This window comes from Actinomyces sp., from assembly GCF_030524025.1.
Lineage (GTDB): Bacteria > Actinomycetota > Actinomycetes > Actinomycetales > Actinomycetaceae > Actinomyces.
On record NZ_JAUNHI010000010.1, the window covers coordinates 1 to 56,017 of the forward strand.

54 protein-coding genes (1 of these 54 cut by a window edge) are annotated in these 56,017 nt (G+C 72.7%); 35 read left to right on the plus strand and 19 right to left on the minus strand.

Annotated features, from left to right (window positions below; all coding sequences use genetic code 11):
* Together Q4C85_RS05490 and Q4C85_RS05495 are read right to left on the minus strand one after the other, a co-directional pair.
* On the minus strand, window positions 1-274 hold a 274-nt coding region (locus Q4C85_RS05490; protein ID WP_303140446.1), incomplete at its 3' end, for a hypothetical protein.
* Between the two features lie 40 nt (window positions 275-314).
* The gene (locus Q4C85_RS05495; RefSeq protein WP_303140448.1) at window positions 315-1,025 is read right to left on the minus strand and encodes a hypothetical protein; all 711 of its coding nucleotides are present in this window, start codon (window positions 1,023-1,025) and stop codon (window positions 315-317) included.
* 363 nt (window positions 1,026-1,388) lie between these two features.
* Between Q4C85_RS05495 and Q4C85_RS05500 the strand changes: the two genes are divergently transcribed.
* From Q4C85_RS05500 to pth, 9 genes are all read left to right on the plus strand, one after another.
* Complete coding sequence (locus Q4C85_RS05500) at window positions 1,389-1,922, plus strand: hypothetical protein (protein WP_303140450.1); 534 nt, start codon at window positions 1,389-1,391, stop codon at window positions 1,920-1,922.
* A gap of 133 nt (window positions 1,923-2,055) precedes the next feature.
* Window positions 2,056-3,342: a phosphopyruvate hydratase gene (gene eno, locus Q4C85_RS05505; protein WP_303140451.1), complete on the plus strand. Its 1,287-nt coding sequence runs from the start codon at window positions 2,056-2,058 to the stop codon at window positions 3,340-3,342.
* 165 nt (window positions 3,343-3,507) lie between these two features.
* Entirely contained in the window at window positions 3,508-4,197 is a 690-nt protein-coding gene (locus tag Q4C85_RS05510; protein ID WP_303140452.1) for a septum formation initiator family protein, read from the plus strand.
* Between the two features lie 96 nt (window positions 4,198-4,293).
* Window positions 4,294-4,908 carry a DUF501 domain-containing protein gene (locus Q4C85_RS05515; protein WP_303140453.1) on the plus strand — a complete coding sequence of 205 codons (615 nt, stop codon included), beginning with the start codon at window positions 4,294-4,296 and terminating at the stop codon, window positions 4,906-4,908.
* Between the two features lie 43 nt (window positions 4,909-4,951).
* On the plus strand, window positions 4,952-5,932 hold the full coding sequence (locus tag Q4C85_RS05520; RefSeq protein WP_303140454.1) for an exopolyphosphatase: 981 nt from the start codon (window positions 4,952-4,954) through the stop codon (window positions 5,930-5,932).
* 1 nt (window position 5,933) lies between these two features.
* Complete coding sequence (gene aroD, locus Q4C85_RS05525) at window positions 5,934-6,719, plus strand: type I 3-dehydroquinate dehydratase (RefSeq protein ID WP_303140456.1); 786 nt, start codon at window positions 5,934-5,936, stop codon at window positions 6,717-6,719.
* Window positions 6,720-6,896: 177 nt separating this feature from the next.
* A complete protein-coding gene (locus Q4C85_RS05530) occupies window positions 6,897-8,615 on the plus strand; it encodes a DUF5979 domain-containing protein (RefSeq protein ID WP_303140457.1) in 1,719 nt (572 codons plus the stop codon).
* Between the two features lie 238 nt (window positions 8,616-8,853).
* A complete protein-coding gene (locus Q4C85_RS05535) occupies window positions 8,854-9,450 on the plus strand; it encodes a 50S ribosomal protein L25/general stress protein Ctc (RefSeq protein WP_303140459.1) in 597 nt (198 codons plus the stop codon).
* Window positions 9,451-9,478: 28 nt separating this feature from the next.
* The gene (gene pth / locus Q4C85_RS05540; protein ID WP_303140460.1) at window positions 9,479-10,078 is read left to right on the plus strand and encodes an aminoacyl-tRNA hydrolase; all 600 of its coding nucleotides are present in this window, start codon (window positions 9,479-9,481) and stop codon (window positions 10,076-10,078) included.
* 88 nt (window positions 10,079-10,166) lie between these two features.
* Here pth and Q4C85_RS05545 read toward each other — a convergent pair whose 3' ends face one another.
* From Q4C85_RS05545 to Q4C85_RS05560, 4 genes are all read right to left on the minus strand, one after another.
* A complete protein-coding gene (locus Q4C85_RS05545) occupies window positions 10,167-10,871 on the minus strand; it encodes a response regulator transcription factor (protein WP_303140542.1) in 705 nt (234 codons plus the stop codon).
* Window positions 10,868-12,391, minus strand: coding sequence for a sensor histidine kinase (locus Q4C85_RS05550; RefSeq protein WP_303140461.1), 1,524 nt, complete (start codon window positions 12,389-12,391; stop codon window positions 10,868-10,870). The genes Q4C85_RS05545 and Q4C85_RS05550 overlap by 4 nt, the downstream gene beginning before the upstream one ends.
* 135 nt (window positions 12,392-12,526) lie before the next feature.
* The gene (locus Q4C85_RS05555) at window positions 12,527-13,441 is read right to left on the minus strand and encodes an ABC transporter permease subunit (RefSeq protein WP_303140462.1); all 915 of its coding nucleotides are present in this window, start codon (window positions 13,439-13,441) and stop codon (window positions 12,527-12,529) included.
* Between the two features lie 47 nt (window positions 13,442-13,488).
* A complete protein-coding gene (locus Q4C85_RS05560; RefSeq protein WP_303140463.1) occupies window positions 13,489-14,418 on the minus strand; it encodes an ABC transporter ATP-binding protein in 930 nt (309 codons plus the stop codon).
* A gap of 377 nt (window positions 14,419-14,795) precedes the next feature.
* Here Q4C85_RS05560 and Q4C85_RS05565 point away from each other — a divergent pair, with 377 nt between their 5' ends.
* The 11 genes from Q4C85_RS05565 (at window position 14,796) to Q4C85_RS05615 (ending at window position 28,026) form a co-directional block, all read left to right on the plus strand.
* On the plus strand, window positions 14,796-15,821 hold the full coding sequence (locus Q4C85_RS05565) for a Bax inhibitor-1/YccA family protein (protein ID WP_303140464.1): 1,026 nt from the start codon (window positions 14,796-14,798) through the stop codon (window positions 15,819-15,821).
* A 229-nt stretch (window positions 15,822-16,050) separates the two neighbouring features.
* Complete coding sequence (locus Q4C85_RS05570; protein WP_303140466.1) at window positions 16,051-16,458, plus strand: FKBP-type peptidyl-prolyl cis-trans isomerase; 408 nt, start codon at window positions 16,051-16,053, stop codon at window positions 16,456-16,458.
* A gap of 216 nt (window positions 16,459-16,674) precedes the next feature.
* Window positions 16,675-16,950: a DUF2992 family protein gene (locus tag Q4C85_RS05575; RefSeq protein ID WP_303140467.1), complete on the plus strand. Its 276-nt coding sequence runs from the start codon at window positions 16,675-16,677 to the stop codon at window positions 16,948-16,950.
* 191 nt (window positions 16,951-17,141) lie between these two features.
* Window positions 17,142-18,185, plus strand: a complete 1,044-nt coding sequence (locus Q4C85_RS05580) for an LD-carboxypeptidase (protein WP_303140469.1) — start codon at window positions 17,142-17,144, stop codon at window positions 18,183-18,185.
* Window positions 18,186-18,293: 108 nt separating this feature from the next.
* Entirely contained in the window at window positions 18,294-20,180 is a 1,887-nt protein-coding gene (gene ilvD / locus Q4C85_RS05585; RefSeq protein WP_303140471.1) for a dihydroxy-acid dehydratase, read from the plus strand.
* A gap of 169 nt (window positions 20,181-20,349) precedes the next feature.
* Window positions 20,350-21,333: an ATP-binding cassette domain-containing protein gene (locus Q4C85_RS05590; RefSeq protein ID WP_303140473.1), complete on the plus strand. Its 984-nt coding sequence runs from the start codon at window positions 20,350-20,352 to the stop codon at window positions 21,331-21,333.
* The gene (locus tag Q4C85_RS05595) at window positions 21,326-22,147 is read left to right on the plus strand and encodes an ATP-binding cassette domain-containing protein (RefSeq protein ID WP_303140475.1); all 822 of its coding nucleotides are present in this window, start codon (window positions 21,326-21,328) and stop codon (window positions 22,145-22,147) included. The genes Q4C85_RS05590 and Q4C85_RS05595 overlap by 8 nt, the downstream gene beginning before the upstream one ends.
* A 151-nt stretch (window positions 22,148-22,298) precedes the next feature.
* Entirely contained in the window at window positions 22,299-23,885 is a 1,587-nt protein-coding gene (locus Q4C85_RS05600) for an ABC transporter substrate-binding protein (RefSeq protein ID WP_303140477.1), read from the plus strand.
* 16 nt (window positions 23,886-23,901) lie between these two features.
* Window positions 23,902-25,725 carry an ABC transporter permease subunit gene (locus Q4C85_RS05605; RefSeq protein WP_303140480.1) on the plus strand — a complete coding sequence of 608 codons (1,824 nt, stop codon included), beginning with the start codon at window positions 23,902-23,904 and terminating at the stop codon, window positions 25,723-25,725.
* 54 nt (window positions 25,726-25,779) lie between these two features.
* Window positions 25,780-27,330, plus strand: a complete 1,551-nt coding sequence (gene ilvA / locus Q4C85_RS05610; RefSeq protein ID WP_368501416.1) for a threonine ammonia-lyase, biosynthetic — start codon at window positions 25,780-25,782, stop codon at window positions 27,328-27,330.
* A 141-nt stretch (window positions 27,331-27,471) separates the two neighbouring features.
* On the plus strand, window positions 27,472-28,026 hold the full coding sequence (locus Q4C85_RS05615; RefSeq protein WP_303140483.1) for an NAD(P)H-dependent oxidoreductase: 555 nt from the start codon (window positions 27,472-27,474) through the stop codon (window positions 28,024-28,026).
* 246 nt (window positions 28,027-28,272) lie between these two features.
* Here Q4C85_RS05615 and Q4C85_RS05620 read toward each other — a convergent pair whose 3' ends face one another.
* Window positions 28,273-30,198 carry an ABC-ATPase domain-containing protein gene (locus Q4C85_RS05620; protein WP_303140485.1) on the minus strand — a complete coding sequence of 642 codons (1,926 nt, stop codon included), beginning with the start codon at window positions 30,196-30,198 and terminating at the stop codon, window positions 28,273-28,275.
* Between the two features lie 25 nt (window positions 30,199-30,223).
* Here Q4C85_RS05620 and Q4C85_RS05625 point away from each other — a divergent pair, with 25 nt between their 5' ends.
* Window positions 30,224-30,823 (plus strand): DUF5655 domain-containing protein, encoded by a 600-nt coding sequence (locus Q4C85_RS05625; protein ID WP_303140487.1) that lies wholly within the window; start codon window positions 30,224-30,226, stop codon window positions 30,821-30,823.
* Window positions 30,824-31,123: 300 nt separating this feature from the next.
* The gene (locus tag Q4C85_RS05630; RefSeq protein ID WP_303140543.1) at window positions 31,124-31,792 is read left to right on the plus strand and encodes a LysE/ArgO family amino acid transporter; all 669 of its coding nucleotides are present in this window, start codon (window positions 31,124-31,126) and stop codon (window positions 31,790-31,792) included.
* A gap of 21 nt (window positions 31,793-31,813) precedes the next feature.
* On the opposite strand, the gene msrA is transcribed toward Q4C85_RS05630, so the two are convergent.
* The 4 genes from msrA to Q4C85_RS05650 form a co-directional block, all read right to left on the minus strand.
* Window positions 31,814-32,521, minus strand: coding sequence for a peptide-methionine (S)-S-oxide reductase MsrA (gene msrA, locus Q4C85_RS05635; protein ID WP_303140489.1), 708 nt, complete (start codon window positions 32,519-32,521; stop codon window positions 31,814-31,816).
* A gap of 126 nt (window positions 32,522-32,647) precedes the next feature.
* A complete protein-coding gene (locus tag Q4C85_RS05640) occupies window positions 32,648-33,142 on the minus strand; it encodes a transcription elongation factor GreA (RefSeq protein WP_303140491.1) in 495 nt (164 codons plus the stop codon).
* A gap of 249 nt (window positions 33,143-33,391) precedes the next feature.
* Window positions 33,392-34,456 carry a PPK2 family polyphosphate kinase gene (locus Q4C85_RS05645; RefSeq protein WP_303140493.1) on the minus strand — a complete coding sequence of 355 codons (1,065 nt, stop codon included), beginning with the start codon at window positions 34,454-34,456 and terminating at the stop codon, window positions 33,392-33,394.
* 198 nt (window positions 34,457-34,654) lie between these two features.
* On the minus strand, window positions 34,655-35,362 hold the full coding sequence (locus tag Q4C85_RS05650; protein ID WP_303140495.1) for a hemolysin III family protein: 708 nt from the start codon (window positions 35,360-35,362) through the stop codon (window positions 34,655-34,657).
* 226 nt (window positions 35,363-35,588) lie between these two features.
* Here Q4C85_RS05650 and Q4C85_RS05655 point away from each other — a divergent pair, with 226 nt between their 5' ends.
* Complete coding sequence (locus Q4C85_RS05655; protein ID WP_303140497.1) at window positions 35,589-36,410, plus strand: isoprenyl transferase; 822 nt, start codon at window positions 35,589-35,591, stop codon at window positions 36,408-36,410.
* 388 nt (window positions 36,411-36,798) lie between these two features.
* On the opposite strand, the gene Q4C85_RS05660 is transcribed toward Q4C85_RS05655, so the two are convergent.
* The 3 genes from Q4C85_RS05660 to xseA all read right to left on the minus strand — a co-directional run bounded on the left by Q4C85_RS05660 (window position 36,799) and on the right by xseA (window position 39,485).
* Complete coding sequence (locus tag Q4C85_RS05660; RefSeq protein ID WP_303140499.1) at window positions 36,799-37,746, minus strand: carbohydrate kinase; 948 nt, start codon at window positions 37,744-37,746, stop codon at window positions 36,799-36,801.
* A 60-nt stretch (window positions 37,747-37,806) separates the two neighbouring features.
* Window positions 37,807-38,061, minus strand: coding sequence for an exodeoxyribonuclease VII small subunit (locus tag Q4C85_RS05665; RefSeq protein ID WP_303140501.1), 255 nt, complete (start codon window positions 38,059-38,061; stop codon window positions 37,807-37,809).
* A 98-nt stretch (window positions 38,062-38,159) separates the two neighbouring features.
* Window positions 38,160-39,485, minus strand: a complete 1,326-nt coding sequence (xseA, locus tag Q4C85_RS05670; protein WP_303140502.1) for an exodeoxyribonuclease VII large subunit — start codon at window positions 39,483-39,485, stop codon at window positions 38,160-38,162.
* A 176-nt stretch (window positions 39,486-39,661) separates the two neighbouring features.
* Between xseA and Q4C85_RS05675 the strand changes: the two genes are divergently transcribed.
* Window positions 39,662-40,684: a 4-hydroxy-3-methylbut-2-enyl diphosphate reductase gene (locus tag Q4C85_RS05675; RefSeq protein ID WP_303140545.1), complete on the plus strand. Its 1,023-nt coding sequence runs from the start codon at window positions 39,662-39,664 to the stop codon at window positions 40,682-40,684.
* 115 nt (window positions 40,685-40,799) lie between these two features.
* Here Q4C85_RS05675 and Q4C85_RS05680 read toward each other — a convergent pair whose 3' ends face one another.
* Window positions 40,800-41,510, minus strand: a complete 711-nt coding sequence (locus Q4C85_RS05680; protein ID WP_303140504.1) for a hypothetical protein — start codon at window positions 41,508-41,510, stop codon at window positions 40,800-40,802.
* A gap of 291 nt (window positions 41,511-41,801) precedes the next feature.
* Complete coding sequence (locus Q4C85_RS05685; protein ID WP_303140505.1) at window positions 41,802-43,037, minus strand: DNA recombination protein RmuC; 1,236 nt, start codon at window positions 43,035-43,037, stop codon at window positions 41,802-41,804.
* A 54-nt stretch (window positions 43,038-43,091) separates the two neighbouring features.
* Here Q4C85_RS05685 and ychF point away from each other — a divergent pair, with 54 nt between their 5' ends.
* The 3 genes from ychF (at window position 43,092) to Q4C85_RS05700 (ending at window position 46,676) form a co-directional block, all read left to right on the plus strand.
* Window positions 43,092-44,177, plus strand: a complete 1,086-nt coding sequence (gene ychF / locus Q4C85_RS05690) for a redox-regulated ATPase YchF (RefSeq protein ID WP_303140506.1) — start codon at window positions 43,092-43,094, stop codon at window positions 44,175-44,177.
* Window positions 44,178-44,293: 116 nt separating this feature from the next.
* Window positions 44,294-45,952 (plus strand): N-6 DNA methylase, encoded by a 1,659-nt coding sequence (locus tag Q4C85_RS05695; RefSeq protein WP_303140507.1) that lies wholly within the window; start codon window positions 44,294-44,296, stop codon window positions 45,950-45,952.
* Window positions 45,942-46,676 carry a hypothetical protein gene (locus Q4C85_RS05700; RefSeq protein WP_303140509.1) on the plus strand — a complete coding sequence of 245 codons (735 nt, stop codon included), beginning with the start codon at window positions 45,942-45,944 and terminating at the stop codon, window positions 46,674-46,676. The genes Q4C85_RS05695 and Q4C85_RS05700 overlap by 11 nt, the downstream gene beginning before the upstream one ends.
* Before the next feature lie 74 nt (window positions 46,677-46,750).
* On the opposite strand, the gene Q4C85_RS05705 is transcribed toward Q4C85_RS05700, so the two are convergent.
* A complete protein-coding gene (locus Q4C85_RS05705) occupies window positions 46,751-47,245 on the minus strand; it encodes a GNAT family N-acetyltransferase (RefSeq protein ID WP_303140510.1) in 495 nt (164 codons plus the stop codon).
* Between the two features lie 166 nt (window positions 47,246-47,411).
* Between Q4C85_RS05705 and Q4C85_RS05710 the strand changes: the two genes are divergently transcribed.
* The 3 genes from Q4C85_RS05710 (at window position 47,412) to Q4C85_RS05720 (ending at window position 50,847) form a co-directional block, all read left to right on the plus strand.
* Window positions 47,412-48,383, plus strand: a complete 972-nt coding sequence (locus tag Q4C85_RS05710) for a diaminopimelate dehydrogenase (RefSeq protein ID WP_303140511.1) — start codon at window positions 47,412-47,414, stop codon at window positions 48,381-48,383.
* 954 nt (window positions 48,384-49,337) lie between these two features.
* Window positions 49,338-49,709: a VWA-like domain-containing protein gene (locus Q4C85_RS05715; RefSeq protein ID WP_368501417.1), complete on the plus strand. Its 372-nt coding sequence runs from the start codon at window positions 49,338-49,340 to the stop codon at window positions 49,707-49,709.
* Window positions 49,710-49,902: 193 nt separating this feature from the next.
* A complete protein-coding gene (locus Q4C85_RS05720; RefSeq protein ID WP_303140514.1) occupies window positions 49,903-50,847 on the plus strand; it encodes a CAP domain-containing protein in 945 nt (314 codons plus the stop codon).
* 275 nt (window positions 50,848-51,122) lie between these two features.
* Here Q4C85_RS05720 and Q4C85_RS05725 read toward each other — a convergent pair whose 3' ends face one another.
* A complete protein-coding gene (locus Q4C85_RS05725) occupies window positions 51,123-51,299 on the minus strand; it encodes a hypothetical protein (RefSeq protein WP_303140515.1) in 177 nt (58 codons plus the stop codon).
* On the opposite strand from Q4C85_RS05725, the gene Q4C85_RS05730 reads away from it, so the two are divergent.
* Window positions 51,298-51,648 (plus strand): hypothetical protein, encoded by a 351-nt coding sequence (locus Q4C85_RS05730; RefSeq protein WP_303140517.1) that lies wholly within the window; start codon window positions 51,298-51,300, stop codon window positions 51,646-51,648. The genes Q4C85_RS05725 and Q4C85_RS05730 overlap by 2 nt on opposite strands.
* A 100-nt stretch (window positions 51,649-51,748) precedes the next feature.
* On the plus strand, window positions 51,749-52,435 hold the full coding sequence (locus Q4C85_RS05735; RefSeq protein WP_303140518.1) for a hypothetical protein: 687 nt from the start codon (window positions 51,749-51,751) through the stop codon (window positions 52,433-52,435).
* 91 nt (window positions 52,436-52,526) lie between these two features.
* Here the strand turns inward: Q4C85_RS05735 and Q4C85_RS05740 are convergent, their stop codons facing one another.
* Complete coding sequence (locus Q4C85_RS05740; protein ID WP_303140519.1) at window positions 52,527-53,252, minus strand: hypothetical protein; 726 nt, start codon at window positions 53,250-53,252, stop codon at window positions 52,527-52,529.
* Between the two features lie 76 nt (window positions 53,253-53,328).
* Between Q4C85_RS05740 and Q4C85_RS05745 the strand changes: the two genes are divergently transcribed.
* The 3 genes from Q4C85_RS05745 to Q4C85_RS05755 all read left to right on the plus strand — a co-directional run.
* The gene (locus Q4C85_RS05745) at window positions 53,329-54,939 is read left to right on the plus strand and encodes an amidohydrolase (protein WP_303140520.1); all 1,611 of its coding nucleotides are present in this window, start codon (window positions 53,329-53,331) and stop codon (window positions 54,937-54,939) included.
* 273 nt (window positions 54,940-55,212) lie between these two features.
* Window positions 55,213-55,596: a putative quinol monooxygenase gene (locus Q4C85_RS05750; protein ID WP_303140521.1), complete on the plus strand. Its 384-nt coding sequence runs from the start codon at window positions 55,213-55,215 to the stop codon at window positions 55,594-55,596.
* 163 nt (window positions 55,597-55,759) lie between these two features.
* Window positions 55,760-56,017 carry the 5' end (the start) of a hypothetical protein gene (locus tag Q4C85_RS05755; RefSeq protein WP_303140522.1) on the plus strand. It continues 1,248 nt past the right edge of the window, so the window shows 258 of its 1,506 coding nt (coding positions 1-258); its start codon is at window positions 55,760-55,762; the stop codon falls past the right edge of the window.

The window sequence follows — 56,017 nt, forward strand, 5'->3', positions numbered from 1 at the left end:
CCACGGCCGAGCCCAGCGCTACGGCCGAGCCCAGTACCACCTCCGCCGTCGATCCTGCTGTCGACCCGACTGCCCAGCGGAGCGCCACCTCCGCCTCCTCGGCAGGGGGTTCCGGCGGGTCTGTCGGCACGTCGTCGTCCTCCGGATCGCGCACGACACGCACCGGAGGGCTGGCGAGGACCGGTGTCTCGGTCCTGCTGCCCGCCGTGGTGGCCTTGGCAACCGCCGTTGCAGGAGCCGTGCTCGTCTCGCGCCGCAGGCGCAGCTGAGGCACCGGCATAGGATCCGAACCGGTAAGCGACCGGACGACCTCATCAGCTACCGGTCGAGGTGTAGGTGCCGATCGAGTCGTCGGCGAAGGTGATCGTCGCGCTGCCCACGCTCGGCAGTGTTCCCTCATGGGTGCGCAGACCCTCGGAGTACTCCTGGCCGAGGATCGTGTTGCCCCGCAGGGTCACGTCGGTGACGCCCGACAGGCTCACGCCGTAGTAGCCGCCGGTGATCGTGTTGCCGACGACCGAGATGTTGCGGTGCTCGTACGTGGTCGGGCTGAGCGTCCCGTCAGTCGTGTACCGGTCCCAGGTCGGGCGCGTCGAGGAGCTGAACTGGTCGTCCGGGTGCTCGAAGACGGTCGCCAGCATGACCGAGACGACCTCGCCCTTGGTCTCGGCCGTGCCCGCGGGGCTGCTCGCCGTGTTGCCGGTGATGAGCACGTCCGTGACTGGACCGGTCGTGGCCGCCACCTCGATGGCGCGGAAGGTCGAGCCCGTCATGGTCACCCCGGAGATGGTCACCTGGGACGCCGAGATGATCGCGACGCCGCGGGTGTACGGGGAGTCGCTCAGGTCGAGGGTGAGGTTGGCGATCGCGGTGTCCGTCGACCCCGTCGCCACGGACAGGGCGCTGGCCGGGGCCGAGCGCGTCGTGCCGGGGATCGCCACATCGACCGTGGCGCCGTTGCCGTCGAGGAAGGGGACGGTGTCGGGCAGGACCAGGGGCAGGCACGCGGACAGGGCCAGGGACAAGGGGACGGCGGAGCTCGGCGCCCTCGGGCACATCGCTGGCAACCGGGTTCTTTGCCAGCGCTCGCACCGCATCGACGACCCGGTCGATGTGAGCCAACCGTGATCTTGCGGCGCGAGGATGTGGTGCATCTCATGTCTTAAGGTCGGGGTGGTGACGACGACCGACCTGCCCGTGTCCTGGCTCGCGGGTCGAGGAATGGCGCTCCGTGCCCGTCGTCCCGCCACTCCTGGCCCAGGATGCGGCTGGCGGCGCGGAGCGGGTGTCCGGGGGCCAAGTAGCTCGGGCCGAGTGGTCGCCCACGCCCGCGGCGGCTCATCATCTAGCATGGGTGGGCAATGAGGAGTCCCATTGAGGAGGCCACCGTGACCCCACTCCCGCCCCGTCGAGCCCTCGCCGTTGCCGCCGCCGTCGCCCTGGCCGCGGGCGCGCTCGTGGGCTGCTCGGCGCACCCGGGACAGGCCGCCGTCCTCAGCTACACCGACGCGGCCGGCGCTCGCCAAGACGTCTCCATCTCCGTCGAGACGGTCGAGGAGGCCACCTCCGAGCTCGCCCCCGCCATCGGGGTCAGTGGCACGGAAGTCCTGCAGGGGCTCATCGACCTCCCGCTCCTGGAATCGTTCGCGGCCGAGTATGGCGTCGTCGTCACCGACGCCACCGTCCTCGAGGCGCTCGAGGGGCAGCTCGGCCCCGGGGAGTACTCCCAGGCGAGCATCGACTACGTCCGGTCGGCCCTCATCACGCAGAACGCCAGCAGCCTCGACCAGGAGACCCTCGCCGAGCTCCAGGCGCGCTACGACGAGGCGATCTCCACCGTGGAGCTCGAGGTCGCCCCGAGATACCAGGGTGTCCAGCCATGGGTCCTGCAGACCGAGGCTCCTGTCGTCCAGGCCGGATGAGGCCGCGCGTCACGCCGGGCGTGAACACGGGAATCTGGAGGGACCAACGCCCTCGCTGCGACCTGGCCGTGACCGGTAGGCTGGCTCCTGCGTCCTGATCACATCGATCGATCACAGAAACAAGGAGCACGAAGTGGCCCTCATCGAGAACGTTCACGCCCGCGAGATCCTGGACTCTCGAGGAAACCCGACCCTTGAGGTCGAGATCCTCCTGGAGGACGGCGCTTCGGCCCGCGCCGCTGTTCCCTCCGGCGCCTCGACCGGCGCCTTCGAGGCCGTGGAGCTGCGCGATGGTGACGCCTCCCGCTACCTCGGCAAGGGTGTCGAGAAGGCCGTTGCCAACGTCAACGACATCATCGCCCCCGAGATCATCGGCTTCGAGGCCTCCGACCAGCGCGGCCTGGACAACCTCATGATCGAGCTCGACGGCACCCCGAACAAGGGCAAGCTGGGCGCCAACGCGATCCTCGGGGTCTCGCTGGCCGCCGCCGCCGCCTCCGCCGAGTCCGCCGGCCTGGACCTGTTCCAGTACGTCGGCGGCCCCAACGCCCACGTGCTGCCCGTTCCCATGATGAACATCATGAACGGCGGCTCCCACGCCGACTCCAACGTCGACATCCAGGAGTTCATGATCGCCCCGATCGGCGCCGCGACCTTCCGCGAGGCTCTGCGGATGGGCGCCGAGGTCTACCACGCGCTCAAGTCCGTGGTCAAGGCTCGCGGCCTGTCCACCGGCCTGGGCGACGAGGGCGGCTTCGCCCCCAACCTCGACTCCAACCGCGAGGCGCTCGAGCTCATCGTCGAGGCCATCGAGAAGGCCGGCTACACCCCCGGCAAGGACGTCGCCCTGGCGATGGACGTCGCCTCCTCGGAGTTCTTCGACGAGGCCACCAAGTCCTACCAGTTCGAGGGCGAGGCCCGCGACAACGCCTTCATGGTCGACTACTACGAGAAGCTCATCACCGACTTCCCGATCGTGTCCATCGAGGACCCGCTGTCGGAGGACGAGTGGGACGACTGGAAGGCCCTGACCGACCGCATCGGTGACCGGGTCCAGATCGTCGGCGACGACTTCTTCGTGACCAACCCCGAGCGCCTGGCCAAGGGCATCGAGCTCGGTGCGGCCAACGCCCTCCTGGTCAAGGTCAACCAGATCGGCTCGCTGACCGAGACCCTCGAGGCCGTCGAGCTCGCCCACCGCGCGGGCTACAAGTCGATGACCTCCCACCGCTCCGGTGAGACCGAGGACGTCACCATCGCCGACCTCGCCGTGGCCACCAACTCCGGCCAGATCAAGACCGGCGCCCCCGCCCGCGGCGAGCGCGTCAACAAGTACAACCAGCTCCTGCGCATCGAGGAGACGCTGGGCGACGCCGCCGTCTACGCCGGCGCCGGCGCCTTCCCGCGTTTCCGGGCCTGACCCCGACAAGCGCACCGGTGGGGTGCGGCGAGCCTCGGCTTGCCGCACCCCACCGGTGCGTCCGGCCCCCGCCCACGCGGCGCTGTCCGTCGCACCCGGGCGTGACGCAGGACGCGCGGGGATCCTCCTTCGTCCTCCACCCCCTCGTGAGGCAGGATCGACCCCATGACGCCGCGCCGCCCGCCACCCGCCCGCCCCGGGGCCCGACCCGGCGCCCGCCGTCCCTCGCGCCAGGCCGAGCGGGGCGAGCAGGCGGGGCGGGGGGAGCAGGCGCCGGAGGCCGCCGCCCCGGACCGGAGGCGGGAGGAGGTCCCCGCGCCCAACCACGCGGTCCTGCGCCTGGGGGGCGCGGACGGCATGGCGGTGCCCGGTCGCGCCCTGGCCCTGGCCATCGTCGTACTGCTCGCCTTCGTCGTCGTCTTCCCGTCCCTGCGCGGATACCTGTCCCAGCGCGCCCAGTACGACGCCGTCCTGGAGGAGATCGCGCAGGCCGAGGCGACCTCCACCGCCCTGGAGGCCGAGCTCGCCCGCTGGCAGGACGACGACTATGTCCGGACCCAGGCCCGTGATCGCCTGTCCTACGTTATGCCCGGGGAGACGACCTATGTCGTCGTCGGCGCCGACGAGGTCGAGCGTGCCGAGCAGGCCGCACAGGATGCGCAGGCCACCGAGGAGCGGCCCTGGTACGAGGTGCTGCGCGAGTCGGCCCGAGTCGCCGGCGGGGAGGAGGCCGAGCAGGTCGTCGTCGACCCCGCGCAGCAGGGGTGGACGACGACGACGCCGACCCCCACCCCGGGAGCCACCTCGGTCCCGACGGCCGGTAGCTCGACCGCGGCCACCGAGGCGACCCCCTGAGGCCGACCCATCAGGCCTGCCTCACGGGCCGCCGCCGGACCTCCCCGCCCGGTCGACCCTCCGACCGCCCCTCACGACTCCCCGAAGGAGAGCCCGATGACCGCCACCGACCCCACTGGCCAGGGCCCGGCCCAAGATCCGGTCCACGGCGCCGCCCACGACCCGGCCCCGGTCACCGCCCGGGTCCCTGACCAGAACCCCGGCCATGACCCGGCCCCGGCCCCGGTCGCGCAGGCCGACCTGGACGTCCTGCGCGACCAGCTCGGCCGCCTGCCCCGGGGTGTCGTGGGCATCGCGGCCCGCTGCGTGTGCGGACGCCCGACGGTGGTGCGCACGGCGCCCCGCCTGCCCGACGGCTCGCCCTTCCCGACCACCTACTACCTCACCCACCCCGCCGCGGTGAAGGGCTGCTCGACCCTCGAGGCCGAGCACCTCATGGACGAGCTCACTGCCCGCCTCGCCGCCGACCACGACCTGGCCGCGGCCTACCGCGCCGCCCATGAGGACTACCTCGCCCGACGCTCCGAGCTGGGTAGCCCCCCGGAGATCGAGGGGGTGTCCGCCGGCGGCATGCCGACGCGGGTCAAGTGCCTCCACGCCCTGGTCGGGCACGCCCTGGCCGCCGGCCCCGGCACCAACCCGGTCGGGGACCTGACCATCGGGATCCTCACCGAGCGCGGCCTGTGGGACCCTGAGCGGTGCAGCTGCTGAGCGCGGGCCCCGCGCACCCCCGAACACACTGGAGGACCCGACCATGACCCGCGTGGCCGCCATCGACTGCGGCACCAACACGATCCGACTGATCGTGGCCGACCTGGAAAGCGGCCCCGACGGCCGGACGCGCCTGGCGCAGGTCCACCGCGACAGCCGCATCGTCCGCCTGGGGCTGGGCGTGGACCGCACCGGCCTGCTCGACCCGCAGGCGCTGGCCCGCACCCTGGAGACCGTCCGGGAGTACGCCGCAGCGTGCGCGCGCCTCGGCGTCGACCTGGCCGCGGGACACGGCCGCTTCGTGGCCACCTCGGCGACCCGTGACGCCGGCAACCGTGGGGAGTTCGTCGACGGCGTGCGCGCCCTCCTGGGGCTGGAGCCCGAGGTCGTCAGCGGGCAGGAGGAGGCCCGGCTGTCCTTCGCCGGATCGCTGCTCGGCGCGCAGGACCGCGCGCCGGCCCCGGGGCCCGGCCTCGTCGTCGACCTCGGGGGAGGGTCCACCGAGCTGATCCTGGGAGACACGGCCCCGCTGTCGGCCGTCTCCCTGGACACCGGCAGCGTCCGGGTCAGCGAACGCCACCTGGTCGACGGCGTCACCCCCCAGGCCGAGGCCGCCGCCCGCGCCGAGGTGCGGGCACTGCTCGCCCAGGGGGCCGCCACGGTCGACCTGGGCCGGGCGAGCGCCCTCGTCGGGCTGGCGGGCACGATCACGACCGTGACCGCCCACGCCCTGGGGCTGGAGGACTTCGACCCCGAGGCGCTCGACGGCGCCGAGATCAGCACCGATCGGGCGCTGGCCTCCTGCGAGGCGATCGTCCACTCCACCCCCGCCCAGCGCGAGTCCTGGGGCTACCTGCTGCCCGGCCGGCGCGACGTCATCGCCGCCGGCGCCCTGGTGTGGAGCGAGGTCATCACGCAGGTCGTCCAGGCCACCGCGGCCGGGGAGCACCCGGTCACCACGACCGTGACCAGCCTGCACGACATCCTCGACGGCATCGCCCTGTCAGTGGGGGAGAGGATCTGAGATGAGCCGCATCCTGCGCGGCGACGGACCGGTGACGGTCGCCGTGGCCACCACCGGCACCACCGCCGCCGAGTGCCTCGAGCAGGGCCGTGTGGCCCGCGGGGCCGGGGCCGACCTCGTCGAGCTGCGTGCCGACCTGCTTGACGGCGCGCCGGATGCCGCCCGGACCGCCGAGCTCGCCGAGCACCTGAGCGCCGACTGTGCCCCGGTGCCCGTCCTGATCACGGTGCGCTCGGTCGCGGAGGGCGGCGGGGCCCGCCTCGAGGGCGAGGCCTGGGCCGAGCACCTGACCCGCGTCATCGATCATCTCGCCGACCGCGGCGCCGCGGCCTCCCAAGGCGCGGCGGACCTGAGAGGCGTCCCGGCCGCCGTCGACGTCGAGATCCAGCGCCCGGGGGCGGCCGGGCTCATCGACCGGGCCCACCGGGCCGGGCTCGAGGCCGTCGTCTCCTTCCACGACATGACCGCCACGCCGGCCGATGCGCAGCTGCACGAGGTCCTGGCCCGGATGGCGCGCCTCGGCGCCGACCTGGCCAAGATCGCCGTCATGCCCGCCGGACCCGCCGACGTCGCCCGCCTCCTGGCGGTGACCGCCTCCGCCCACGAGACCCTCGAGGTCCCGCTGGCCACGATGGCCATGGGGGAGGTGGGCATGGTCAGCCGGTTCGCCGCCGGCGTCTTCGGCTCCCGGCTCGTCTTCGCCACCGCGGGTGGGAGGCCCTCGGCTCCGGGCCAGCTCCCGATCGAGGACCTGCGTCGGGCCATGGCGCTGCTCGCCGTCCCGTAACCACCCCGGACGCGCACGGCGCGCCCCACCCGCCACGGGCGCCGGCTCATCGTTGAGCCGGCGCCCGTCGTCCTCCTGCGGCCGGTGACTCCGTGATGGCCTCGTGATAACGTGGAGAGCCCTGGCAACCCGCATGCGTCGAGCCTTGTCGATGCCCCGATATCAGAGAGTGCTCCCGTGTCAGTCACATCGCCCCGCGCCGGTCGCACCGGCACCCTTGCCGTGGCGCTCCTCGCGCTGCTCGCCCTGGTCGCAGGCCTTCTGCCCGTGGCCTCCACCGCCCGTGCGGACGTCAACACGGGGATCCGAGTCACCGAGGCCACGCTGGTCAAGTCGAGCCGCACCGGCGTCGACACCCCCGGCGCCACCCTGTCCACCCGCGACGTCGCCAAACTGACCTTCACCTGGGACGCCACCGGCGCGCAGCTCGCCGCCGGGGACTCCTTCGAGATCGACCTGGGCACCTACTTCAAGAACCTCGAGACCTCGATCACCACGCCGATGACCGTGGTCTATGACGGCCAGGACGTCGAGGTCGGCTCCTGCGCCCTGACCGACAAGACGGTCACCTGCACCTTCTCGGACAAGGTCGCCGAGCTTCAGGCGGCGGGGTTCACCTCCTTCAACGGCACCGGCCAGGCCCTCCTGCTCATCACGCAGGCCACGACCAGCGCGACGGCCGACATCACGGCCACCGGCGGGCTCACCGAGGTCCCGCTGCCCGGCGACGGCGGCGGCATCATCGAGCCGGTCGGCAGCTACACCCCGTGGACCTTCTGGAAGTACTCCTCGGTCATCAACTCCTCGTCGACCGGGATGACCTGGTACGTCGAGTTCGGCAGCGAGCACCTCAAGAGCCTTTTGGAGGGCGCCGGCCCCCAGCTGACCACCGATGGCCAGACCCGCCAGACCATCACCTTCACCGACACCCTGGGTGAGGGCATGGACTTCTCCACCGACATGAGCGAGTGGCACCTCATGATGCGCAATTCGGCGGCCGAGCCCGACGCCAAGGGGGCGATCGTCACCAACGCGGCGGGGGAGGACCCGGTCACCTCCTACGGCGACTTCGACATGTCCGTGTCCATCGACGGCAAGGTCGCCACGATCACCGTGACCGGCCCCTTCGCCGAGGCGACCAATTACCGGCTCTACTACCCGGTGACGATCAGCTCGGGCACCGCCGTGGCGGGCACGGAGTACACGAACAAGGCCACCCTCCAGGGCGCCGGCAAGAGCGCGTGGGGCACCCGCTCCTACGCGCAGTCCTTCCAGATCACCGTCGAGATGAAGCCCGGCTTCGGGGGCCTGGCGATCACCAAGGCGCTCGACGGCGACGGCGCGGCCACGGTCCCCGCGGACACCTCCTTCCCCGTCACCGTCGACTACGTCCTGCCCGCACCCGCCGGCGTCTACAGCGGCTGGACGGCGCCCGGGACCCTGGCGGCCGACGGCAAGAGCGGCACGGCCACGATGACGGTGACGCCGGGAGGCGCCACCACCTTCCAGGGGACCTTCCCCGCCGGCACCGTGGTCACCCTGAACGAGGACCTGTCCGGTGCGCCCGCGGGCTACACCTGGGCCTCCTCGATGACGATCAACGGGGAGGAGACCTCCACCTTCACCGTCGCCGACCAGGTCCGCACCCAGGTGTCGCTGACCAACACGGCGACGACGGTCACCACGGCCTCGCCCTCGGCCCCCGCCACGACCGCCCCGGCACCGACCGCCAGCGGATCGGCTCCGGCGGTCACTGCCCCGGCACCGACCACCACCGCGCAGACGCCGTCCATGCCCTCCCTGGCGCGCACCGGTATGACCGTGGGGCTTCCCCTGGTCATCGCGGTCGCCGCAGTGGCCGGAGGCGCGCTCCTGCTGCGCCGTCGCCGCTCCTGAGCCGGCGCCCCGCGCCCGGCGCACCCCCGTGACGCGGTCTGCGGGGGTGCGCAGGCTCACCGGCGGTCTCCTGGTCGGTCGGCGTGGGCGTTCTGTACAGTGGCGGCATTGCCCCGGCGAGGGATGCGCGATCCGCGCATCCGTCATCGACGTGGCGGTGCCCTCGGGCGCTGCGTCGTCGTCCCCGCCGGACCATCACACCAGCGGGGTCCTCCCCGCCCGAGACGAGGAGATCCTCATGGCGAACAACGCAGTCACCCTCAAGGCCGTCGAGCGCACCGTCTTCGGCAAGGGCTCTGCCCGCCGCGCCCGCCGTGCGGGCCAGGTCCCCGTGGTCGTCTACGGCCACGGCTCCGACCCCCGCCACCTCCTGCTGGACGAGCACAGCACCCGCCTGACGCTGCGCGGCAACGACAACGCGCTCGTCGAGCTCGACGTCGACGGCGAGCGCCTACTGGCCATCGCCAAGGACGTCCAGCGCCACCCGATCCGCACCGGTATCCAGCACGTCGACTTCCTCCTGGTCAACCGCAACGAGCGGGTCGAGGTCGAGGTGCCCGTCGTGGTCGTCGGCGACGCCGAGCCCGGCACCCTCCACATGATCGAGCTCGCCCACGTCATCGTCTCCGCCCCCGCGGTGTCCATCCCCGAGACCATCGAGGTCGACGTGACTGGCGTCGCCGGCGGCACCGCCATCCGCATGGCCGACATCGCGCTGCCCTCGGGCGTCACCGCTGTCACCGACGCCGAGGCGGACGTCGTCAACGTCGCCGAGGGCAAGGCCGTCGCCTCCGAGGTCGCGGCTGACGAGCCCGCCGAGGCCGGCGCCGAGTGAGCATGCCCCGCGATGCCCGGGGGCGGCGATGAGCAGCCCCTGGCTCGTCGTCGGGTTGGGCAACCCAGGGCCCCGGTACGCCCGTCACCGCCACAACGTCGGACGCATGGTCATCGACGTGCTGGCCGGGCGCGCCGGGGCCCGCCTGACGAGGCACAAGGCCCGTGCCCAGGTGGCCGACCTCCGCCTCGGGGTCCTGCCCGGTGGGGCGCCGGGGCCGCGTGCGCTCCTGGCGGAGCCGGAGGTCCTCATGAACCTGTCCGGCGGACCGGTGGCGGCCCTCGCCCAGTTCTACGGGGTCGACCCGCATGAGCGCCTGCTCGTCGTCCACGACGAGCTCGACCTGCCCGCGCACGAGCTGCGCCTCAAGCGGGGCGGCGGCGAGGGCGGCCACAACGGGCTGCGCTCGATCTCGGCGGCCCTGAGGACCAAGGGGTACGCGCGTCTGCGGGTGGGCGTGGGCAGGCCCCCGGGCCGCCAGGACCCCGCCGACTTCGTGCTCTCCGAGGTCCCGGCCCGTGAGCGCGAGGCGCTGGCGGTCACCGTCGAACGCGCCGCCGACGTCGTCGAAGCAGTGGTCGCCCAGGGCTTCCAGCCGGCCCAGCAGCGCCTACACGCCCCGGCCTGACAGTCGGGGCAGGGCTCGGAGGGACTCACGCATTCCCGGCCGTGCCATATCTACCGATCTCGAGGTGTCATATGTCCCGATCTCGGGGTTAGGACATGAGGCCGGTCTCGTAGGCGACGACAACGGCCTGGACGCGGTCGCGCACGTCGAGCTTGGCCAGGACGTTGCCCACATGGGTCTTGACGGTCGTGGCCGACACGACGAGGTGCGAGGCGATCTCGGAGTTGCTCAGGCCTTGGGCCATGAGCACGAGGATCTCGTGCTCGCGCGGGGTCAGTGCGGCGATCCTGGGGTCCTGGGCCACCTGGGACCCGCCGTCGTCGGGAAGGTGCGAGGCGAACATCTCAAGCATGCGACGCGTGATCCGGGGAGAGACGACGGCCTCGCCCTCGGCCACCGTCCGGATCGCCTCGGCCAGCTCGGCCGGCCGGGTGTCCTTGAGCAGGAAGCCGCTGGCCCCGGCGCGCAGCCCTGCGAAGGCGTACTCGTCGAGGTCGAAGGTGGTCAGGATGAGGATCTTCGTGCCCGGGCACTGGGAGGTGATGGCGGCTGTCGCGTCGATGCCGTTCATTCCCGGCATGCGCACGTCCATGAGGATGACGTCGGGGCGCAGGGCGCGCGCCTGGGCGAGGGCGGTGGCGCCGTCCGAGGCCTCTCCGATGACCTCGATGCCCGCCTCGGCGTCGAGCACCATGCGAAAGCCCATGCGCATGAGCGCCTGGTCGTCTGCCAGGACCACGGTGACCGGTCCTCGGTCCTCCGGCCCCGGGTCGTTGTCGCTCGGCTGCGTCACAGCGGCATCTGCCACGGCGATGTTCCTTCCTCGTCCTCGTCCCAGTGCAGCACCGCGCGGACACGCCAACCGGTCGTCGTCGGACCGGCCTGCACAGAACCACCATAGACGGCGGCGCGCTCCCGCATGCCGACAAGCCCCTTGCCGGACCCGTGCATCGGTGTCGACCCGGGCGCGGCGTCATTGTCGACGGTGAGCACAGCGGTGCCCCGGTGCCGGTCGAGGTCCACCGAGACCGCCCGCGTCGTCGGCGCGTAGCGCAAGACATTGGTCAGCGCCTCCTGGGCGATGCGGAACACCGTCAGCTGGAGGGCCTTGTCATCAGGCAGGGGGGCTCCCCGCCGCTGGTAGGACACCGGGACACCGGCGGTCTGGAAGCGCTCCACGAGCACCTCGAGCTCGGCCTGCTCGGGGGTCGGCGCCAGGGGGAGGTCCCCCGTGCTCGTGTCGGCCCGCGCGTCAGTGGCCTGGCGTCGCAGATCGGCGATCTCCACACTGGGCTGGCGGGGGGCGACCGTTCCCGGCGGGGCGAACTCGGGCACCGGCAGATCACGGACCACCGGCTGGGGCCCCCTTCCGGGTGCCGACGGCGGTGCTGCTGTCCGCGCTGCCGCCGGGGACGCCTCTGAGCCCGCTGGTCCCACCGGTTGCCCCGGGGCCGAGGTGGCCGCCGGGTCGTCGCGCAGGACCCCGACGAGCCGACGGGTGTCGGCCAGCGCCGAGCGCCCCGACTCGGCCAGGGTCGCCAGGGCCTCCTTGGCCATCTCCGGGTTGCGGTCGATGGTGGCGGCGGCGCCCTCGGCCATCGTGATCATGACGGCCAGGGAGTGCGCGACGACGTCATGCATCTCCCGGGCGATCCGGCTGCGCTCGTTGGCGGCGGCCAGAAGAGTCGCCTGCTCGCGTGCCAGCGCGAGGCGCTCGGAGCGGGTCTCGAACTCGGCGAGCTGCTCGGACTGGACACGGATCATGAGGCCGACCAGGACGCCAAGGACGTAGACGAGCGCGTACAGCGACACGCCGAGGGCCAGCTCGTCGAGGTCCATGCCGCCCTCGGTGTGCAGGATGTCCTGGAAGATGGCCAGCACGATGGAGGCCAGGTAGAAGGCCATGGTCGCGCCCATCCGCATCCTGCCCGCGATGGCCGCCAGACACAGCGGGACGCCGGCGACGAGGAACAGGTGGGGCATGGTGAGCACGACCCGGTCGACCGGGCTCATGTACGCATGGACGCCGAAGGTCCACACCGTTGTCAGGACGCTGGAGCCCGCCCAGGCCACCACCGGCCAGCGCCGCCGCAGCGCCAGGGTGACAGCGCACAGGCCGGTGACCGCCCATCCGGCAGCAGTCCAGGGGCCGGTGCCGGGCCCGGTCTCGAGCCGGGAGTGTCCCAGCACGGTGAGCGCCAGGAGGACCGCGGCGACCAGGACGTCGACGAGCAGCTGGTGGCGCCGCTGCCACATGACGATGCGCATGGCGGGCGCGGGCATGTTCAAGGCCAGTGGCACGTGCTGCTCCATGGGGTCATTGTCGTCGGTCTGGCGGGGTCCGCGCTGCGCGCGAGAGCCGTCGGCGCGTCCGGGTTCCCCCGCGCACCGAACCGGCCCGTCGGGGACGCTCGCCAGAAGGCGCCCCGACGGGCCGGTTCGGTGGTCTCAGGCGTCGCGCCGGGAGAAGACGATCCACCCCAGGATGAGCGGGACGATCGCCCAGGCGCTGAAGACCGCGATGGCCTGCCAGTGCTCCAGGAAGTACATGCTGCCCTCCTGGGACCACTCGTAGTAGAGCGCGAAGGGGTCGGTCACCGCCGCCGAGGCCACCTGCGGAAGCAGGCCCTGGACGTTGTTGGCCCAGTCCCACTTCATGGCGATGAGTGACAGGGGGATGTTGATGACGAACAGCAGGACGACGGTGAGAGTGATGACGCCGGCGGTTGAACGCATGATGTAGCCCAGCCCCATGGCCATCAGCGCGATGCCCGCGTAGCACAGACCGGTGCCCCAGATGTAGCCGGCATACTCCGGGTCCGCCAGGGAGCCGGCGTTCCCGTTCATGAAGGGCAGGGACAGGGCCCAGGCGGCCAGGACGGAGCCGGCACCCAGGACGAAGGCCAGTACGGCACCGACGATCGCCTTGGCCAGCAGGAGGCGTCCGCGCTGCGGGACGGCCGCCAGGGAGGAGCGAATCTGCCCGGAGCTGTACTCGCCGGTGACGATCAGGGCGCCGAGAACGGCGACGACGATCATGCCGATGGCCGTGCCTGAGGTGATCGCGTGCTTGGCCTCCGCCTCCCACCCCGTGGTCTGGGCGCTTGCTGCGGCCACACCTGCACCGAAGAGCACCGTGATGGCCACGGCGATGCTCGAGGTGATCCAGGTCGAGCGCAGGCTGCGGACCTTGATCCACTCGGCGCGGATCGCCCGGATGAAGGTCTGCTTGCCCTCGATGCGGGACCCGGTTGTGCGACTGCGGGTGGGGTGTGAGGCGGTGGTGTCCTTGGCCGCTCCCTTGGCGGGTGCGGCGGATGCGAGGTCGGACGGGGTGCGGGAGGTCATGGCGAGAGTGCTCATGGCTGCTTCTTCTCTCTGTGAGTCTGGGGCGGTCGGGCCGTGCGGGGTCAGGCGGCGCGGTGGCTGGTGGCCGGGGCGCCGGTGGAGTACTCGACCTCCCCGCCGGTCAGCTCGAGGTAGGCGTCTTCGAGGGAGGCGCGCTGGGTGGTCAGCTCGTGCAGGACGATCCCGCCCTGCGCGGCGAGCTCCCCGATGCTGGCGGCGGTGGTCGCCGTCGTGGTGAGGACCCCGTTCTCGGGGGAGTCGATCTCGATCCCCTGGGCGGCCAGCAGCGCGGCGAGCTCTCCGGCCTGTGGGGAAGCGACCCGCACGACGTCGGTGGTCGCCGAGGCGATGACCTCCTGGACGGGGCCGGAGGTCAGGATGCGACCGCGGCCGATGACGAGGAGATGGTCGGCGGTCTGGGCCATCTCGCTCATGAGGTGGGAGGAGATGAAGACGGTGCGCCCCTCGTCGGCCAGGCTGCGGCAGGTCTCGCGCACCCACTTGACGCCCTCGGGGTCCAGCCCGTTGACCGGCTCGTCGAAAATGAGGACGCCGGGGTCTCCCAGCATGGCGGCCGCCATACCCAGGCGCTGGCCCATCCCCAGGGAGAAGCCCTTGACGCGCTTCTTGGCCACGCTGGTCAGACCGGTCAGCTCGAGAACCTCGTCAACGCGACGGGTCGGGATGCCGTTGGAGACGGCCAGCTGGGTCAGGTGCGCCCGGGCCGAGCGCGAGCCGTGGAGGCCCTTGGCGTCCAGGAGGGCTCCGACCTCGCACAGGGGGGCCGCCAGGTCCTTGTAGCGGCGGCCGTTGACCGTCACCTTGCCCGAGGTCGGCTTGTCCAGCCCCATGATGAGTCGCATGGTCGTGGACTTGCCGGCGCCGTTGGGTCCGAGGAAGCCCGTGACGGTGCCGGGTTCGATCGTGAAGGAGATGTGGTCGACGGCGGTCTTGGACCCGTAGCGCTTGGTCAGGTCAGTGGCTTCAATCATGCGGATCTGCCCTTCCGGGAGTGGTCCTCGGGCTGCTTCGGCTGGAGGGATACCAGCGCCCTTGGCGTCGGAACCAGGCTAGGAGCGCCCCCCTGACCGGAGAATCGCCCCCCGCGACGAAAACCTCGACCACCTGCCTGGGTTCTCAGGGGGAGGCCTCTCCTCCCCGGGGAGGAGAGGCCCAGTGCGGTCCCCGGGACGGCGGGAGCGGCCATGGAAAGACCTGCCCGTCGCGGGTCGACGGGCAGGCGTGCATGGCTGTGGGAATCTGGTGCAGGATGGGGGTGTTATCACCAACGGCGCCCGTCGGTGCCCCCAGTCGGTGCCCCAGTCGGTGTCACTGTGCACGCCCTCCCCATCGAGAGGACAACCTACTGATGAGCAACCCCTTCTTCTCGCGCTCCGCCGCGTTCAACGGCCGCGGGCCCGCGGCCGAGCAGACCACGCCCGCGGGCTACCCGGCCATGCCCGGCTACCAGCCCGGCCAGTACGGCCGGCCGGGCCAGACGGGCGGTCCGGTGGCGCCGGCCACCGCGCAGGCCGGCTACGGCAGGACCGCGGTCAATGAGTACGGCCAGCCCATCCCCACCCCCGCCGACGCGCAGGCGGCGATGAACCAGTACGCCCAGACCGGCTACGGCACTGTCAGCCCCCAGCAGCTGGCGGGGCTGGAGAGCCAGTACGCGGCGCCGGCCGCCACCAACGTCGACCGCGGCCGCATGACCTACGACGACGTCATCGTGCGGACCGCCATGATGTTCGCCGTCATCGTCGGTGTGGGCGCGGTGTCCTGGATCCTGGCCACCACCCCGGCGACGGCGGGCCTGGGCTACCTGCTCATGTTCGTCGGTGCCCTCGGTGCGCTCGGCCTGGGCCTGGTCAACTCCTTCAAGCGCGAGCCCTCCCCGGCCCTCATCGTGCTCTACTCGGTCTTCGAGGGCGCGATGCTCGGCGCCTTCTCCGGGGTCATGAACGCCTGGTACCCCGGCATCGTCGTCCAGGCGGTGACGGGCACCCTCGCGGTCTTCCTCTTCATGCTCGTGGCCTACCGGGTCGGCTTCCGCCTGAGTGGCCGGGCCAAGCGGATCCTCCTGTTCGCCATTGGCGGCTACGCCCTGTTCAGCCTCGTCAACTTCGGGCTCATGGCGCTCGACATCAACAACAGCCCGTGGGGCATGCGCACCTCGGTGGAGATCATGGGCATTCCGCTGGGCCTCATCCTCGGCCCCCTCGCCATCTTCATGGCGGCCCTGTGCCTGGCCATGGACTTCGAGTCCATCGAGAACGGCGTGCGCCACGGCCTGCCCAAGAAGTACGCGTGGGCCGGCGCCTTCGGCCTGGTCGTCACCCTCGTGTGGCTCTACCTGGAGATCCTCCGGCTCCTGGCGATCTTCAGGGAGTGAGTGCTCCCTCACCGCTGACGGGGATGGCTCTGCGCCGAGGCGTAGGGCCATCCCCGTCCGTGTGGCCAGAGGCGGCGAGCACGGGTGGCAGGCACGGGCGGCAGTGCAGGTGGCGGCCGGAAGGGGGCCGCCGGCGCCGGGGCGAGGGTGCCGACGCTCACTATGACGCCCCTGGGCCGGGGCGCGCAGGGTGTCCCGCGGTCGCCGCGGCGTCCCGTAACCTGGCGGCATGATCAACACGAACATGCCAGAGGTCTCGGGCGCCAAGGGCGCCAAGCCGGTTCTGACCTTCCCCGGTCCGCAGGCCCCCGAAGGGCTGCAGGTCCAGGTCCTCGACCAGGGCGCCGGTCAGGTCGTGGAGGCCGGCGACCACATCGTCTGCCACTACCTCGGACAGACCTGGGGAGGCGAGGTCTTCGACAACTCCTACGACCGCGGCCAGCCGCTGGACTTCCAGGTCGGTACCGGCATGGTCATCCGCGGCTGGGACGACGGACTCGTCGGCCAGCGCGTGGGCTCCCGCGTCCTGCTGTCGATCCCCGCCGAGCTCGGCTATGGCGACCGCGGCGTGCCGCAGGCGGGCATCAGGGGAGGGGACACCCTCGTCTTCGTCACCGAGGTCCTCGGCGTCATCTGACCCGCCTTGACCTGAGCCGTCCTGACCCGCCCTGCGCGTTCGTACGGCCGGTGCCCGGCGCGCACCGTGAGGGTGCGTCCTGGCGACCGAGCGTACGAACGCGCGCTTGCCTCAGCGCAGTGGGGCTGCGACAGCTGCGACGACTGGGATACTCTGGGCGCGGCGCGCTCGCGCCACACCCGGTAGCACGAACTGCACGGTCCGGAGGAAGTCCGGATGACGCCGTCGGGGCCAGACGCCCCGGACCGGCCCCGACCTCGTCGTGGGCAGGCGACAACCAGGCGTTCGTCACCGCGGGGCTGCCGCCCGTCGGCCGCCAAGGAGGCTGCTCGAGCGTGCCCGTCCACGGCCGCGCAGGCCGCCCTGGCCGCCGCCCGCGAGGAGTCCGCCTCCCGTGCGGCTGACAACCGGAGTCGGCGCCGCCGTCAGGAGGCGGACGAGGCCTGGGCTCGCCGCCGGGAGCGGTCCAGGCGCCGTCACCGCGGCCGATAGTCGCCACTTGGCAGGTGAGGTCGCATGTCCGGCATACGACCTCGCTGGCCAAGTGGCGACCCGACGAGCTACCTGAGGTGGCCCGGGCCGTGTCACTGCGGGTTGCTGCGGCGGCGGTCGCGGTGAGACGGCGAGGAGCCCGGGCGGCGTGTGGTTTGCCGCACCGACCCCCCGACTGCTCTCATAAGGCCATGACCCTGCTTTGCCCGCCCAAGGCCCGTCCCGGTGACCGCGTCGCCGTGCTGTCCACGTCGCTGGCGGCGCCCGGTTTCGCCCCGGCGGTCCACGACCAGGCCATGGTGCGGCTCGCCGACCTGACCGGGCTGGTCCCCGTCGAGTACCCCACGACGAGGAAGCTCGGCGCCTCGGCGCAGGAGCGCGCCCGCGACATCAACGCCGCCTTCGCCGACCCGAGCATCCGGGCGGTCCTGGCCACGGTCGGCGGCGAGGACCTCATCACCGTCATCCGGCACCTCGACGCTGAGGCGGTCCGGCGCGATCCCAAGCCGTTCCTGGGCTACTCCGACAACACCAACCTCCTTCAGTGGCTGTGGTCCCTCGGCATTGCCGGCTTCTACGGCGGCTCGACCCAGGTCCACCTGGGCCCCGGTCCGCAGGTCGACCCGGTCCACCTGTCCTCCCTGAGGGCCGCGCTGCTGACCGGGCAGACCCTCGAGATCACCGAGCCGGGCGAGTCGGAGGACTTCGGCCGCGACTGGCTGGACCCGCGGGCGCTCACCGAGTTCGGCCGGCGGGAGCCCACCGGACCGTGGACGTGGGCCGGGCCCGAGCGCACGGTGACCGGCCCGACCTGGGGCGGGTGCCTCGAGGTGCTCCAATGGGTGCTCGCCGCGGGCCGGTTCCCCGCCGACCCCGAGGTCCTGGCGGGAGGCGTCCTGCTCCTGGAGACCTCCGAGGAGCTGCCCTCGGCCCGGGAGGTCGGCTGGATCCTGCGCGCGATGGGCGAGCGCGGCCTGCTCGCCGCCGTCGACGCGGTCCTCGTGGCCCGGCCGCCGGCCTCCTCCTTCGCCGACCTCGCCGACGCCGGGACCCGGGCCCGGCGTCGTGACGAGCAGCGGGACACCGTCATCGAGGTCATCGGCTGCTACAACCCCGAGGCGGTCGTCTGCGTGGGTGTCCCCTTCGGGCACACCCGACCCCAGTGGGTCCTGCCCCACGGCGGGATGATGACCGTCGACGGTGCCGCCCGGCGCATCACCGCCGACTACTCCTGAGCGCGGGCGGGGCCTGCGCGGCCCTCCAGTGACCGAGCCCTCGCGGCCGGCCCCGAGCGCTGGGACTACCCTGGCGCCAGCACGCCGTCCTTCCAGTGAGGAGCCCTCATGCCTGCCTACCGCAGCGCCACGTCCACCTCCGGCCGCAACATGGCCGGTGCCCGCGCCCTGTGGCGTGCCACCGGGGTCAAGGACTCCGACTTCGGCAAGCCGATCATCGCCATCGCCAACTCCTTCACCCAGTTCGTCCCCGGGCACGTGGGGCTGCGCGACGTCGGGCGCCTCGTCGCCGAGCAGATCGAGGCCGCGGGCGGCATCGCCAAGGAGTTCAACACGATCGCCGTCGACGACGGCATCGCGATGGGCCACGACGGCATGCTCTACTCCCTGCCCAGCCGCGACCTCATCGCCGACTCGGTGGAGTACATGGCCGCCGCCCACTGCGCCGACGCGCTCGTGTGCATCTCGAACTGCGACAAGATCACGCCGGGCATGCTCATGGCGGCCCTGCGCCTCAACATCCCGGCGATCTTCGTGTCGGGCGGGCCGATGGAGTCGGGCAAGATGACGGCGCCCGACGGCACCACCCGCAAGCTCGACCTCATCGACGCCATGATGGACGCCGCCGACCCCACGGTCAGCGACGAGACCATCTCGGCCATCGAGCGCCTGGCCTGCCCCACCTGCGGGTCCTGCTCGGGAATGTTCACCGCCAACTCCATGAACTGCCTGACCGAGGCCATGGGCCTGTCCCTGCCGATGAACGGCTCCCTGCTGGCCACCCACGCCGACCGCGGCGAGCTGTTCAAGCGCGCCGGCCACCAGATCGTGGCGATCACCAAGGCCTACTACGAGGATGAGGACGCCTCGGTCCTGCCCCGCTCGATCGCCACGAAGGCGGCCTTCGACAACGCCATGAGCCTGGACATCGCCATGGGCGGGTCGACCAACACGGTCCTGCACCTGCTGGCAGCCGCCCAGGAGGCGGGCGTCGACTTCACGATGGCCGATATCGACCGCCTCTCGCGCCGGGTCCCCCAGCTGTGCAAAGTGGCGCCCTCGACCACCGTCTACCACATCGAGGACGTCCACCGCGCGGGCGGCATCATGGGCATCCTCGGCGAGCTCGACCGCGCCGGGCTGTTGGACACCTCGACGACCAACGTCCTGGGCGGCACCCTGGCCCAGGCCCTGGAGGTCTACGACATCGCCCGCCCCTGCCCCGACTCCGTGCCCGGATCCTGCCTGGCCCCCGAGGTCCGCACCGGCTACCTCGCGGCACCCGGGGGCGTGCGCACCACCGAGATGTTCTCCCAGAGCTCGCGCTGGGAGGCCCTCGACACCGACCGTGCCGCCGGCTGCATCCGCGACCTGGAGCACGCCTACAGCGCCGACGGGGGGCTGGCGGTCCTGTTCGGGAACATCGCCGAGCGCGGCTGCATCGTCAAGACCGCGGGGGTGGACGCCTCGATCCTCACCTTCGCCGGGAGCGCCGTCGTCTTCGAGTCGCAGGAGGACGCCGTCGAGGGGATCCTGGGCGGGAAGGTCGCGGCCGGTGATGTCGTCGTCATCAGCCACGAGGGTCCCCGTGGCGGCCCGGGCATGCAGGAGATGCTGTACCCGACCACGTACATCAAGTCGATGCACCTGGGCAAGGAGTGCGCCCTGCTGACCGATGGGCGCTTCTCGGGCGGGACCTCGGGGCTGTCGATCGGCCACTGCTCGCCCGAGGCGGCCGCCGGCGGGCTCATCGGCCTGGTACGCAGCGGGGACCGCATCGAGATCGACATCCCCAACCGCTCCATCGAGCTCAAGGTCGATGAGGCCGAGCTGGAGCGGCGCCGGGCGGCCGAGGAGGCGCGCGGGGAGGACGCCTGGACCCCGCACGTCCCGCGCCACCGGCATGTCAGCGCAGCGCTGCGCGCCTACGCGATGCTTGCCACGAGCGCCGACCTGGGAGCCGTGCGCGACCACGCCCGGCTCCCCCGCTACTGACCCCGAGATCGGGACATATCACCCTCGAGATCGGGACGTATGACCCCTCGAGATCGGGGCATATGGCACGCCCCGGCCGATGAAGGCGGCCGGAGCGCCTCCGGGCGGTCGGCCGACCCGCGGGCCACCCGGTTTGAGAATGGGTCTCATGATTGTTTAGGGTGGCGGCATGACCGTCGTTCTGGAGGACCTGTGCGTGAGCATCGCCGGACACCGCCTGGTCGACGGCGTCTGCCTGGCGCTCGCCCCGGGCGAGCGCACCGCACTGGTCGGCGCCTCGGGGGCGGGCAAGTCCCTGACCTGCGCCGCCCTGGCCGGAACCCTGCCCCTCGGAGCCGCCGTCACGGGCCGGCTGACCGTACGCAGCGCTGACCGTCCCACCCCGCCGGGGGACGACGACGGCGTCAACCTCCTGGCCATGCCCGCCGCCCGTCGCCCCGCGGCGGGTCGCATCGCCCTCGTCCAGCAGGACCCCTCCACCTCGCTCCACCCTCTGGAAACCGTGGGTGCACAGGTCGCCGCCGCCGCCCGGGCCGCGGGGGCCTCCCGCTGGCGGGCGCGCTCGCGGGCCGTCGAGCTGCTCGGACGCGTGGGCCTGGAGACGGACCTGGCCGAGCGGGTGCCCGCGCGGCTGTCCGGCGGTCAGCGCCAGCGCGCGGCGGTGGCCCTGGCCCTGGCCTGCGAGCCCCGCCTCATCCTGGCCGACGAGCCCACCACGGCGCTCGACGTCGTGGCCCGCGCCGAGCTGCTGGCGGTGCTTGTCGAGGTCACCGGCCCGCGGGCCGAAGGCACCGACGGCGAGGATCCCGCCGCGCCCGCCGCCCCCGCGCTGCTGCTGGTCACCCACGACCTTCCGGCGGCCGGAGCGTGCGAGCGCCTCATCGTCCTGGACGAGGGCAGGGTCGTTGAGTCCGGTGACGCACGCAGCGTGCTGACCCGTCCGCGGCACGCGGTGACCCGCGCCATGTGCGAGGCCGCGCGGGAGGAGAGCCTGGCCGGGGCCGTGGCCGCGATCGAGAGCCGTGCCGCGCTCGATGACTGCGCGCTGTGCGAGATCACCCAGGACGGACCCGGTGACAAGCAGCGCCGGGGCGCGCGGGTTCCGGTCGGCGCAGGGGCGGCGCCGTCGGACTCAGGGACCTCAGGTGAGTGAGGGCGCGCTGGAGGTCCTGGGCCTGACCCGCTCCTACCCCGATGCCGCCGGCCGGCGCACCGTCCTGCACGGGATCGACCTGATGGTCCCGCACGGGGACAGCGTCGCCCTGCTGGGGCGCTCGGGCTGCGGCAAGACGACGCTGCTCAAGGCCCTGCTGCTCATCGACCGCCCCGGACGCTGCGACGCCGGGGCCATCCGCCTCGACGGGCGTCCCGTGCTCCGCCCGCGGCTGGGGTCGGCGGCCCTGCGTCCGTACCGACGTGCCGTCCAGTACGTCCCCCAGGACCCGGCCGCCGGCCTCGACCCCCGCCGCGACGTCCTGTCCCAGGTCACCGGTGCGCTGGCGACCCTCCGGGTGCCCGGCTCCCGAGCCGACCATGAGGCCACCGCCGTCGGGCTCCTGACCGCCCTCGACCTGCCACGGGGGTGCTGGCGCCGTCGCCCGCACGAGATCTCCGGCGGCCAGGCCCAGCGCCTGGCCATCGCCCGTGCCCTGGCTCCCGGCCCGCGCTACCTCCTGCTCGACGAGCCGGTCTCCGGCCTCGACCCCCAGCGCCGCCACCAGGTCCTCGACCTGCTCGCCGGTCTTGTCGACGACGACGGCGGTCCCTGCGTGCCCGGTTCCTCGCCCCGGCCGGGGGTCCTCATCATCTCCCATGACCTGGCGGCGGTCGCGCGGGTGTGCGACCGGGCGGTGGTCATGGAGGGCGGGCGCGTCGTCGAGGACGTCCCCACCGCCCGGCTGCTGGACTCCCCGGAGCACCCGGCGGCCCGTGCCCTGCGAGACGCGGTTCCGCGCATGCCGGATTGACACCGGACAGGCCCGGCCGACCGGCCCGCTCGACCGCCGGCGGACCGGCACCGACACCAGGGCCGGGCTGTGACCGCACCGGGGCCCGCAGGCGCCCGCACCGAGCCGACAACCCCGACAACACGGAGACCACGAGGAGAGAAGCGAAGACATGGATGCTCCCCTGACCCCAGCGGCGGCCCTCAGCCGCCGTCACGTCCTGGCCCTGCTGGGCGTCGGCGCAGCCGCGGGCGCCGTCGCCGCCTGTTCCGACTCCACCTCGGCGGGGTCCTCGGCCACCGACGGGCGGATCCGCCTGGCGATGCTCCAGCCGCCGCGCTCGGGCCTGAGCCCCCTGTCCGACGACGCCTTCAAGCTCTCGCGGTGGTCGACGGCCGAGACCCTGGTCAACCTCGATGCCGAGGGCAACGCGGTCGAGGCCCTGGCCACCTCCTGGAAGCAGGACAACGAGACGACGTGGCGCTTCACCCTGCGCCAGGGCGTCACCTTCCACGACGGAACCGAGCTGAAGGCCGAGCGCGTCGCCGCCTGCCTGAACTTCGCCGCCGGGTACTCCACGCCCCCGCGCATCCTCGACGGCGTCGAGCTGACCGCCACCGCCGAGGGCGCCGACGTCCTCGTCACGACCGGTGCGGCCGACCCCCTCGTCCCGCAGCGCCTGTCCAGCCCCCAGCTGGCGATCCTGGCCGAGGGCGCCTACCCCTCCGACGGCTCGGCCGACGGCCCGGTCGACCCGGTGGGCCATGGCACCGGCCCCTTCGTCCTCAAGACCGCCAACGGCACGGCCTCGGCGACCCTGGAGCGCTACGAGGACTACTGGGGAGACAAGGCCGCCGCCACCGGCATCGACGTCACCTACGTGCCCGACGGCACTGCCCGCGGCGCTGCGCTGCGCACCGGTGAGGCCGATCTCATCGAGGCCGTCCCGGTCTCCCAGGCCGCCACCATCGACGCCGAGCTGCTCCACGAGGTGCCGATGCCGCGCACGGCCACCCTCTACCTCAACACCTCCTCGGGGCCCTTCGCCGACCCGGCGGTGCGCGCGGCCGCCCGCAACGCCCTGGATCCCACGGCGCTCGTCGAGACCATGTACGAGGGGTACGCCGACGTCGCCGCCGGGCTCCTGGGCCCGGCCCTGCCCTGGGCGGCCGGGGAGCGTGCCTGGGGCGAGCAGATCCTGGCGGGATCCGACGGCGCGGCCGCCTCCGGCAAGGTTGCCGGTGCGGTGGCCTCCGGCAGTGTCCCGCCGGGCACGACCATCACGCTGGGGACCTACACCGACCGGCCCGAGCTGGCGGAGATGGCCGTGGTCATCGTCCAGCAGCTCGAGGCGGCCGGCCTGACGGTCCAGACCGACGTGCGCGAGTACAGCCTCATCGAGGCCGACGCCCTGGCGGGCGCCTTCGACGCCTTCCTGCTGTCGCGCGCCACCGTCCTGGACTCCGGGGACCCCGTGGCCTACATGGTCTCGGACTTCTCCTCCTCCGGCTCCTTCTCCCTGTGCTTCCTGGCCGACCCGGCCGTGGACGCCGCGCTCGCGACCGCCGGCGGGCTGGAGCCCGGCCCCGAGCGCCAGGCGGCGATCATGTCGGCCGAGGCGCTCATCCTGGCCACCGGCGCCGCCGTCCCGCTGCTGCACGAGCGCGTCCTGCAGGGCGAGGTGGCGGGCCTGAGCGGGGCCGAGCGCGACCCCCGCGAGCGCGCGCTCATCACCGCGGCCACGGCGGTCGAGGCCTGAGGCGGCGAGGGCCGCGATGACGACGACGGCAGGGACGACGGCGATGACGGGTACAGCGGCGACGGGCTCGGACCAGGGGCCTGCGGACGGGACGGGCCGGCGGGGCCCGTGGGCCCTCCCGTGGTGGCGCCCGGGCGTCGACGGTGCCATCACCGCCGTCTCGCGTGCCGCCGCGGTCGCCGGCCTGGTCGTGGTGGTCGGGCTCCTGCCGTGGCTGTCGGGCAGTGACCCGGCTCTGACGATCCTGCGGGCCACCTCGGCCGAGCGGGAGGCGACCCCCGAGGTGCTCGCCGCCATCCGCGAGCGCCTGGGCCTGGGCTCCGGGCCGGTGGGCTCCCTCAGGCACTGGGTCGAGGGCCTGATGTCAGGGGACCTCGGCACCTCCTGGATCTCCGGTGAGCCGGTGGGTGGGGGACTGGCGCAGACCCTCGGCATCTCCCTGACCCTCATGGCGGCGGCGCTGGTCGTCGCCCTGGTCACAGCGGTCCTTCTCGTCCTGCCGGTGCTGCGCGACGGGCTGCGGGGGGTCGACCGCAGGCGCGGCGGCGTGGGCGCAGCGGCCCTGACCTCCCTGCCCGAGTACCTCCTGGCGCCGGTTCTGCTGCTTGTGGCCTCGGTGCACCTCGGGTTGTTCCCGCCCTACGGGTGGGGGAGCCCGGCCCAGGTAGTCCTGCCCGCCCTGTCCCTGGGGCTGCCCGCCGGCGGCCTGCTGGGGGGCCTGGTGGCGGACTCGGTGACCTCGGTGCTGGCCGAGCGGTGGGTGGCCACATGGAGGACGGCGGGCATCGGCGGGGGCCGGTTCGTCGGTGCCGTCCTGCGCCGGTCACTCACGCCCCTGACCGGGCAGGTGGCCCTTGTCGTGGTTGGGCTGACCGGTGGGGCGGTGGCGGTGGAGAAGGTGTTCGCGATCCCCGGCCTGGGGCGCTCACTGCTGGGTTCGGCCACCGCCCAGGACGTCCCGGCCCTACAGGCGGGGGTGCTCATCCTCCTCGCGCTGGCTCTCGGTGCCGGGGTCGCGGCGGCGCTGGCCCGGCGTCTGCTGCTGGGGCCTGCGGCCGGTGCCGGGGGGATGAGCGCGGCGCCGCCCGCGGGCGGCACGGGACGCGGGGCCGGGGCGGTGGCCGTGGCCGGGGCGCTGGCGCTGGTCGTCATGATCGTGGCGGGTATCGGCCGGGACCCTTACGGCGTTGTGGCCTCGCGCCTGGAGCGGCCCTCCTGGGCGCTGCCCCTGGGGGCCGACGCCCTGGGGCGCGACGTGCTGGCCCGCGTGGCGCACGGAGCGGTCCAGACGGTTGCGTCGGCGCTGGCGGTCACGGCCGTGTGTTGTGTCGTGGGGCTGGTTGTGGGCATGGTGCCGCGCGCCTCGGTGGGCTTCGTCGAGGTCGCCAACGCGGCACCGCCAGTGCTCGCCGGCCTCCTGGTCGCCGCGGTCACCGGGCCCAGCGGGATCGGCGCGGCCGTGGCGGTGGCACTCGTGGCGTGGGCTCCGCTGGCGGCGCATGCGGCGGCCCTTGTGCAGGAGGCCCGGGAGCGGCCCGACGTCCTCCTGGCCCCGGTGCTCGGTGAGGGGCGGGTGCGGATCATGACCCGCCGGGTGCTGCCCGCGGTCGTGCCCTCCCTGGCCGGGCACGCCGCGCTGCGCCTGCCGGGGATCGCCCTGGCCCTGGCGGGGCTGGGCTTCCTCGGCCTGGGTGCGCAGGCGCCCACCCCGGAGTGGGGCCTCGTGCTGGCCGAGGCACTGCCCTACATCGAGCGCGCCCCGTGGGCGGTGACCACGCCTGCGGCGGCCCTTGTCCTGCTGTCGGTCACCGCGGTGGCCGCCTCCCGGGCCTCGCGCTGAGGTCCGGGCTGGTCCCGGCCCGACCGGGGCCACGGCGCCCGCTACCCTGTGGTGGTGAACGAGCCAGTGATCAACGACGGCGCGTGGGACGGCGCCCGCTACCTGCGTGAGGTGCTGCGCGCCCCGGTCTATGAGGCTGCCGAGCACACCCCCCTGCAGGTCATGGAGGTGCTCTCGGCGCGGCTGGGCAACACGGTCGAGGTCAAGCGCGAGGACCTCCAGGCGGTCCACTCCTTCAAGATCCGCGGTGCCTACACCCGGATGCGTGCCCTGGAGCAGGCCGAGCGCGACCGCGGCGTGGTGACCGCCTCGGCCGGTAACCACGCCCAGGGGGTCGCCCGCTCCGCCGCGCTGCTGGGGGTGCGCGCCGTCATCGTCATGCCCTCGGTCACCCCCCAGATCAAGGTGGACGCCGTGCGGGCTCTGGGCGGGGAGGTCCTCCTGTACGGCGACGCCTTCGACGTCGCCCAGGCCGAGGCGCTCCGCCTGGCACACGCCGAGGGGCTCACCTACATCCCGCCCTTCGACGACCCGCACGTCATCGCCGGCCAGGGCACGATCGGCCTGGAGATGATCCAGCAGGACGCCCGGCTCGACCGTATCTTCGTGCCCGTGGGCGGCGGCGGGCTCGTGTCGGGGATCGCGGTCCTCGTCAAGCAGCTCATGCCGGCCGTCGAGGTCATCGGCGTCGAGCACGAGGAGTCCGCCTGCCTGCGTGCCGCCCTGACCGCGGGCGGACCGGTCGACCTGGACCGGGTGGGCCTGTTCGCCGAGGGTGTCGCGGTGCGCCGAGTCGGCCAGGAGACCTTCCGCCTGTGCTCCTCACTGCTCGACGACGTCGTCGCCGTGTCCTCCGACGAGGTCTCGGCGGCCGTCAAGGATCTCTTCGAGGACCTGCGGGCCGTCCCCGAGCCCTCCGGGGCCATCGGCCTGGCGGGCCTCAAGCGCCACGCCGCCACCCACGGGCTGCGCGGCGAGCGGCTGGCCTGCGTGCTGTCGGGGGCCAACCTCAACTTCCACCAGCTGCGATACATCTCCGAGCGCTCCGAGCTCGGCGAGCAGCGTGAGGCGATCCTGGGGGTGACCATCCCGGAGGTCCAGGGGGAGTTTCTGCGCTTCGCCGCCGTCCTGGGCGGCCGGTCGGTCACCGAGTTCAACTACCGCCTCGATGCGGGCGACGGCGGACGCGCCCGCATCTTCGTCGGCGTGCGGCTGTCCCACGGCCGGCGTGAGCGCACCGCCATCGTCGGTGACCTGGAGCGTGCGGGCTACGACGTCGTCGACCTCACCGACGACGAGCTGGCCAAGGTGCACGTGCGCTCGATGATCGGGGGCCGGGCGTCGGGGGGGCTGCGCGAGCGGCTCTTCTCCTTCGAGTTCCCCGAGGCCCCCGGAGCCCTCATGCGCTTCCTCGAGGTGCTGGGGACGCGCTGGAACATCACCCTCTTCCACTACCGCACCGACGGTGCGGACTACGGCAGGATCCTCACGGCCTTCGAGGCCGGGCCCGACGACGCCGAGCTGGCCGAGCACATGGACCGCCTCGGCTACGCCTACCACGAGGAGACCGGGAACCCGGCCGCCGTCTTCTTCCTGGGGCGATGACCACCGGGGCGGCGGCCCCCCCCCGGTGGGTGCGGCCGCGGCTGCGCGGTGTGGTGGGATTCATGGCACCGGCGCTGGCGCCACCAGCCGAGGAACCCTAAAGTGATTCATGAATCAACCATCTGTTCTCAAGGAGCACCCATGACCCGCATCGCCGTCGTCCTCGGATCCGTCCGCCCCAACCGTTCAGGTGGCGGCGTGGCGCAGTGGATCGTCGACAAGGCCAACGCCGTCGAGGGCGTCGAGGCCGAGCTCGTCGACGTCGCCTCCTTCGGCCTGCCGGTCTTCGCCGAGGAGTTCCCCCCGATGATGGCCGCGCCCAAGGACCCGGCCGCCGTCGCCTGGAACGAGGCACTGGCCGCCTTCGATGCCTACATCTTCGTCACCCCCGAGTACAACCGCTCCATCCCCGGCGCCCTGAAGAACGCCATCGACTTCACCGTGCCGGCAGCCCTGGCCAACAAGGCCGTGGGCCTGGTCTCCTACTCCTACTACAACGGTTTCCGCCCGGTTGAGCACCTGCGCGCCATCCTGGTCAACTTCACCACCGGTGTCGTGGGCCCCCAGGTCAACCTCTCCCTGGTCACCGACTTCGCCGACGGTTCCTTCGCCCCCGCCCCCTTCCGCGAGAAGGAGGTCGATGCGCTGGTCGAGGCCGTCGTCACCCAGGACAAGGCCCTGTCCACGCTGCGCTGAGGCTGGTTGGCGCCGCCCGAGGCGGGCTGGAGCCGCCCGAGGCGGGCTGACGCTGCCCGAGTCGACCCGGCCCGGTCTGCCACCATCCGGTGGTGGACCGGGCCGTTGCCGTGTGTCCTCCGCCGACCGGGCGGGCACCGCAGCGGGCTCGGGCCCGGTGGAGCCGGGGCGCGGGGTGGCCCGGTTCCGCCGCCTGGCGCTCGAGGCGCCGGATGTCCCGATCTCGGCGGGCGGCGCGCGAGTCTCTCAGGCCAGGGCGAGGCTGCGGTACCGGTTGACGGCCGCGGCGACGTCGACCATCCGGGGGCGCACGAAGAAGGCGGGGCGGGTGTCGAGGGCGTCCAGGCCCTCGTCATTGAGCAGCGCCTCCAAGTCCTCCAGACACTCCGACAGGGTCGAGACGCCGTCGAAGCGCCGCTCGAGCAGCGCCCGCAGGGCGTGGGCGATGGCCTCGGCCTGCCCCGGGTCGACGATGCCCGCCACGTCGGAGACGTCGATGTCCTCACGGTCGAGGGTCAGGGCGCCCACGCCGTGGGCCCGGGTGCGCACCGGCCCGCGCTTGACGCGCGGCGGGGCGGGCAGGGGGACCCGCTGCCGCGGGGCGGGGAAGCCGGGCAGGGCGGTGGCCGGACGCGGCTGGGCGGCGACGACGGCGGCGGCCTGCGCGGTTGCGTCGTGCAGCTCGTAGGAGTCCAGCAGCAGCACGCGGTCGGCGACGTCCAGGTAGTCGCCCGAGCCGCCCATGACCAGGATCGTCGAGACCCCAGCCTCGGCCAGCGCCCCAACGCGGTCGACCAGCGGGGTGATCGGCTCGCGCTCGGTCGACACGAGGGTGCGCATGCGGGCGTCGCGGATGAGCAGGTTCGTTGCCGAGGTGTCCTCGTCGAGCAGGAGCACCGAAGCGCCCACCTCGACGGCCTCCATGAGGGAGGCCGCCTGGGAGGTCGATCCCGAGGCGTTCTTGGTCGTGAAGGCGGCGGTGTCCCGTCCGGCGGGCAGGTGGGAGATGAACGGCGTCAGGTCCACCCCGGTCACGGCGCGCCCGTCGGCGGCGCGGATCTTGACCGCATCCGGTGCCGTGGCCACGAGCTCGCGGCCGTCGCCCGGCACGTGGGGGTAGACGCCGCGCTCGACGGCGCGCAGCAGTGTGGACTTGCCGTGGTACCCGCCGCCGACGATCACCGTGACCCCGGTGCCGATGGCGGTGCCCCGCACGGTCCCGGCGTGCGGCAGGCTGACGGTGGCCGCCAGCTCCTCGAGGGCGCGCAGGGGGACGGCGCCGGCGCGCATCGGCTCATCGCTCACCCCCGAGCGACGCGGCAGGAGGGAGCCGTCGGCGAGGAAGGCCACCCAGCCGGCCTCGCGCACCGCGGCACTCAGCGCGCGGTGGTCCTCCAGCGCGGCCACATGCGCCATGAGCCTGCGGGCGCGGTCCCCAGTGAGGTCGAGCCCGGCCGCCAGCTCCCGGGTCAGGTCCCGGCCGACGATCCGCGCCGCCTCGTGGCCCTGGACCGTGCGGCCCCGGGCGGGCAGGCTGAGGCGGGCGCGGATCTCAATGACCGGGGTCCCCCCGAGGTCCTCGGGCCACCCCTGCCCGGCGTGGGGACCCGCCGGAGGCGTGTCCCCCGCCGGCGCCGCGTCCGGGACCGGGTCGATAACGACGGCCGAGCGCTCGAGGATCTCCTGGCCCGGGGCGGCGATGGACAGGGCGGTGCCCCGGAACCCGGCCTGGAGCTCCCGGGTGAGGAAGTCGCCCAGGGCCAGGCGGCGGTCGGCGGTCGACAGGAGGTCGGCCTCGGCGAGCAGCTCGAGCCCGGGCGCCGAGACGGGGACGGTGACCCGGATGCGCGTGGGAGGCGCGTAGGGGTCGGCCTGCACCCGGTCGATGTGCAGGGCCCAGCCCTCGGGTGCGGCGTAACGTCCACGGATCGCCTTGTAGGCGGCGTAGGAGCGGCCGTCCAGGGCGTGGAGGTGGCCGATGAGGTCGCTCAGCGCGCCGTCGCGCGGCTCATCGTCGAAACGGCGTCGCGGCGCTGATCGGGCCTCGTCACGTCCCGGGCCTCGACGGTACCCCCGGTCTCCGCCGTCGCGGTGGCCCTCGTCTCCACGGCGGTAGCCGTGGCCCGCGTCATACCGGTCCTCGCGGTAGCGGCCGCGCTCCTGCTCACTCATGGGTCGATCCTGGCACACTGGCCGCATGCCGATGGAACCCAAGGACATGGTGGAGGCGGTCACCCGCACACTGGCTGAGCGCACGGGCCGGGGCCTCGAGGAGTGGGTGGCCCTGGTCGAGGCCGCGGCAGGCGAGGGCGCCCTCGACCCCGGCGACCCCAAGGCGGTTCGAGCCTGGCTCAAGTCCGAGCACGGCCTGCCGCAGAACTCCCGGTGGGCGGTGGCCGACGCCACGGCCCGCCGTCATGGCTGGGAGCCGCCGACCGTGGCGGGCCACACCGAGGCGATGTACTCGGGTCGCAAGGCGCCGCTGCGCCCGCTGCACGACGCGGTGGTCGAGGCGGGCCTCGCGCTGGGCGGGGTTGAGGCGCAGGGGCGTGCCGGCTACATCCCCCTGGTCCGTCGCACCCAGTTCGCCGCTGTGGGGCCGGGCACCTACGGCAGGCTGCGCGTGGGCCTGCGTTTCCGCACCGAGGTCCCCGACGACCGCCGTCTCGAACCGGCCAAGGGCTTCGCCCAGGCCACCCATGTCGTCCATGTGGCCCCGCACCAGGAGGGGACCGACCCCGGGGCGCTGGCCCGCTCCCTCGAGCCGCTGCTGCGTGCCGCCTGGGAGCAGAACTAGATGATTGACTCCAGGGGCTGGGCTGGGCTGGGTGACACGGGCCCGGGGCCACGGCCGGGCCCGGGCCCGGGGTCGGGGCGCCGGGGCAGGCAACAGACACGGCCCGGGCCGCCCCAGGAAGTTCGTCGGGTCGCTCCTTGGTCGGTGAGGTCGTGTGCCGGGCGTGCGACCTCACCGGCCAAGTGGCGACCTCGCCGGCTTAGAGCGTGCGCCGGCAGGTCAGGGCTTCCGGTTCGGTCGGGTGTCGAGCAGACCGCGTTCACAACCTCACAGGGAAGTACACCTAGTGTCGGTGCCGTGATGACCGACCTGAGCCTTGTGGCTTCCCTCCCGCCCGTCTCCCCGGCGACCGCCGCGCTGACGCCCCCGGCCGGCCTGGCCCCGGTACTGACGGGTTTCGTCACCGGGCTCGGGCTCATCGTGGCCATCGGCGCCCAGAATGCCTGGGTCCTGCGCCAGGGTGTGCGCCGCGAGCACGTTGGACTCGTTGTCGCCATCTGTGCGCTGAGCGACCTGGTCCTCATCGGCCTGGGCACGGCCGCGGTCGGCGCGGTCTCGGCGATGGCGCCCTGGGTGCTCGAGGTGCTGCGCTGGGGCGGCGTGCTCTACCTGCTGGGCTTCGCGCTGACATCCTTCCGCTCGGCCCTGCGGCCCGGGGCGCTGGAGGAGGCCGCCGCCCGGCCGGCGGCCTCCGTGGCTCTGACAACGATCGCCCTGACCTGGCTCAACCCCCACGTCTACCTCGACACCGTGCTCATGCTCGGCACCGTGACCAACAGCTTCGGCCCGCTGCGGTGGTGGGCGGCCGCCGGTGCTTGCCTGGCCTCCCTCGTGTGGTTCGCCGGGCTCGGGCTGGGGGCGCGGGCGCTGTCGCGTCCGCTGGGGCGTCCGACGACCTGGCGGGTCGTGGACGTCGGCGTCGGCGTCATCATGCTGCTCGTGGCCGCCAACCTCGCGTTCGGCGGGTGAGGGCGACCCCGGGCTCAAGTCTCAGGCGCCCGGGGCGCCCTCGGGCGGCAGGACGGCGGTCTGGGCGGGCAGGTCGATGAGGCCCACCGGGCAGCTGACCCCGTTGGGGCCGTGGTTGCAGTAGCCGCCGGGGTTCTTGTCGAGGTAGCCCTGGTGGTAGTCCTCGGCCAGGTAGAAGGGCCCGCCGAACTCGTCGTAGAGGTCGGCGGCCGGGCCGATCGTCGTCACGCAGGTGCCCAGCCCCAGCCGGGTCAGCTCCCCCTGGAAGGCCTCGCGGATGATGGCCGCGGCACTGGCCTGGGCGGGTGTCGTGGTCCACACCGCTGAGCGGTACTGGGTGCCGATGTCGTTGCCGTGCCGGTTGAGCTGGGTGGAGTCGTGGTTCTCCCAGAAGGTGCGCAGCAGCGACTCGCCGCCGGCGCCGCAGACCTCCGGGTCGTAGACCACCCGGACCGCCTCGGCGTGCCCGGTGGCCCCCGTGCAGACCTCCCGGTAGGTGGCGTTGGGGGTCGTCCCGCCCATGTAGCCCACCGCCGTGGAGACCACGCCGTCCTGACGCCACAAGATGCGCTCAACGCCCCAGAAGCAGCCCCCGGCGAGGTAGATGACCTCCGTCCCCGCCGGCCAGGGGCCGTTGATAGGCTTGTGCAGGACGACGTGCTCGCCCGGGTCGGGCAGGAGCGCCGACTCGCGTCCGGGCAGGTCGGTGGAACGTGCGGGCTTGGTCATGGCCGACACGCTATCGCGGCCATCGGTCCGGGAGAACCGGTCAGGCGTCCGCCCACGGCCGACGGCGCGGAGCGCCCCGCTCCACCGGGGAGGCGGAGCGCCCCGCGCAGCGTGGGTCGGCTCGTGCTACAGGGGGGTGACCTTGAGGATCTCGGCCGAGATCTCCTTGCCGTTGGGCGCCAGGTAGCTGACGGTCTGCCCCGCCCGGTGGCCCATGAGCGCCTTGCCCAGCGGGGCATCGGGGGAGAAGACCTTGACCCCCTCGGGCACGTCCTCGTTGATCTCCTGCCCGCCCAGGGCGAAGGTCTGCTCGCGTCCCGCGATCCGCGCCGTGACCACCGTGCCGGCCGAGACGGTCCCGTCCTCGGCCGCCTGGCCGATCTGCGCATGGTCGAGGATGTCGATGAGCTGGACGATCCGGGCCTCGTTGAGCGCCGCCTCCTCGCGCGCCGCGTGGTAGCCGGCGTTCTCCCGCAGGTCGCCCTCCTGGCGGGCGGCCTCGACGCGCTGGGCGATCTCCTTGCGCTCGGTGTCCTTGCGGCGCTGCAGCTCCTCGGTGAGACGATCGAAGGCCTCCTGGGTGAGCCAGGTGCCCTGGTTCTCGGTGCTCTCGTCAGCCATCTGGTCCTCCTTGCGGGTAGGTATGAGCAACGAGTGTAGTGCGCCTGCGCACCCTGGCTTCCCGGTTCCGTGTCGGCTCGTGTCGGCTCGTGGCGGAAGAGTTCGCCAAGCGGCAGGCGCGGTGTCTCATGGTGCCCCTGCCGGCGGGCTCCGCCGCCAGGCTCGGTGCTCCCGCGCGACCGAGCACGGTCATGCCGCGCAGGGCGGTGCGCCCGGCGTCCGGCGCGCCCCGCCGCCTCGCCCCGGTCCTCAGCTCCCCGTGCCCGGGCCGCTGGCCACCCCGGCGTTGCCCGCCTCGTCGGCGGACAGGGACCTGGCGGCGTCGTCGACGGCGGCGATGCGTCCGGCGACCCGGTCGAGCCGCGAGGCGAGCCGCTCGTCATAGCGGGCCAGGGCCCCGGCGCTGATCGTCGCGCGCACCCGGGCGCGCTCGGCCTCGACGTCGAAATGCGCCTCGGGCCAGGAGATCTCGAGCTCGGCCAGGGTGCGCAGGACCAGCTCGGTGACCGCCAGGCGCGCGTACCACTTGCGGTCCGCCGGGATGACGTACCAGGGGGCGTCGTCGAAGGACGTGGCGCGCAGCATCCGCTGGTAGACGGCGTGGTAGTCGAACCACTTCTCGCGGGTGTCCATGTCCGAGGTGGCGTACTTCCAGTGCTTGTCGGGCCGGTCGACCCGCTCGAGCAGCCGCAGGCCCTGCTCGTCGTAGGAGATCATGAGCGCCACCTTGATGACAGCGGTGCCCGCCGCCATGAGCTCGCGCTCGAAGTCGTGGATCTGCTCGATCCGGGCGGTCAAGGAGGCGTCGTCGAGCTGACCGGACACGGACGGAACGAGAATGTCCTCGTAGTGGGAACGGTCGAAGAAGCCGATGATCCCCGCGGGCGGGACCGCCTTGCGGATCCGCCACAGGAAGTCGTGGCTGCGCTCCTCGGCGGTGGGCGCCTTGAAGGCGGTCAGGCGCACCCCCTGCGGGTCCACCAGGCCCATGACATGGCGCGCCAGCCCGCCCTTGCCGGCGGTGTCCAGCCCCTGGGCCACGACAAGGAGCCGCCGGGGCGAGCCTTCGGTTGCGGCCGCGAAGAGCCGCTCCTGGAGCGAGGCGAGCAACGGGGTGATCGAGGAGGTGTAGGCCAGGGCCCGCTCCTCGCCTCCCGTCCATCCCGGGGTCGAGGCCTGGTCGAGGGAGGCGAGTTGAAGATCCGGGCCCACCCGCAGTGCCTGGCGAGGGTCGACGTCCCAGGCCTGGCGCTGGTGGGAGCCGGTCGACGCCGCGTTCTTCCTCGATGAGCCTTTCGCGCGCTTGGGTGCCATGCCCTCTCCTGCCCGTCCTGGCGTGGTCTGTCGGCGCCCCGACGCGTCGACGGCGGTGGTCCCCCGGGTAGGTTCATCCCGGTGGGTGAAGGGTAGCGCGGGAGGGTCGACGACGCCGGGGCATCGGCGGTGTCGGCCACGGACTCGTGCGGCAGGAGCGAGCCGGCGGCGATACGGCTGGGCAGCCGGCCACGCCGTTCAGGAGGAGGCTGCCAGGACCGCCAGGTAGCAGGCCGTGCAGTGGCAGGCCCAGGCCAGGACCGTGCACACGTGGAAGATCTCGTGGAAGCCGAACCAGCGCGGCAGCGGGTCGGGGCGCCGGCGGGCGTAGACGACGGCGCCGACCGTGTAGGTCACGCCCCCGGCCACGAGCAGGCACACGATGAGGGGACCGCCCGTCACCCAGAACTGGGGCAGGAACCAGATCGCCACCCAGCCCAGCACGACGTACAGCGCGGTGGACAGCCACCGCGGCGCCCCGGGCCACACCAGCGAGGTGGTGATGCCCAGCGCGGCGCCGCCCCACACGATCCCCAGCACGAGCCGTGCGGTCCCGCCGTCGAGCAGCGCCACGGACAGGGGCGTGTAGGTCCCGGCGATGAGCAGGTAGATCGTGGCGTGGTCCACCCGACGCAGCACGGCGGTCACCGCGGCGGGGAAGTGCCCGTTGGAGATGTGGTAGACCCCCGAGTTGGCGAAGAGCAGCAGCGAGGAGGCCAGGTAGGCGGCGCAGGCCCAGGTGAGTGCGGCTCCCGGGGCCAGGACGGTGAGCACGATGCAGGCCGCCAGTGCCAGGGGGGCAGTCGCGGCGTGGATCCAGCCGCGCAGCCTGGGCTTGACGGCGCGGACCAGGCCGGTGCCGGCCGAGACCGCCGCGGCCGGTCGAGCGGCAGCGCGTGGGGGCATGGGCCTCCTCATCAATGACGTGGGCCCGGTCGTGGCGCCCGACGGCGCCGGCGCGACCGAGCACCAAGCAACTTACGCCGTCGTAGGTTACGCCACCGTAGGTTGTTGTCCAAGGTGGGCGCGGTCCGTCCGACGCGATAGCGTGGGTCACGGATCGATCCGGCGGGGACCCGGCGGCGCGAGACCGAGGAGCCGTACCGAGCACGCAGGAGGGTCGAGGACAGCCATGGCAGGGGACAGCCTCGTCTACGAGCTCTATGAGCGCCGGCTCGCCGCACAGCTCGAGCCCGGGCGGGCGCCCGAGCACGTCGGTGTCATCCTCGACGGTAACCGGCGCTGGGCCCGCACCATGGGTATCGGGACCGCTCAGGGCCACAAGCGCGGGGCGGATAAGATCGAGGAGTTCCTCACCTGGGCAGATGACGCCGGGGTGCGGGTCGTCACCCTGTGGCTGCTGAGCACCGACAATCTCTCGCGGGACCCCGCCGAGCTCTCCCCGCTGCTCGACATCATCGCTCACGCCGTCGACGAGCTGGCGGCCGCCGGCAGGTGGCGGCTGCGGCTCGTCGGGGCCGTCAACCTCCTGCCCGTCCCCGTGGCCGAGCGCCTGCGCACGGCCGTGGCCTCGACGGCCGCCCCCGAACCGGTCGATCCGCCCGGGCGCCCCACGAACGGGCAGGACCCCGAGCCCGAGGCGGACACGCGGATGCAGGTCAATGTCGCGGTCGGCTACGGCGGCCGCCAGGAGATCGCCGACGCGGTGCGCGACCTCCTGCGCGAGCGCGCCGCGGCGGGCGACAGCATCATGGAGGTGGCCGAGACCCTGTCCGAGGAGGACATCACCGCCCACCTCTACACCAAGGGCCAGCCCGACCCGGACCTGGTCATCCGCACCTCGGGGGAGCAGCGGCTCTCGGGCTTCCTGCTGTGGCAGTCGGTGCACTCGGAGTTCTACTTCTGCGAGGTCTACTGGCCGGCCTTCCGGCGCATCGACTTCCTGCGGGCGCTGCGCGACTATGCCCGCAGGGAGCGCCGGCTGGGCAGGTAGGGCGACGCGGCGGCCGCGCTCAGCCAGGACGGCGGCACGCTGCGCGTCGAGCTCGAGGGCGATGAGCAGGCGCTGCCGAGCGGCATGCGGATGGGGGACAACGACTCCCGGCTGCTGTCGGTGGCGGTGTCGCTGGCGGGCCAGGGCGGTGAGGTCGTCGTGGTGTCCAAGGCTTCCTGCCCGGGGACACCGAGGAGAAGATGGCGCCCTGGGCGGAGGCGGTCTTCGACACCCTGGGCTCGGTGGTGCGCTCGGAGATCGCCGAGCTCGTCACGAGGATGCTCGACGAGGTGCCGCTCTCCTGACCTTGAGATCGGGACATATGGCACCTCGAGATCGGGACATATGGCTCGGGCCTGGCCCGCCGGGCCAGGCCCGAGCGGGACGCTCAGCCCTCGAGCTCGGCGCGGGTGGGCGGGTTGGCCCCCGCCCGTGAGACGGTGATATCGGCGACGGCGGCCGCGTGGCGCACGACCCGCTCGAGGGCCTCGGCGTCGATGGCGTGCAGCGCCTCGCGACGGTCGGCGCCCACGAGTCCCTCGGACCACAGCCCGTCCTCGAGGCCGCCCATGAAGGAGTCGCCGGCGCCCACCGTGTCGGCCACGACGACGTCGGGGCTGGCCGGCACCTCGAGGCGCAGCCCCGAGGAGGTCAGGGCCAGGGCCCCGTGCTTGCCCCGGGTGACCACGACCACGGCGGGGCCGGAGGCGAGCCAGCCGCGCAGGACCTCCTCGACGTCGGCCTGCTCCCCGTAGAGCCAGGAGATGTCCTCGTCGGAGCACTTGACAAGGTCGGACAGGGCGATGAGGCGCTCGACGGTGGTGCGGGCGGTCTCCGGGGCGCCCATGAGCTGGGGGCGGGCATTGGGGTCGTAGCAGATCGTTGAGACGGGTCGGAAGTCGGTGAGCACCCGCTCGACGGTCGTGGCACCCGGCTCGAGGATGGCGGCGATCGAGCCGGTGTGGACGAGCAGCGGCGCCTCATTGCCCTCGACGGGGGAGGGGTAGGGCGGGTTCCAGTCGAGGTCGAACAGGTAGGTGGCCGCCCGGTCCTCCCCGATGGTCGCCTCGGCGGTCGAGGTGCGGTCGGCGCCGTCGGAGCCCGGGGTCAGGCGCACGCCCGAGGCCTCGAGGTGGGAGCGCACGGCCAGGCCGCGCGGGTCGGTGCCGATCCAGCAGTCGAGCCAGGCCTCGCGGCCCAGCCGGCACAGCCCGAGGGCGACGTTGGCGGGCGAGCCGCCGGGGATGTCGCGGGGCGGCTGGCCGGGGTGGATGACGACGTCGACGAGGGCCTCGCCGATGACGAGGGCGGTGCCGTGGGGGCCGGGTGCGGTCATGGTGAGGGCTCCTTGATCTGGACGTGCCGGTGAGGGAGGCAGGACTGCGGGCGGACAGGATCAGGACGGGACGTCGTCGCGCTCGGCGACGGCGGCCAGGCGGGTGCGGGCGTCGTCGAGCCAGGACTGGCAGCGGGCGGCCAGGGCCTCGCCGCGCTCCCACAGGGTCAGCGCCTCCTCGAGGGGGACCTGTCCCGCCTCGAGACGCTGGACGACGCCGACCAGCTCCTCGCGGGCTCGCTCGTAAGGCATGGAGGCGACGTCGGCGTTGGCGTCGCCCGGGCCGGAGGGCTCGGCGGGGGAGGACAGGCTCATGGCCACGATTCTTGCACGCGCACGGCCCGGCGGACCCGGCCTCGAGGTGACCAACCGCTGGTTCTCGCGCCGGCACGCGGCGGCCGCGGGAGTGCTCCTCAAGGGGCGGGCTTCGTGGCGCCGACGACCTGGGCGACAAGCCGCCCCGAGGCGAGCACCCCCTCGAGGAGGTCGCCCTTCTTGACCTGGTCGGCACCGGTGACCACCGAGCCGCCCGGCAGCCGCAGGATGGCGTAGCCGCGGTCGAGCACGCCCTGGGGGGACAGGGCCGCCAGGCGCGCCCGCTCGGCCCGCAGGTCGGCGGCCGCCAGGGACAGCGAGGTGTCCAGGGCGCGGCGCAGGCGCTCGCGGGCGGCGTCGAGCTCGGTGAACTTGTCGCGCACGATGAGCGTGGGGTCGGTCATGACGGGGCGGGCGCGCACCTGGTCCAGGCCGCGCTGCTCGGACTCCAGCCGGGTGGACAGCACCGAGCGCATGCGTGCGCGGGCCCCCGCCAGGCCTGCGGTCTCCTCGGCCAGGTCGGGGACGATCCGGCGGGCCGCGTCCGTGGGGGTCGAGGCGCGGTAGTCCGCGACGAGGTCGAGCAGCGGGCTGTCGGACTCGTGGCCGATGGCCGAGACCAGGGGCGTGCGTGCCGCCGCCGCGGCCCGCACGAGGCCCTCGTCGCTGAAGGGCAGCAGGTCCTCGACCGCCCCGCCGCCCCGGGCGATGACGATGACGTCGATGGTGGGGTCGGCGTCGAGCTCGCGCAGGGCCGCCGTCACCTCCTGGACCGCCTGGGCGCCTTGGACGGCGACCTCGCGGACCTCGATGGGCAGGCCCGGCCAGCGCAGCCGGGCGTTGACGATGACGTCGTCCTTGGCCTTGGCGTTGCGCCCGCACACGAGCCCGACACGACGGGGCAGGAAGGGCAGGAGCTGTTTGCGGTCGGCCTCGAACAGGCCCTCGGCCGCCAGGACGCGGCGCAGCTGCTCGATGCGGGCCAGGAGGCTGCCGACCCCGACGGGCCGGATGTCGTCGGCGCGCAGGTCGAGGCTGCCGCGCTTGGTCCAGAAGCGGGGCTTGGCGCGCACGACGACGCGCGCCCCCTCGGTGAGCGGGGAGCCGGTGCGGGCCTCGATGGCGGCCAGCTCGCGGGTGAAGACGGACACCGACATGGAGAAGTCGGCCTCGGTGTCCCGCAGGGTGAGGTACTGCATCCCCGAGCCCGGGCGGCGGTTGAACTGGACGACCTGGCCCTCGACCCACACGTGGGTCATCTTGTCGACGTACTGCTCGATCTTCGCCGACAGCAGCCGCAGCGGCCACGGGTTGTCGGGGGTGGTCTCCCGCGCCAGGCGGGCGGTCGAGGCCCGGGGGGCCGGGGCCGCCCCGGGGGAGTCGGTCGCCCGGGGGCCGGTGGTGCGCTCGGCGGGGTCTGTCACGTGCACCACTGTGCCACGTCCGGGTATGGGTGCCCGCACCGCACTGTGGCACAGTGGTGGGCGTGACGAGCACAGACACCTCCGCGATCCCCACGGACGCAGCGGATGCAGTGACGGCCGGGGGGGCAGTGGCCGCCGGGGACGCAGGGAGCCCAGCGGATGCCGCGCCGGCGGGAGTGGGCGAGGCCGCCCCGGCCGTGGGCAGGCGCATCCTCCTGGCCGCGCCGCGCGGGTACTGCGCCGGGGTCGACCGGGCGGTCGACGCCGTCGAGCAGGCCCTGGCCCACTACGGGGCGCCGATCTACGTGCGCAAGGAGATCGTCCACAACAAGTACGTCGTCGAGGCGCTGTCGCGGCGCGGGGCGGTCTTCGTCTCGGAGACCGACGAGGTGCCGCCGGGGGCGCGGGTGGTCTTCTCCGCCCACGGCGTGTCGCCGGCGGTCCACGCCCAGGCCGCTGCGCGCCAGCTGCAGACCATCGACGCGACCTGCCCGCTGGTGACCAAGGTGCACAAGCAGGCGATCCGCTTCGCCGCCGAGGACTACGACATCATTCTTGTGGGGCACACCGGCCACGAGGAGGTCGAGGGCACCCAGGGCGAGGCCCCGGAGCACATTCAGGTGGTCAACGGTCCCCATGAGGTCGACCAGGTGGTCGTGCGCGACCCCGAGAAGGTCGTGTGGATCAGCCAGACGACGCTGAGTGTCGACGAGACGCTGGAGACGGTGCGCCTCCTGCGCGAGCGTTTCCCGGCGATGGTCGACCCGCCCGGGGACGACATCTGCTACGCCACCCAGAACCGCCAGGCGGCGGTCAAGGTCCTGGCGCCCCAGGTCGATGTCATGGTGGTTGTGGGCTCCGGGAACTCCTCGAACTCGGTGCGTCTCAAGGAGGTGGCCCTTGAGGCCGGCGCTCCCGCGGCCTACCGGGTCGACTTTGCCCGCGAGCTCGAGGAGCACTGGTTCGACGGCGCGAGCACGGTGGGCCTGACCTCGGGGGCATCGGTTCCCGAGATCCTTGTGCGTGAGGTGATCGACCGGCTCGGCGAGCTGGGCTTCGGTGAGGTCGAGGAGGTGCGCACGGCCACGGAGAGGATCTCCTTCTCTCTGCCCAAGAACCTGCGCGCCGATCTCAAGGCCGCGGGGGACCCGGCTGTCGGTCATGCCAGGCGCGAGCCCGCCCCCGACCACACCTGCTGACCGCCGGCGGATCGCGTGCCGATCGTCGGCTGGTCGTGCGTCGGCTGGTCGTGCTGTCCGTCAGGCAGCTGGTCGCGGGCCCGTGACCAGCGGGGGCGGCGGGAGCCGGGCGGTGTCAGCTGGCGATGAGGCGGGTGAGGCGGGTGGCGTCGGCGCACACACGCTCGAAGGGCACGACCCACACCGGGCCGCTGGGGCCGGGGGTCTCGACGACGAGGTTGTCCGCCTTGAGGCAGTCGAGGCGGCTGGCGGTGTCGTCGCCCTGGGTCTGCCAGGTGGGCTCGGAGGCGGGGATGACGTAGCCGCCGAGGGTCGGGGAGGCCCAGCGCAGGAGGAGCACCCGGGCGCCCTCCCGGGAGGAGACGTCGGGGTTGGCCGCCAGGGAGGAGGCCACGCCCTTGGCGGAGCCAATGCCGACGGCGGTGGCCAGCGCGCCGTAGGTGGTGCACAGCGCGGGGGTCTGCTCGGCGAGCTTGGCGATGGCGCGCGAGACGCGCTCGCGTGCGGAGGAGGCTGCGGCGGCGTCGGCGATGGCGCGCACCCGGGCACCGGTCAGGTGGGCGGTGCTGGCGAGTTCGGCCGAGCTCAGCCCTTGGGCGAGGCCGCTGAGAATGAGGGCGTCGCGCTCGTCACGCAGCGCCGCGAGCTGCTCCTGGAGACGCTCCTGCTCCCGCGCGAGCGCGCCCAGGCGCTCGACGACCTCGGAGGCGCCCTGCGGGGCCTGCGGGTGTGTGGCCGTGGCAGGAGCGCCGGCGAGGTTGCCGGACAGCTCGGGTTCGATGGCACCGCTCGTGGTGCTCGCTGTGCTCGCTGGACTGGACGTCATTTGTTAGAAGACCTTCAGGGATCGTGATGGGGTACGGGTGCAACCTTATATCGAAGGAGGGCTGGGCGGTCGAACCGGCGCTAGGATCCGTGAAGATTCGCAGAATCGCACAGCGCGCGGCGCCCCGTGGATGTGGGGCGGATCAACTCCTGCACCTCCCTCGATGCCGTCATGCTAACCGCTGGCTGGCCGAAAGTCCCGCAATGTCGCGCCAAGACCTTTCGGCGGAGCGCCGCCGAAAAATCGTTACGCAACTGTGACCGGAGGCGTGTCGGGGGTCTTCAGTTTTCATTACAGTTCGTCAACAACTTCGCCGCCTGTCAGTTCGGGGCTGGTCAGTTGTCTCACCTGGGCGTCATCATCCCTGATTTCCGCAGGTGAGACCAGGGTCTCGGCGAGTGTGTCGATGCTTCGGGCGGTGACGAGCAGGCGCGACTCCATCGATCCGACGGCCTGGTTGTAGGCGGTGACCGACCGGGTCAGGGCGCTGCCCAGTGTGTCAAGGTGGCGTGCCACGGTGCCCAGGCGCTGGTAGAGGGTCTTGCCCAGGGCGAGCAGCTCGCGGGCGTCGTCGTTGACGGCGGTGCGCGCCCAGGCGGTGGCGCAGGTGCGCAGGAGGGCGAGCAGGGACGTGGGGGTGGTCAGCGCGACGCCGCGGTCCAGGGCGTGGCCCAGCAGGGAGGGGTCGGCCTCGAGGGCGGCCGCCAGGATGGGCTCGGCGGGGATGAAGAGGACGACGAGCTCGGGGGAGTCGCCCAGGGCCTGGTCGTAGTGCCGCCCGGCCAGGGTGTCGACATGGGCGCGCAGCGCCTTGGCATGGGCGGCGAGCAGCTCGGCGCGCCGGCTCTCCTGCGGGCCGGTGGCGCCGTCGGCGGGCAGGGCGCAGGCCTCGAGGTAGGAGTCGAGGGGGACTTTGGCGTCCACGGCCAGGTGCCCGTCCCCCGGGAGGTGGACGACGACGTCGGGCCGGGCGCGCCCGGCCCCCTCGCCACCGGCCCGGGCCCCGCCGCGGCGGGCGAGCACCGAGCCGAGGGAGCGCTGCTCGGAGAAGTCGACGTGGCGCATCATGCCCGAGGCCTCCAGGACGCGGACGAGCTCGACCTCTCCCCAGAGGCCGCGCGTGCTGCGCGAGCGCAGGGCGCCCTCGAGGGAGGCGGTGACCCGGCGCAGCTCGCGCTCGGAGGCGGCGCCGGCGCGCAGCTGCTCGGACAGGGAGGCGTGCTGGGCGGCGCGCTGCTTCTCCATGGCCTCCACGCGCGCGCCGACCTGCTCGAGCTGGCTGCGCACGGGGGCCAGCGCCCGCAGCACGGAGCCGTCGCGCTCGGCCCGCTCCTCGGCGATCTGCGTGCGGGCCGCCAGCTCCTCGGCGCGTGCCTGCCACTGGGCGGCCTCGGCCCGCAGGGAGGCGGACTCCTCCTGCCCGCCGGCGCGCGCGCCCGCGGTGCGGGCGATGGCCGCCGCGTAGCCGATCACGGCGCCGGCGCACAGGCCGACCAGGAGAAGGAGGAGGGGCAGGACGGTGCTCATGGGGCCAGCATGCCGCGGGGCTGTGACATGAACCCGGGCCGCTAGACTCGCGCCGTGGCACTCACCATCGGAATCGTCGGACTGCCCAACGTCGGCAAGTCCACCCTGTTCAACGCCCTGACCCGCGCGACCGTGCTCGCGGCGAACTACCCCTTCGCCACGATCGAGCCCAATGTCGGCGTGGTGCCGCTGCCCGACGGGCGCCTGGACCGGCTGGCCGAGCTCTTCGAGTCCCAGCGCACCGTGCCGGCCACCGTGTCCTTCGTCGACATCGCGGGCATCGTGCGCGGGGCCAGCGAGGGTGAGGGCCTGGGCAACCAGTTCCTGGCCAACATCCGTGAGGCCGACGCGATCTGCATGGTCACCCGCGCCTTCGAGGACCCCGACGTCGTCCACGTCGACGGCAAGGTCGAGCCGGCCGGGGACATCGAGACCATCGCCACCGAGCTCGTCCTCGCCGACATCCAGACCCTGGAGAAGGCCATCCCGCGCCTGGAGAAGGAGGTGCGCGGGCGCAAGACCGACCCGGCGGTCCTCGAGACCGCCAAGGCGGCGATGGGTGTCCTGGAGGAGGGCACGCTCCTGTCGGCGGGCGCGGCGGCCGCCGGGATCGACCAGGAGGTGCTGCGCGGGTTCCAGCTGATGACGACCAAGCCCTTCATCTACGTGTTCAACATGGACGACGCTGGGATGAACGACGCCTCCCGGCAGGCCGAGCTGCGCGCGCTGGTGGCCCCGGCCGAGGCGGTGTTCCTCGACGCCCAGTTCGAGGCCGAGCTCGTCGAGCTCGAGCCTGAGGAGGCGGTGGAGATGCTGCACGACAACGGCCAGGAGGAGTCGGGTCTCGATAAGCTGGCGCGGGTCGGCTTCGACACTCTGGGGCTGCAGACCTACCTGACGGCGGGCCCCAAGGAGGCTCGCGCCTGGACGATCCGCAAGGGGGCGACGGCCCCGCAGGCGGCCGGCGTCATCCACACCGACTTCGAGCGGGGCTTCATCAAGGCCGAGATCGTCTCCTACGACGACCTCATCGAGTACGGCTCGGTCGCCGAGGCCCGCGCCCACGGGAAGGTGCGCATGGAGGGCAAGGACTATGTCATGGCCGACGGCGACGTCGTCGAGTTCCGCTTCAACGTGTGAGGCGGTGAGGGCAGGAGGCGGTCGACCTTGAGTCCTGCCCGTGTCGACCACCGAGGGCAGGGCGACCCTGAGCTGTCGGAGCCCGGGCGTAGCCTGGCGCGTGAGGAGGTGGACTGATGACGACCGAGATGATCTGTGATCCGCAAGACACCCCGGGCCTGCGCAAGGCTCGAGGTGCCTTCTTCACGCCTCCAGATATCGCGAGCTTCATCGTGGACTGGGCGGTCCGGCGGCCGACGGACCGCATCCTGGAGCCGTCCACCGGTGACGCCGAGTTTCTCGTCCACGCCGTCGAGAGGCTCACGAGTCTCGGAGCTGACCGACCGGTTGTGTTCGGCTCCGAGCTGCACGCCTGGAGCGCAGAGGAGGGGCGGCGCCGAGTGGCCTCAGCCGGTGGCGTCGCGGAGATCGAGGTGGGAGACTTCTTCGGCCGTGCTGTCACCCCGGTCCACGACGCTGTCATCGGAAATCCGCCATACATTCGCTTCCAGGACTTCTCCGGTGAGCAGCGGTCACGAGCCCGCTCTGCCGCTTTGCGTGGCGGTGTTGCTCTGTCCGGCCTCGCATCCGCCTGGGCGGCTTTCACAGTCGTCTCGGCGCTGCACCTGCGCGCGGGCGGCCGGCTGGGATTCGTGCTGCCCGCCGAGCTTCTCAGCGCCAACTACGCCGGGGCTGTACGCAGGTTCCTGTTCGAGAACTTTGGATCGATCGAGCTAGTTCTGTTCGACGAGCGTGTCTTCGCTGAGGCTGAGACGGAGGCCGTTCTGCTACTTGCGTCCGGCTATGGCGAGGGGCCGGCACCCGCGGCTTTGATCCGGCAGGTTCGCAGCGCCGCAGAGCTTCAGGCTGTGCCGCCCGGCGTGGTGTGGACTCCGGACGACCCGGCGCAGAAGTGGGCTGGTGCGACTATCAGTGCGAGCGCCACCTCCGCATTGCTTGACGCCACTGCGGCCGGCCAGTTTCAACCGCTCGCGACATGGGGTGAGACCAGGCTGGGCATGGTGACAGGCGCCAACAAGTTCTTTGCCATGACTCCCGACATGGTAGCTGAGGCAGGTCTTGCCCCAGAGGAGACCTTGTTGTTGTCGCCCCCGGGCTCGGCTCACCTGCGCGGACTGGAACTGTCCTGCGAGGCCCTGCATGAGCTCGGGGGGAAGGGGCAGAGGACCCGCTTGTTCTACCCGGCTGAAGGCGCTCTGAGCGAGGCTGCGGAGGCCTATCTCAAGATCGGCATCGCCGCGGGAGTCGACCAGACCTACAAGAGTCGGGCGCGCCGCATCTGGTGGCAGGTCCCGCTCCTCAAGCCAGCTGACCTGTTTCTGACCTACATGAACGCTGACACGGTGCGCCTGGTCACGAACTCGGCGAGAGCCCACCACCTCAACAGCGTGCATGGTGTGTACCTGCACCCGGTGACGGCGCTGCTCGGTCGTGAGCTGCTCCCTCTTGCGGCGCTCAACAGCTACACCATGCTCAGCGCCGAGCTCGCTGGACGGGCCTATGGTGGCGGGGTGCTCAAGATGGAGCCTGGTGAGGCGTCGCGATGGTTGGTGCCCTCGCCCCACACTCTCGAGTCTGCGCGTGAGGCCCTGCGCGCCATCCTGCCCCAGGTGAGCGGCACGCTGCGGCGCAGCCGGCTTGCTGAGGCGGTCGAGCTGGTTGACGAGGTGCTCCTGGTGCAGGCTCTCGGTATTCCCCGTGCCTGTGTCTGCGCCGTGAGGGAGGCCCGCGACCGCCTCGCTGGACGACGGGAGGCCCGTAGCCGTGGCATCTAGGATCGAAGCGGCGTTGGAAGCCGCTATCAAAGAATGTGGGCAGAAGCCGGATGACACTGCCGCCCAGGCCCAGAAGAAGAACTATAATGAGCGGGTCTCGGCCGCTGTGGCTCGTGTGCTGGCCGAGGAGCTGCGACAGCGAGGCATGGCAGAGGCTCTTCCCTCCGGCTCGGGTGCCACGAGGACTAGTGGGGCCGAGCGGCGCCTCGCCGGCGGCATCGGCGCCAAGAAGGTCGACGTGACATGGGCGACCGAGGAGTCCGGGCTCATTCTGGCCATCAGTGTGAAGACCATCTTGTTCAAGGATGGCAAGTCGGGCAACTATCAGAAGAACTTGACTAACCGTCGTGCCGACATGCTCAACGAAGCGGTCACTTTGCACCGCCGTTTTCCGTATGCCGTGCTCGCTGGTTTTCTCATGCTTGACTCAGGGGCGGAGCATGACGAGACGGCCCGTCGTCGTTCCACCTTCGTCAATGTTGGACCCAGGTTCCGTCTGTTCACCGGCCGCGTGGACCCCGCTGGGCGAGATGAGCAGTACGAGAAATTCTATGCCGTGCTCGTCGATCTTAACATCGTCGAGCCATCGGTGAGAGTCTTCGAGGTCAATGACTTGGAGACCGAGGTGTCTCTTGATGAGATGTTTGACGACCTGGTGACGCTCGTCGGAGAGAGGAACTTCGACCTCTACGAGGGTGTTGCCGGTCAGGTCGTCAAGCTCTGACCCGTGACGTCCTCGCGATAGATCGGCCGCCCAGCGCTGCGGCCGAGTGGTGGGGAGCCTTCGGTGTATGGTGCCTACCCGTGGGTATCGTCGAGGTTGAGGACCATGACACCGTCGGCCTCACCACCGGGCCACTCGGTGAACCCCTCCGAGCGGTAGCGGGACCACGCGTAGTTGCCGGCTTCGACGGACAGGCTGAGGCGCTGGACCCCGCGTTCCCGGGCCTGTTCGATGAGGGCACGCAGCAGCTGGCGTCCCACGCCCTGGCCGCGGCCGTCCGCTGAGACCCAGAGGCTGACCTCCGGGGTGCGCTCGTCGACGTACCCGTAGCCGGGATCGTCCACCGACAGGAAGAGCGCCCACGCGAGGCCGACCGCACTGTCCCCGTTGAGCGCGACGACCCCGAAGTCGCCGCGTTCGGGAAGGAGGCGCGTGTAGTGCGCGAACTCCGGTTTCTCGCGCACGTCCTGCGCGGCGAACCGAGGTCCGCACCAGTTCATGTTCCCCAGCGTCGCCTCCTCAAGGAGCCAGGAGTTCTGAGAGGTCAGTGGGCCCAAGAAGAGCGTCATGCGGGGAGTGTGCCATGGCCTGCGCGCCAGCCCCAGATTCACCATGTACCGCGTCAGTCCGGCCTCACCGCCTCAGAACGTGGGACGGGCGGTGCCCGGCCCCGGGGCGGTGGGACACTGTGTCTGTCGCGGTGCCGACGACATCATTCGAACTCCAGGAGGTCTCATGATCAGGGTCGCAGTCAACGGGTACGGGAACCTCGGACGGGGTGCGGAGCGGGCGGTCGCCACGAACGAGGACATGGAGCTCGTCGTCGTCTTCACCCGCCGCGACCCCGCCTCCGTGACGACTCTGGGCACCCCGGTGGCCCATGTCGACGACATGCCGGCCTGGACCGACAAGGTCGATGTCTGCCTCAACTGCGGCGGCTCGGCCACCGACCTGGCCCAGCAGGGGCCGCAGGCCGCGGCCTACTTCAACACGGTCGATTCCTTCGACACCCACGCCACGATCCCCGAGTACTTCGCCGCCGTCGACGCGGCGGCCAGGGATGCTGACCACCTCGCCCTCATCTCCACCGGCTGGGACCCGGGCCTGTTCTCCATGCTGCGCGTCCTGGGGGAGGCCGTCCTGCCCGACGGCGCGACGACGACCTTCTGGGGGCCCGGCGTCTCCCAGGGCCACTCCGACGCCCTGCGCCGCATCGACGGAATCCTCGACGCCCGGCAGTACACGCTGCCGGTCCAGGCCACCCTCGATGCGGTCAGGGCCGGTGAGGAGGTCGAGCTCACCCCCCGGTCCACCCACCGGCGCGACTGCTACGTCGTGGCCGCCGACGGCGCCGACCGGGCCCGGATCGAGCGGGAGATCGTCGAGATGCCCAACTACTTCGCCGACTACGACACCTCGGTCACCTTCGTCACCGCCGAGCAGATGCGCGCCGAGCACGCCGGCATCCCGCACGGCGGCACCGTCATCCGCCGCGGCACCACCTCCGAGGGGACCAGTGCCACCGTTGGCTTTGAGCTCCAGCTCGGCTCCAACCCCGAGTTCACCGGCTCCGTCGTCGTCGCGACGGGCCGGGCCGTCGCGCGGATGGCGGCGCGGGGCGAGCGCGGGGCCCGCACCGTCTTCGACCTCACGCTGGCCGACCTGTCGGCCAGGACCCCCGAGGAGCTCCGCGCCGCCTATCTCTGAGGCCGCCCGCCCCGCCGACCGGCTATCCCCACCAGCCCGCATACCACCGACCCGAGGACCCGATGCACGACGTCAGGTCACTGACACCCGCCGAGATGAGCGAGTTCCTGCTCAATGTCGCCATCGTGCGCCCCGTGTTCATCTGGGGACCCCCCGGGTATCGGCAAGTCCTCGCTGGTCGAGTAGCTCGCCCGCAGCGTCGGCGGCCCCTGCGTCTCGCGGCTGGGCAGCCAGCTCGCTCCGGAGGACCTCATGGGCGGCGGCCAACGGCCTGCACCCGCTCGTCATCGACTACCTCAGCCAGCGCCCCGACCACCTGTGGAGCAAGCCCCCGCGTCATGAGGAGCCCTTCTCCACCCCGCGCTCGTGGCACATGGTCTCCGGCACCCTGCACGCCTTCGGCGAGCAGGCCCCGACCGAGATGGTCGAGGTCGTGCGCGGCCTGCGACCTCGTCATCAACGACTGGCTCATCCAGATGCAGGTCGGGGTGGCGCCTCCCTCGGACTGCTCCACGACGCCGAGCTGTGCGGCCTGTCGACCGAGGAGGTGTATGACCGCCTCGTCGCCGACATCCGTCGCATGCGCAGGCTTCGTACCCTGGCGGGTCGCCAAGGCGACATCCCGGACCGGCGCCTGCGCCCGACCGACGCCACCTGGTACACCGACCTGGACGCCTTCTGCCGCGACCAGCTGAGCAAGGGGCTGCTGCTCCACCAGTCCCAGGGCCGCGGCCTGCTGCCCGCAGGGCTCCTGGAGGAGATCAACGCGGTCATCCAGCCTCCGATCCCCTGGAAGGTCGAGCTGGCGCGCCGGTTCGACCACCACTTCCCGCCCATCGAGACCCGCCGTACCTGGGCGCGCCTCAGCCGCCGGCAGTCCGCCACCGCCGACATCCCGCGCCCGCACGTGGCCCCCGACCCCGAGCAGCGCGACGGACGCACCTTAGCGTCGTCCTGGACACCTCGGGCTCGATGGACCGGCGCACCCTGGCCCGGGCCCTCGGCCCCATCGCCGCCTACGCCGAGGCCAAGGAGGTCCCGGCCGTACGGGTCGTGTGCTGTGACGCGGCGCCCTACGACCTGGGATACCTCCCCGCGGGGGAGATCGCCGGACGCGTGCAGGTCCAGGGCCGGGGCGGCACCGTGCTCCAGCCGGGGATCACCCTGGTGGAGAACGTCCCCAACTTTCCGGCCAACGGCCCGATCCTCGTCATCACGGACGGCGACTGCGACGTCCTGACCATCCGCCGCGAGCACGCCTTCCTCCTGCCCCAGGGGCACCGTCTGCCCTTCACTCCACGGGGCGAGGTCTTCGAGATGCGCTGAGCGTCCGGCGCGCCCCGGTGTGCCGCCGCACCAGGGCTGCGCCCGGACGGCGGCCGCGTGGCCGCTGCCCGGCGACAGGCTCGTGACACACGCGACTCCTCGCGAGCAGCGAATCACCCGTCGTTATCTTGCCGTGACCCATGGGGATGTGATGGGGTGGCACAACCCCATGCCCCGAGGAAGAGGACGACACATGAGGACCACACACGTACTCGCGACCGCCCTGCTTGCCGCGGTGCCGCTCGTCGGCGCCTCGACCGCGCAGGCCGCTCCAGCCGCCGCCGAGCCGGCCGGCCAGGTGGCGGGCACCGTGCTGCCCGCCGCGGTGAGCGCCGAGGGCGCGCTGTACGCCGAGACGATCCTGGCCAGGGTCAACGAGCTGCGTGCGAGCCTGGGCCTGGACCCGGTCACCCGCTACGTCGAGCTCGACACCGTGGCACAGGAGTGGTCCGAGCAGATGGTCGCCCAGGACGTCCTGGCGCACCGCCCCTCCTTCTCCGAGGCCTATCCCTCGGGGTGGAGCGCGGTCTCGGAGAACGTGGCCATGCGCCAGGACGCTCTGACCGGCGACATCGGCGGGAGCATCTTCGAGCAGTGGCTCAACTCCCCGGGCCACTACGCCAACATGACCGACCCGGGGACCAACGCCATCGGCATCGGCATCGCCTACGACGCCTCCACCGGCTCGTGGTACGCCACCCAGAACTTCGCGACCTACTCCGAGGCCGAGGCCGAGGCCGCCGGGCTGACGCCGGCCGGCAGCGCCAGCACGACGACCACGGCCAGCACCTCCCAGACCGAGGACGCCACCCCGGCCCAGGATGCTGCCACCGAGGACACCGCCACCGAGCAGGCCCCTGCCGCACCGACCACGGACGCGGCGACCGAGACCGCCCAAGCCACGGCGACGGCGACGGACGCCCCGCTGGCCTACGCCGCCACGGAGAGCCCGGCGGCGGTCGCCGCGACCGGTACGACCGATGACGTGGCGGAGCGTGCGGTCGTGGCGACTGTCGCCGCACAGACCTCCACCCGCCCGAACATGCCTGCCACGGGTGCCAGCCTGGCCGCCGCGGCCGTCGCGCTGGCCGCCGTGACCGCCGGCGTCATCGTGCTGCGCCTGCGCCGTCGGGCCTGAGCCGCCCAAGACGCCCGAGAACCCACGAGGTCGACACCAGACCGGTGGGGGGGGGCGCCCCGCGCGGGGGCCCCCCCCCCGCGGGGGGCGCGCCCAACACGAGTTTTTGTTTGTGGGGGGGGGGGGGCGCCGCGCGCGGGGGGCCGCGCCCCGCCCCCCCCCCCCCACACCCCCCGCGTCCCACCCCCGCCGGGGGGGTCCCCCCCCCGGGCGGCCCCCCCCACCGGTCTCGTGTCGACCTCATTCCAGATGATTCTGTGGGGCCCGGGATGCCGTCACAGGACGTAGCGGTACAGGCCGGAGCCCCGTGCGTAGTACAGGTGGGAGTCGGCGCCCAGCGTCAGGGAGTGCACGTAGATCTTGCCCTCCGGGCCGGTGTGGAAGTCGGCCCGGACCCGTGGCGTGCCCAGCGCCCCATTGAGGGCGGTCACCGCCTGCAGGGGTCCAGCCATGACGCCGCACCGCCCGGCTCGACAGGTCGAAGGCGAGGACGACCGGACCGTCCTGCGCGCCGCCGCCGGCGCGGGCGCTCAGGCCGAGGTACACCGTGCCGTCGCGGTGGGCCAGCGACACCGGCCGCCGTCCGGCAACGGCCTCGACGGGGGCGCCCGTGGTGTCGGTCAGCTCAGACAAGGGGTAGGTGACGATCTCATTGGTGCCGGCGTCGAAGACCGACAGGGCGCCGTCGGCCGCATTGTGGTCAGCGGGCACCCGCACCCGCTCGGTGCCGGCGCGCGCACGCTAGCCCCGGACACCGAGAGTTTCCTGTATGAGGACTGTCAACGACCCCATGTCTCGTGATGCCGGTAACTCTCTGCGTGACCACCTGGTGGTGGGAGGTCCGAATGTGATTGGGTGACTCCTACCTATGTGTTGCTGCCCAGAGCGGAGAGGAGGGACCATGACGACCACGCGTCTGATCACTGCGGCCCTGCTCCTCGTCGTGCCCGTGCTGGTCTCCTCCACGGCCTGGGCCGCCCCCACCGAGGACGGGCGGGCCCGCGCAGTCGGCGTCGCCGAGGCCGCGACCGGCTCGACCGGCTCGATCGTCTCGGAGGTCGCGGTGGCGGACACCGACACCACCGGGCAGGACGAGTCGGGTCAGCAGGCCGGCGACCAGGCCACGACCTCCGACCAGGAGCCCGTCCTCGCCCCGACGACCTCGGCGAGCCCCGAGCCCTCGGGGACCGAGGAGCCGGCGGCGACCTCCCCGGAGGCCGAGCCCGAGCCCACGGCCAGCCCGACCACCCAGGAGCCGAGCCCCTCGGCCACCTCGACCACCTCGACCTCCCAGGCCGCGCAGGAGCCCAGCACCCAGCCCGACCCCACGGCGAGCACGTCCTCGGCGGCGTCGAGCGCAGCGGCGTCCACCAGCTCCTCGCCGGGACGGAGCCCCGCGGGAGGCGGCGGTGAGGCCGTCACCAGCAGCGCGGCGGCGCAGATCGCCACGACCGAGGAGGGTGGGGGCACCCTGTTCTCCTCATCGCTGCCGGTCACGGGTGCCGGCATGCTCGCCGCCCTCATGGCGGTCAGCGCCGCCGTGCTGGGATTCGGCGGGCTCATGCTGCTGCGCCGTCGCTCCGCCTGAGCCGTGGCGATGAGCACCCGGCGTGAGTGTCCGGGGCGATGCACCTGACCAGCACCCCAACGCCTGTCGCACCGGGCCCTGGCAGCGTCGGTCAGGCGGGCAACGGCCCCTCGACCCAGGCGGTCTCGCCCGGCCCCAGCCCCGGCAGCGCCTCCCCGGACACGATGACGTCGGCGCGCAGCCAGGGCCTGTCGGCGGCGAAGAAGCGGCGTTCGGCGTCCATCCACCAGTGCCAGAAGGCGACGGTCTCCTCGGCGTCGCCGTTGGCGCCCTCCTCAGTGTCTCGCGCGATGCCGCGTGCCTCGGCGACCTCGTCGTCGGTCTGGACCCACACGTGCAGGTCGATGAGATCCGTGACGGCACGCATCCCCGCGCCGGTGCCCTCGACCACCACCAGTGGCGCTCCGCCGGGGATGACGAGCGCGCCGGCTCGCCCGTGTGCCGGCCAGGCCGGGGGAGTGAGGTTGAGGGCGCCGGTGCGGTGGATCTCGGTGAGCGCGGCCACAAGCAGGTGGTCCCACGCGAAGAGCGGCTCGTTCCAGTCCAGGTCGTCGACGTGCAGGATCCTGGTGCCCGGCACCGCCGCGGCCAGGGCGGAGGCCAGACTCGACTTGCCCGAGCCTCCGCGGCCATCCATCGCAATGATGGCCGGGCGGCCCTCGGGCGTGCCGGCGCGTCGGCTCAGGTAGGCGGCCAGCTCGACGGTCGTACTCGCCAGCCATGCGGACACCGGGTGCTCGCCCGGCTGGAGAGCCACGCGGTCACGTGCGGGCAGGCTACAGCGCCCGGGCGGGGTGATGGGGGTATCCGTCGTCATGGTGCCACTGTAGACAGGGGTGGCCGGGTCAGGCCCTGGCCGCGCGAGCCGAGGAGCCTCGGGGTTACAGTGCCATGTGCCCGCCTTGCTCATCACCGACACCCGCATCGTCCCTTTCCGCTCCCGATCGGCCCTGGCCCGCCTGCGTGCCGCCGGCGCCGGGGCGCCTCCGCGGCCCCCGTCATCGGCGAGCCCGGAACCGGTCGACGTGCGCCTGCGCGACGGCGTCGTCGTCGAGATCGGGCCGGGCCTGGCCTGCCAGGGTGACGAGGTGCTCGAGGCCGACGGCGGCTTCCTCATCCCCGGCCTGTGGGACGCCCATGCCCACCTCGACCTCGAGGCCGCCCGCGCCGGCCGCCTCGACACCGCGGCCACGCGCAGTGCCAAGGAGGCGCTCGAGATCGTGGCCCGCGCACTGCGCGAGCTGCCCGCAACCGGCCCGCGCACGATCCAGGGCTTCGGCCACCGCCTGTCCGCCTGGCCTCGAGTGCCGACCATCGCCGAGCTCGACGAGGTCACCGGCGAGGTCCCCACAGTCCTCATCTCCGGGGACGTCCACTCCGGATGGGTCAACTCCGCGGCGCTGAGGATCCTCAGCCTGCCCGGTGCCGGGCCGGCTGCCCCCGGTGAGCCCATGCGTGAGGACCCGTGGTTCGCCCTCCTGGACCGCCTCGACGAGATCCCCGGAACCCGCGAGCTGCGCGAGGCCGGCTACCGGCGCGTCCTGGAGCGGGCGGTCGCCGACGGGATCACCGGCGTGGTCGACATGAGCTGGGCGCCCGACCCGCAGGACTGGCCCCGGCGCCTGCATGCCCTGGCGGCCGAGGCGTCGCTGGTCACTCCTCGGATCCGCTCCGCGGTCTACCGCGAAGGCCTGGGCCGGCGCATCGAGGCGGGGCTGCGCACGGGCGATCCCCTGCCCGGCTCGCCCCTGGCCGGCGACGGGCAGCCCCTGCTCACCCAGGGTCCCCTCAAGGTCATCGCCGACGGCTCGATGGGCACCGCCAGCGCCCACATGCGCGACCCCTACCCGGCGGCCCTCGGCCTGGAGCACCCCTGCGGCGTGGCCAACATCAGCCGCCAGGAGCTGACCGAGCTGATGGCCCGGGCCCACCGCGCGGGCTTCGAGACGGCGATCCACGCCATCGGTGACGCCGCTGTCGACGACGTCGCCGCCGCCTTCGCCGCCTCAGGCGCCGCCGGCCGCCTCGAGCACGCCCAGCTCCTTCCCGCCGACGCCGCCCTGCCGGGTGGGGCGCTCGCCCGCCTTGTGGACCACGGGGTCGAGCTGTCGGTCCAGCCGGCCCACCTCATCGACGACTGGGCGGCGGTCGGCCGGGTGTGGCCGGGTCTGGAGGGGCGGACCTACGCCTTCGCCGACATGGTCCGCGCCGGCGCCCTCCTGCACCTGGGCTCGGACGCCCCGGTGGCGCCCCTGGACCCGTGGCTCGCCATGTCCGCCGCCGTGGGCCGGGCGACCCCCGACGGGCGGGTATGGTCCCCCGAGCAGCGTCTGAGCGCCGAGGAGGCGCTGGCCGCCTCGGTCGACGGTGCGGGGGCGGTGGCGGTCGGCTCAGCGGGGGACCTGGCGCTGGTCGAGTGCGACCCGCTGCTCCTCGACGCCGAGGAGCTCGCCGGGCTGCGACCGGTGGCGACCGTTGTGGCCGGGGCCGTGCACCGGCGCTGAGCCGCCCGGCGTCCGGAACCTGCACCTCGCCGAGATCGGGACATATGACACCTCGAGATCGGGACATATGTTCTGATCTCGAGCTTCGGCGAGCACTGCCCCGACGCACGCCGGCACATGGACAGTCGCCGTGGACATACGGGCCATCGCGGTCGACCGGTCGAAGCCGACCAGCCCAGCCCGCGGCCCCACCCCTGGGAATCGATCATCTAGGGTGAACCTTCTGCGGCGTCCGAAGGTGCGGCGCCGGCGTCAAGTGACGGGAGGTCAACAATGAGTGGGCGGGAGGTCGAGCTGGGTCCCGGTGCGGACTGGGCCGGCGAGCCGGTCAGTGGGGGCGAGGCCGTCGATGGGGCCGTGGCCGAGGCTGGGGACGGTGCCCGCCCCGGGCAGGTGGTGCTCACCGGTGAGCTGCGCTGTGCCGACGAGGAACAGGCGGCCAGGGTGCGTCGTTACCTGCCGCGCCACATCGAGCTGAGCCGTGCCGAGCCCGGATGCCTGTCCTTTGAGGTCACCGCGACCGGCGACCCACTCCTGTGGCGGGTGGAGGAGGCCTTCGTCGACGAGGAGGCCTTCGCGCGCCACCAGGCGCGGGTCGCCGCCAGCCAGTGGGGCCGGAAGACGCAGGGTATCGAGCGCCGTTACGAGATCCGCTGACCGGCGCCAGGCACGGTTCTCAGCCTCGGCTTTGGACGGGCCTGGTGCCGATGGGTGGCGGTTCTGCCGTGCCGATGCCAGGGGCCCTGGTCGACACCGCCAGGATGTCCTGTCAAACCGGTTGGGGGAGGTATTGCCTAGCCGGCTCGTCTAGCCTGACTGTATGAGCGACTCGATGTCCTACCCGCCCTCGTCGACTCCGCCTGACCGCGCCGACCTTCCGGCCCCGGCCTATGCCGCCGCGGCCCCGGTGCCAGGGGTCCAGGGGAGCGCCTCGCCGGGGCTGCGGGCGGGCACACGGCTCCTGCTGCTCCTGGTCGGTGCGGGTGGCATCGTCGTTCTCCTCCTCAGCCTGTTCCTCCCGGTCTTCGAGGGGCCGGGCGGGGGAGTGGCCCTGACATCCCAGAGTCGGCCCGTGGTG

Bases quoted from the DNA above. Each gene is read 5' to 3' on its own strand.
- Q4C85_RS05550 (WP_303140461.1), bottom strand. From the start codon at position 12,391: ATGGAGCAGCACGTGCCACTGGCCTTGAACATGCCCGCGCCCGCCATG.
- Q4C85_RS05680 (WP_303140504.1), bottom strand. From the start codon at position 41,510: ATGACGTCCAGTCCAGCGAGCACAGCGAGCACCACGAGCGGTGCCATC.
- Q4C85_RS05650 (WP_303140495.1), bottom strand. From the start codon at position 35,362: ATGCCCCCACGCGCTGCCGCTCGACCGGCCGCGGCGGTCTCGGCCGGC.
- Q4C85_RS05660 (WP_303140499.1), bottom strand. From the start codon at position 37,746: ATGACCGCACCCGGCCCCCACGGCACCGCCCTCGTCATCGGCGAGGCC.
- Q4C85_RS05620 (WP_303140485.1), bottom strand. From the start codon at position 30,198: ATGAGTGAGCAGGAGCGCGGCCGCTACCGCGAGGACCGGTATGACGCG.
- Q4C85_RS05710 (WP_303140511.1), top strand. From the start codon at position 47,412: ATGATCAGGGTCGCAGTCAACGGGTACGGGAACCTCGGACGGGGTGCG.
- Q4C85_RS05630 (WP_303140543.1), top strand. From the start codon at position 31,124: ATGACCGACCTGAGCCTTGTGGCTTCCCTCCCGCCCGTCTCCCCGGCG.
- Q4C85_RS05565 (WP_303140464.1), top strand. From the start codon at position 14,796: ATGAGCAACCCCTTCTTCTCGCGCTCCGCCGCGTTCAACGGCCGCGGG.
- Q4C85_RS05705 (WP_303140510.1), bottom strand. From the start codon at position 47,245: ATGACGCTCTTCTTGGGCCCACTGACCTCTCAGAACTCCTGGCTCCTT.
- Q4C85_RS05515 (WP_303140453.1), top strand. From the start codon at position 4,294: ATGACCGCCACCGACCCCACTGGCCAGGGCCCGGCCCAAGATCCGGTC.
- Q4C85_RS05575 (WP_303140467.1), top strand. From the start codon at position 16,675: ATGACGCCGTCGGGGCCAGACGCCCCGGACCGGCCCCGACCTCGTCGT.
- Q4C85_RS05655 (WP_303140497.1), top strand. From the start codon at position 35,589: ATGGCAGGGGACAGCCTCGTCTACGAGCTCTATGAGCGCCGGCTCGCC.
- Q4C85_RS05645 (WP_303140493.1), bottom strand. From the start codon at position 34,456: ATGGCACCCAAGCGCGCGAAAGGCTCATCGAGGAAGAACGCGGCGTCG.
- Q4C85_RS05735 (WP_303140518.1), top strand. From the start codon at position 51,749: ATGACGACCACGCGTCTGATCACTGCGGCCCTGCTCCTCGTCGTGCCC.
- Q4C85_RS05570 (WP_303140466.1), top strand. From the start codon at position 16,051: ATGATCAACACGAACATGCCAGAGGTCTCGGGCGCCAAGGGCGCCAAG.
- Q4C85_RS05730 (WP_303140517.1), top strand. From the start codon at position 51,298: ATGACGCCGCACCGCCCGGCTCGACAGGTCGAAGGCGAGGACGACCGG.
- Q4C85_RS05615 (WP_303140483.1), top strand. From the start codon at position 27,472: ATGACCCGCATCGCCGTCGTCCTCGGATCCGTCCGCCCCAACCGTTCA.
- Q4C85_RS05640 (WP_303140491.1), bottom strand. From the start codon at position 33,142: ATGGCTGACGAGAGCACCGAGAACCAGGGCACCTGGCTCACCCAGGAG.
- Q4C85_RS05590 (WP_303140473.1), top strand. From the start codon at position 20,350: ATGACCGTCGTTCTGGAGGACCTGTGCGTGAGCATCGCCGGACACCGC.
- Q4C85_RS05555 (WP_303140462.1), bottom strand. From the start codon at position 13,441: ATGAGCACTCTCGCCATGACCTCCCGCACCCCGTCCGACCTCGCATCC.
- Q4C85_RS05580 (WP_303140469.1), top strand. From the start codon at position 17,142: ATGACCCTGCTTTGCCCGCCCAAGGCCCGTCCCGGTGACCGCGTCGCC.
- ilvD (WP_303140471.1), top strand. From the start codon at position 18,294: ATGCCTGCCTACCGCAGCGCCACGTCCACCTCCGGCCGCAACATGGCC.
- Q4C85_RS05695 (WP_303140507.1), top strand. From the start codon at position 44,294: ATGACGACCGAGATGATCTGTGATCCGCAAGACACCCCGGGCCTGCGC.
- msrA (WP_303140489.1), bottom strand. From the start codon at position 32,521: ATGACCAAGCCCGCACGTTCCACCGACCTGCCCGGACGCGAGTCGGCG.
- Q4C85_RS05625 (WP_303140487.1), top strand. From the start codon at position 30,224: ATGCCGATGGAACCCAAGGACATGGTGGAGGCGGTCACCCGCACACTG.
- Q4C85_RS05740 (WP_303140519.1), bottom strand. From the start codon at position 53,252: ATGACGACGGATACCCCCATCACCCCGCCCGGGCGCTGTAGCCTGCCC.
- Q4C85_RS05600 (WP_303140477.1), top strand. From the start codon at position 22,299: ATGGATGCTCCCCTGACCCCAGCGGCGGCCCTCAGCCGCCGTCACGTC.
- Q4C85_RS05560 (WP_303140463.1), bottom strand. From the start codon at position 14,418: ATGATTGAAGCCACTGACCTGACCAAGCGCTACGGGTCCAAGACCGCC.
- Q4C85_RS05685 (WP_303140505.1), bottom strand. From the start codon at position 43,037: ATGAGCACCGTCCTGCCCCTCCTCCTTCTCCTGGTCGGCCTGTGCGCC.
- Q4C85_RS05725 (WP_303140515.1), bottom strand. From the start codon at position 51,299: ATGGCTGGACCCCTGCAGGCGGTGACCGCCCTCAATGGGGCGCTGGGC.
- aroD (WP_303140456.1), top strand. From the start codon at position 5,934: ATGAGCCGCATCCTGCGCGGCGACGGACCGGTGACGGTCGCCGTGGCC.
- Q4C85_RS05605 (WP_303140480.1), top strand. From the start codon at position 23,902: ATGACGACGACGGCAGGGACGACGGCGATGACGGGTACAGCGGCGACG.
- pth (WP_303140460.1), top strand. From the start codon at position 9,479: ATGAGCAGCCCCTGGCTCGTCGTCGGGTTGGGCAACCCAGGGCCCCGG.
- Q4C85_RS05665 (WP_303140501.1), bottom strand. From the start codon at position 38,061: ATGAGCCTGTCCTCCCCCGCCGAGCCCTCCGGCCCGGGCGACGCCAAC.
- Q4C85_RS05535 (WP_303140459.1), top strand. From the start codon at position 8,854: ATGGCGAACAACGCAGTCACCCTCAAGGCCGTCGAGCGCACCGTCTTC.
- Q4C85_RS05510 (WP_303140452.1), top strand. From the start codon at position 3,508: ATGACGCCGCGCCGCCCGCCACCCGCCCGCCCCGGGGCCCGACCCGGC.
- Q4C85_RS05750 (WP_303140521.1), top strand. From the start codon at position 55,213: ATGAGTGGGCGGGAGGTCGAGCTGGGTCCCGGTGCGGACTGGGCCGGC.
- Q4C85_RS05720 (WP_303140514.1), top strand. From the start codon at position 49,903: ATGAGGACCACACACGTACTCGCGACCGCCCTGCTTGCCGCGGTGCCG.
- Q4C85_RS05520 (WP_303140454.1), top strand. From the start codon at position 4,952: ATGACCCGCGTGGCCGCCATCGACTGCGGCACCAACACGATCCGACTG.